The 57,671-nt window shown below is 54.3% G+C and carries 56 protein-coding genes, 1 other RNA gene, 1 pseudogene and 2 other annotated features (2 of these 60 running past the window's edge); of the genes and pseudogenes, 11 read left to right on the top strand and 47 right to left on the bottom strand.

Annotated elements, in window-relative coordinates; all coding sequences use genetic code 11:
• The 3 genes in view from mnmA to cymR are tightly spaced (at most 17 nt apart) and all read right to left on the bottom strand, a layout consistent with a single transcriptional unit that may run on beyond the window.
• Window positions 1-842 carry the 5' portion of a tRNA 2-thiouridine(34) synthase MnmA gene (gene mnmA, locus KNO58_RS07615; protein ID WP_214752758.1) on the bottom strand. It extends 280 nt beyond the left edge of the window, so the window shows 842 of its 1,122 coding nt (coding positions 1-842); its start codon is at window positions 840-842; its stop codon lies off the left edge, out of view.
• A gap of 3 nt (window positions 843-845) precedes the next feature.
• Window positions 846-1,982, bottom strand: coding sequence for a cysteine desulfurase family protein (locus KNO58_RS07610; RefSeq protein WP_214752756.1), 1,137 nt, complete (start codon window positions 1,980-1,982; stop codon window positions 846-848).
• Window positions 1,983-1,999: 17 nt separating this feature from the next.
• The gene (gene cymR, locus KNO58_RS07605; protein ID WP_058763254.1) at window positions 2,000-2,407 is read right to left on the bottom strand and encodes a cysteine metabolism transcriptional regulator CymR; all 408 of its coding nucleotides are present in this window, start codon (window positions 2,405-2,407) and stop codon (window positions 2,000-2,002) included.
• Between the two features lie 60 nt (window positions 2,408-2,467).
• Between cymR and KNO58_RS07600 the strand changes: the two genes are divergently transcribed.
• Window positions 2,468-3,775 (top strand): replication-associated recombination protein A, encoded by a 1,308-nt coding sequence (locus KNO58_RS07600; protein WP_214752754.1) that lies wholly within the window; start codon window positions 2,468-2,470, stop codon window positions 3,773-3,775.
• 24 nt (window positions 3,776-3,799) lie between these two features.
• On the opposite strand, the gene KNO58_RS07595 is transcribed toward KNO58_RS07600, so the two are convergent.
• The 3 genes from KNO58_RS07595 to KNO58_RS07585 form a co-directional block, all read right to left on the bottom strand.
• A complete protein-coding gene (locus KNO58_RS07595) occupies window positions 3,800-4,567 on the bottom strand; it encodes a tRNA threonylcarbamoyladenosine dehydratase (protein ID WP_021066918.1) in 768 nt (255 codons plus the stop codon).
• A gap of 95 nt (window positions 4,568-4,662) precedes the next feature.
• Window positions 4,663-4,849, bottom strand: a non-coding RNA gene (gene ssrS / locus KNO58_RS07590) — 6S RNA.
• A gap of 75 nt (window positions 4,850-4,924) precedes the next feature.
• Window positions 4,925-6,139: a DASH family cryptochrome gene (locus KNO58_RS07585; protein WP_214752751.1), complete on the bottom strand. Its 1,215-nt coding sequence runs from the start codon at window positions 6,137-6,139 to the stop codon at window positions 4,925-4,927.
• A gap of 344 nt (window positions 6,140-6,483) precedes the next feature.
• Between KNO58_RS07585 and KNO58_RS07580 the strand changes: the two genes are divergently transcribed.
• On the top strand, window positions 6,484-7,128 hold the full coding sequence (locus KNO58_RS07580) for a YczE/YyaS/YitT family protein (protein ID WP_214752749.1): 645 nt from the start codon (window positions 6,484-6,486) through the stop codon (window positions 7,126-7,128).
• A gap of 46 nt (window positions 7,129-7,174) precedes the next feature.
• Here the strand turns inward: KNO58_RS07580 and KNO58_RS07575 are convergent, their stop codons facing one another.
• Entirely contained in the window at window positions 7,175-8,209 is a 1,035-nt protein-coding gene (locus KNO58_RS07575) for a zinc-binding dehydrogenase (protein ID WP_214752747.1), read from the bottom strand.
• 88 nt (window positions 8,210-8,297) lie between these two features.
• Entirely contained in the window at window positions 8,298-10,010 is a 1,713-nt protein-coding gene (locus KNO58_RS07570; protein WP_214752745.1) for an ABC transporter ATP-binding protein, read from the bottom strand.
• Between the two features lie 118 nt (window positions 10,011-10,128).
• Here KNO58_RS07570 and KNO58_RS07565 point away from each other — a divergent pair, with 118 nt between their 5' ends.
• The 3 genes from KNO58_RS07565 to KNO58_RS07555 all read left to right on the top strand — a co-directional run bounded on the left by KNO58_RS07565 (window position 10,129) and on the right by KNO58_RS07555 (window position 11,033).
• Complete coding sequence (locus tag KNO58_RS07565) at window positions 10,129-10,479, top strand: iron-sulfur cluster biosynthesis family protein (RefSeq protein ID WP_214752743.1); 351 nt, start codon at window positions 10,129-10,131, stop codon at window positions 10,477-10,479.
• Window positions 10,452-10,670: a hypothetical protein gene (locus KNO58_RS07560; protein ID WP_214752741.1), complete on the top strand. Its 219-nt coding sequence runs from the start codon at window positions 10,452-10,454 to the stop codon at window positions 10,668-10,670. Before KNO58_RS07565 ends, KNO58_RS07560 begins: the two co-directional genes overlap by 28 nt.
• 75 nt (window positions 10,671-10,745) lie before the next feature.
• Window positions 10,746-11,033 (top strand): hypothetical protein, encoded by a 288-nt coding sequence (locus KNO58_RS07555; protein WP_214752739.1) that lies wholly within the window; start codon window positions 10,746-10,748, stop codon window positions 11,031-11,033.
• A 54-nt stretch (window positions 11,034-11,087) separates the two neighbouring features.
• Here the strand turns inward: KNO58_RS07555 and KNO58_RS07550 are convergent, their stop codons facing one another.
• The 8 genes and pseudogenes from KNO58_RS07550 to secD all read right to left on the bottom strand — a co-directional run bounded on the left by KNO58_RS07550 (window position 11,088) and on the right by secD (window position 23,679).
• The gene (locus KNO58_RS07550; RefSeq protein WP_214752737.1) at window positions 11,088-12,233 is read right to left on the bottom strand and encodes a DUF5050 domain-containing protein; all 1,146 of its coding nucleotides are present in this window, start codon (window positions 12,231-12,233) and stop codon (window positions 11,088-11,090) included.
• A 116-nt stretch (window positions 12,234-12,349) separates the two neighbouring features.
• Window positions 12,350-14,122: an aspartate--tRNA ligase gene (aspS, locus tag KNO58_RS07545; protein WP_214752735.1), complete on the bottom strand. Its 1,773-nt coding sequence runs from the start codon at window positions 14,120-14,122 to the stop codon at window positions 12,350-12,352.
• Window positions 14,119-15,399: a histidine--tRNA ligase gene (gene hisS, locus KNO58_RS07540; protein WP_214752733.1), complete on the bottom strand. Its 1,281-nt coding sequence runs from the start codon at window positions 15,397-15,399 to the stop codon at window positions 14,119-14,121. Before hisS ends, aspS begins: the two co-directional genes overlap by 4 nt.
• Window positions 15,400-15,438: 39 nt before the next feature.
• Window positions 15,439-15,673: a binding site (T-box leader), on the bottom strand.
• Between the two features lie 38 nt (window positions 15,674-15,711).
• A complete protein-coding gene (gene dtd, locus KNO58_RS07535) occupies window positions 15,712-16,155 on the bottom strand; it encodes a D-aminoacyl-tRNA deacylase (protein ID WP_021066906.1) in 444 nt (147 codons plus the stop codon).
• A 16-nt stretch (window positions 16,156-16,171) separates the two neighbouring features.
• Window positions 16,172-18,361 (bottom strand): RelA/SpoT family protein, encoded by a 2,190-nt coding sequence (locus tag KNO58_RS07530; RefSeq protein WP_021066905.1) that lies wholly within the window; start codon window positions 18,359-18,361, stop codon window positions 16,172-16,174.
• Window positions 18,362-18,551: 190 nt separating this feature from the next.
• Window positions 18,552-19,070, bottom strand: a complete 519-nt coding sequence (locus KNO58_RS07525; protein WP_021066904.1) for an adenine phosphoribosyltransferase — start codon at window positions 19,068-19,070, stop codon at window positions 18,552-18,554.
• A 1-nt stretch (window position 19,071) separates the two neighbouring features.
• Window positions 19,072-21,363, bottom strand: coding sequence for a single-stranded-DNA-specific exonuclease RecJ (recJ, locus tag KNO58_RS07520; protein WP_214752731.1), 2,292 nt, complete (start codon window positions 21,361-21,363; stop codon window positions 19,072-19,074).
• Window positions 21,364-21,464: 101 nt separating this feature from the next.
• Window positions 21,465-23,679: pseudogene (secD, locus tag KNO58_RS15490) on the bottom strand (protein translocase subunit SecD).
• A gap of 220 nt (window positions 23,680-23,899) precedes the next feature.
• Between secD and zupT the strand changes: the two are divergent.
• Complete coding sequence (zupT, locus tag KNO58_RS07505) at window positions 23,900-24,754, top strand: zinc transporter ZupT (RefSeq protein ID WP_021066900.1); 855 nt, start codon at window positions 23,900-23,902, stop codon at window positions 24,752-24,754.
• Between the two features lie 39 nt (window positions 24,755-24,793).
• Here zupT and KNO58_RS07500 read toward each other — a convergent pair whose 3' ends face one another.
• Window positions 24,794-26,554, bottom strand: coding sequence for a methyl-accepting chemotaxis protein (locus KNO58_RS07500; RefSeq protein ID WP_214752724.1), 1,761 nt, complete (start codon window positions 26,552-26,554; stop codon window positions 24,794-24,796).
• Window positions 26,555-26,731: 177 nt separating this feature from the next.
• Between KNO58_RS07500 and KNO58_RS07495 the strand changes: the two genes are divergently transcribed.
• On the top strand, window positions 26,732-27,886 hold the full coding sequence (locus tag KNO58_RS07495) for an NAD(P)-binding domain-containing protein (RefSeq protein WP_214752721.1): 1,155 nt from the start codon (window positions 26,732-26,734) through the stop codon (window positions 27,884-27,886).
• 25 nt (window positions 27,887-27,911) lie between these two features.
• Here the strand turns inward: KNO58_RS07495 and yajC are convergent, their stop codons facing one another.
• The 8 genes from yajC to KNO58_RS07455 form a co-directional block, all read right to left on the bottom strand.
• Window positions 27,912-28,190, bottom strand: a complete 279-nt coding sequence (gene yajC, locus KNO58_RS07490; protein WP_021066898.1) for a preprotein translocase subunit YajC — start codon at window positions 28,188-28,190, stop codon at window positions 27,912-27,914.
• A gap of 83 nt (window positions 28,191-28,273) precedes the next feature.
• Window positions 28,274-29,419: a tRNA guanosine(34) transglycosylase Tgt gene (gene tgt, locus KNO58_RS07485; protein WP_131433563.1), complete on the bottom strand. Its 1,146-nt coding sequence runs from the start codon at window positions 29,417-29,419 to the stop codon at window positions 28,274-28,276.
• Complete coding sequence (queA, locus tag KNO58_RS07480; RefSeq protein ID WP_214752889.1) at window positions 29,416-30,459, bottom strand: tRNA preQ1(34) S-adenosylmethionine ribosyltransferase-isomerase QueA; 1,044 nt, start codon at window positions 30,457-30,459, stop codon at window positions 29,416-29,418. Before queA ends, tgt begins: the two co-directional genes overlap by 4 nt.
• Before the next feature lie 20 nt (window positions 30,460-30,479).
• A complete protein-coding gene (gene ruvB, locus KNO58_RS07475) occupies window positions 30,480-31,475 on the bottom strand; it encodes a Holliday junction branch migration DNA helicase RuvB (protein WP_214719557.1) in 996 nt (331 codons plus the stop codon).
• Window positions 31,476-31,485: 10 nt separating this feature from the next.
• Window positions 31,486-32,073 (bottom strand): Holliday junction branch migration protein RuvA, encoded by a 588-nt coding sequence (gene ruvA / locus KNO58_RS07470; RefSeq protein WP_214752719.1) that lies wholly within the window; start codon window positions 32,071-32,073, stop codon window positions 31,486-31,488.
• A gap of 83 nt (window positions 32,074-32,156) precedes the next feature.
• On the bottom strand, window positions 32,157-33,236 hold the full coding sequence (nadA, locus tag KNO58_RS07465; protein ID WP_214752716.1) for a quinolinate synthase NadA: 1,080 nt from the start codon (window positions 33,234-33,236) through the stop codon (window positions 32,157-32,159).
• A complete protein-coding gene (nadC, locus tag KNO58_RS07460; protein ID WP_214752714.1) occupies window positions 33,199-34,068 on the bottom strand; it encodes a carboxylating nicotinate-nucleotide diphosphorylase in 870 nt (289 codons plus the stop codon). Before nadC ends, nadA begins: the two co-directional genes overlap by 38 nt.
• Window positions 34,022-35,455 carry an L-aspartate oxidase gene (locus KNO58_RS07455; RefSeq protein ID WP_214752712.1) on the bottom strand — a complete coding sequence of 478 codons (1,434 nt, stop codon included), beginning with the start codon at window positions 35,453-35,455 and terminating at the stop codon, window positions 34,022-34,024. Before KNO58_RS07455 ends, nadC begins: the two co-directional genes overlap by 47 nt.
• A gap of 96 nt (window positions 35,456-35,551) precedes the next feature.
• Between KNO58_RS07455 and KNO58_RS07450 the strand changes: the two genes are divergently transcribed.
• The 4 genes from KNO58_RS07450 (at window position 35,552) to KNO58_RS07435 (ending at window position 38,787) form a co-directional block, all read left to right on the top strand.
• Window positions 35,552-36,682 (top strand): cysteine desulfurase family protein, encoded by a 1,131-nt coding sequence (locus tag KNO58_RS07450; RefSeq protein WP_021066890.1) that lies wholly within the window; start codon window positions 35,552-35,554, stop codon window positions 36,680-36,682.
• Window positions 36,660-37,199: a transcription repressor NadR gene (locus KNO58_RS07445; protein ID WP_214752709.1), complete on the top strand. Its 540-nt coding sequence runs from the start codon at window positions 36,660-36,662 to the stop codon at window positions 37,197-37,199. The genes KNO58_RS07450 and KNO58_RS07445 overlap by 23 nt, the downstream gene beginning before the upstream one ends.
• 104 nt (window positions 37,200-37,303) lie before the next feature.
• Window positions 37,304-37,885, top strand: a complete 582-nt coding sequence (locus tag KNO58_RS07440) for a DedA family protein (RefSeq protein WP_214752707.1) — start codon at window positions 37,304-37,306, stop codon at window positions 37,883-37,885.
• Between the two features lie 125 nt (window positions 37,886-38,010).
• Window positions 38,011-38,787 carry an NUDIX domain-containing protein gene (locus KNO58_RS07435; protein WP_214752705.1) on the top strand — a complete coding sequence of 259 codons (777 nt, stop codon included), beginning with the start codon at window positions 38,011-38,013 and terminating at the stop codon, window positions 38,785-38,787.
• Between the two features lie 43 nt (window positions 38,788-38,830).
• Here the strand turns inward: KNO58_RS07435 and KNO58_RS07430 are convergent, their stop codons facing one another.
• The 22 genes from KNO58_RS07430 to KNO58_RS07325 all read right to left on the bottom strand — a co-directional run.
• Complete coding sequence (locus KNO58_RS07430; protein ID WP_285222556.1) at window positions 38,831-40,117, bottom strand: hemolysin family protein; 1,287 nt, start codon at window positions 40,115-40,117, stop codon at window positions 38,831-38,833.
• Between the two features lie 16 nt (window positions 40,118-40,133).
• A complete protein-coding gene (gene obgE / locus KNO58_RS07425; protein ID WP_214752700.1) occupies window positions 40,134-41,423 on the bottom strand; it encodes a GTPase ObgE in 1,290 nt (429 codons plus the stop codon).
• A complete protein-coding gene (locus KNO58_RS07420; protein WP_214752697.1) occupies window positions 41,424-41,864 on the bottom strand; it encodes a Spo0B domain-containing protein in 441 nt (146 codons plus the stop codon).
• A 75-nt stretch (window positions 41,865-41,939) separates the two neighbouring features.
• On the bottom strand, window positions 41,940-42,221 hold the full coding sequence (rpmA, locus tag KNO58_RS07415; protein ID WP_016508537.1) for a 50S ribosomal protein L27: 282 nt from the start codon (window positions 42,219-42,221) through the stop codon (window positions 41,940-41,942).
• 12 nt (window positions 42,222-42,233) lie between these two features.
• Window positions 42,234-42,569 carry a ribosomal-processing cysteine protease Prp gene (locus KNO58_RS07410; RefSeq protein ID WP_031200131.1) on the bottom strand — a complete coding sequence of 112 codons (336 nt, stop codon included), beginning with the start codon at window positions 42,567-42,569 and terminating at the stop codon, window positions 42,234-42,236.
• Window positions 42,570-42,572: 3 nt separating this feature from the next.
• On the bottom strand, window positions 42,573-42,881 hold the full coding sequence (gene rplU / locus KNO58_RS07405) for a 50S ribosomal protein L21 (RefSeq protein ID WP_016508528.1): 309 nt from the start codon (window positions 42,879-42,881) through the stop codon (window positions 42,573-42,575).
• 15 nt (window positions 42,882-42,896) lie between these two features.
• Window positions 42,897-42,968: a sequence feature (ribosomal protein L21 leader region), on the bottom strand.
• Window positions 42,969-43,023: 55 nt separating this feature from the next.
• Window positions 43,024-44,349, bottom strand: a complete 1,326-nt coding sequence (locus KNO58_RS07400; protein ID WP_214752695.1) for a ribonuclease E/G — start codon at window positions 44,347-44,349, stop codon at window positions 43,024-43,026.
• Between the two features lie 42 nt (window positions 44,350-44,391).
• Window positions 44,392-45,249: a septum site-determining protein MinD gene (minD, locus tag KNO58_RS07395; protein ID WP_051627738.1), complete on the bottom strand. Its 858-nt coding sequence runs from the start codon at window positions 45,247-45,249 to the stop codon at window positions 44,392-44,394.
• Between the two features lie 5 nt (window positions 45,250-45,254).
• Window positions 45,255-45,923: a septum site-determining protein MinC gene (locus tag KNO58_RS07390; protein WP_251026138.1), complete on the bottom strand. Its 669-nt coding sequence runs from the start codon at window positions 45,921-45,923 to the stop codon at window positions 45,255-45,257.
• Window positions 45,924-45,928: 5 nt separating this feature from the next.
• A complete protein-coding gene (gene mreD / locus KNO58_RS07385) occupies window positions 45,929-46,423 on the bottom strand; it encodes a rod shape-determining protein MreD (protein ID WP_214752887.1) in 495 nt (164 codons plus the stop codon).
• Window position 46,424: 1 nt separating this feature from the next.
• A complete protein-coding gene (gene mreC, locus KNO58_RS07380; protein WP_214752693.1) occupies window positions 46,425-47,315 on the bottom strand; it encodes a rod shape-determining protein MreC in 891 nt (296 codons plus the stop codon).
• A 13-nt stretch (window positions 47,316-47,328) separates the two neighbouring features.
• Entirely contained in the window at window positions 47,329-48,366 is a 1,038-nt protein-coding gene (locus KNO58_RS07375) for a rod shape-determining protein (protein ID WP_214752691.1), read from the bottom strand.
• Window positions 48,367-48,570: 204 nt separating this feature from the next.
• Window positions 48,571-49,407 carry a DUF2785 domain-containing protein gene (locus tag KNO58_RS07370; protein WP_214752689.1) on the bottom strand — a complete coding sequence of 279 codons (837 nt, stop codon included), beginning with the start codon at window positions 49,405-49,407 and terminating at the stop codon, window positions 48,571-48,573.
• Between the two features lie 326 nt (window positions 49,408-49,733).
• Complete coding sequence (locus KNO58_RS07365; protein ID WP_214752687.1) at window positions 49,734-50,186, bottom strand: hypothetical protein; 453 nt, start codon at window positions 50,184-50,186, stop codon at window positions 49,734-49,736.
• A 489-nt stretch (window positions 50,187-50,675) separates the two neighbouring features.
• Window positions 50,676-51,305 carry a RadC family protein gene (gene radC / locus KNO58_RS07360; RefSeq protein ID WP_029595830.1) on the bottom strand — a complete coding sequence of 210 codons (630 nt, stop codon included), beginning with the start codon at window positions 51,303-51,305 and terminating at the stop codon, window positions 50,676-50,678.
• A 23-nt stretch (window positions 51,306-51,328) separates the two neighbouring features.
• Entirely contained in the window at window positions 51,329-51,916 is a 588-nt protein-coding gene (locus KNO58_RS07355) for a Maf family protein (protein WP_251026137.1), read from the bottom strand.
• 139 nt (window positions 51,917-52,055) lie between these two features.
• Window positions 52,056-52,763: a hypothetical protein gene (locus KNO58_RS07350; protein ID WP_214752683.1), complete on the bottom strand. Its 708-nt coding sequence runs from the start codon at window positions 52,761-52,763 to the stop codon at window positions 52,056-52,058.
• Window positions 52,760-54,403, bottom strand: coding sequence for a pilus assembly protein PilM (gene pilM, locus KNO58_RS07345; protein WP_214752681.1), 1,644 nt, complete (start codon window positions 54,401-54,403; stop codon window positions 52,760-52,762). The genes KNO58_RS07350 and pilM overlap by 4 nt, the downstream gene beginning before the upstream one ends.
• 12 nt (window positions 54,404-54,415) lie before the next feature.
• Window positions 54,416-55,168, bottom strand: a complete 753-nt coding sequence (locus KNO58_RS07340; RefSeq protein ID WP_214752679.1) for a prepilin peptidase — start codon at window positions 55,166-55,168, stop codon at window positions 54,416-54,418.
• 89 nt (window positions 55,169-55,257) lie between these two features.
• Complete coding sequence (locus tag KNO58_RS07335) at window positions 55,258-55,716, bottom strand: prepilin-type N-terminal cleavage/methylation domain-containing protein (RefSeq protein ID WP_214752677.1); 459 nt, start codon at window positions 55,714-55,716, stop codon at window positions 55,258-55,260.
• A gap of 142 nt (window positions 55,717-55,858) precedes the next feature.
• Window positions 55,859-57,076, bottom strand: a complete 1,218-nt coding sequence (locus tag KNO58_RS07330) for a type II secretion system F family protein (protein ID WP_214752675.1) — start codon at window positions 57,074-57,076, stop codon at window positions 55,859-55,861.
• 4 nt (window positions 57,077-57,080) lie between these two features.
• Window positions 57,081-57,671 carry the 3' portion of a type IV pilus twitching motility protein PilT gene (locus tag KNO58_RS07325; RefSeq protein WP_021066866.1) on the bottom strand. Its footprint extends 444 nt past the window's final position, so only the last 591 of its 1,035 coding nucleotides appear in the window; its start codon lies off the right edge, out of view — the gene reads right to left on this strand; it ends in the stop codon at window positions 57,081-57,083.

Below are 57,671 nucleotides of genomic sequence, written 5' to 3'. Positions count from 1 at the left end.
GCGTCATGATGGAACCCTTGGCCGACGTAGAGGATGTTGTCTTCGACGTTCTTGCCGACGACGAACCATGGGTCCCCGTCGCCGCCGATGCCGAGGCCGTGGCGTTGACCGAGCGTGTAATACATGAGCCCGTCATGGTTTCCTTTTTGCTCCCCATCGAGCGTCTGCATGATGCCGGGTTGTGACGGCAAATACTCTGAGAGGAACTCTTTGAAGTTGCGCTCTCCGATGAAGCAGATGCCCGTCGAGTCTTTTTTCTTCGCTGTCGCGAGTCCCGCCTCTTCGGCGATGACACGGACGTCTTTCTTGTCCATATGACCGATCGGGAACATCGTCCGCGCGAGTTGGTCTTGTGACAACTGGTTCAAGAAGTACGTTTGGTCTTTGTTGTCATCTTTTCCTCGTAAGAGGCGATGCTCACCATCGACATACTCGACCCGTGCGTAGTGCCCGGTCGCGACGAAGTCGGCCCCGAGGCGAAGCGCATGATCGAGGAACGCCTTGAACTTGATTTCCTTGTTACACATGACGTCCGGGTTCGGCGTCCGTCCGAGACGGTACTCGGCCAAGAAGTATTCAAACACACGGTCCCAATATTCTTTCTCGAAGTTGACCGCGTAATAAGGGATCCCGATTTGGTTGGCGACCGCAATGACGTCTTCGTAGTCTTCCGTCGCCGTACAGACACCGTTTTCATCCGTATCATCCCAGTTTTTCATAAAGATTCCGATGACGTTATAGCCTTGCTCTTTGAGCAGATGGGCCGTCACCGATGAATCGACGCCGCCTGACATCCCGACGACGACCGTCGTCTCGGCAGGGGCTTTTGTGCGTAAGTTCATTTATTATCTCACTCCGTTCGTGAATGTCGAGACGACTTCCGATAGTCGTTCGGCGAGCCGTTCCACGTCTTCGACCGAGTTACCGTGTCCAAAGCTGATGCGGACGGATTGTTTCGTCCGTTCCGATGTCCCGAACATCGCCGTCAATACGTGTGACGGTTCAATCGACCCGGCCGTGCAGGCACTGCCGCTCGAGATGGCAAAGCCGCGCATGTCCATCATGATGAGGAACGGTTCGAGCTCGATGCCCGGGAGATACAAGTTGACGATGTGCGGCAGGCGGTTCGCCCCGTTCACGTCATACTCGACTCCGAGTTCATCGAGTCGCCCGAAGAGCGCCGTAGCCATTTGCTGGTACGTGTTCACCCGTTCGGCCTGTTCGATGTTAGCCAGTTCGACTGCTTGTTGGAACCCGACGGCACCCGGAACGTTTTCCGTGCCGGCTCGACGTTTCCGTTCTTGTTGTCCTCCAAAAGAACGCGTCGCTAATTTTACACCTGTTTTCATAAAAAGAAAACCGATACCTTTCGGGCCATTGATTTTATGGGCCGAGGCCGACAATAAATCGACACCGAGCGCCTTGACGTCAATCGTTTCCGTGCCGAGTGCTTGGACCGCGTCCGTATGGAAATAGGCCTGATGGTCGGCGAGGAGCGCCCCGATTTCCGCAATCGGTTGTAGTGTGCCGACCTCGTTGTTGCCGTACATGACCGAGACGAGAATCGTATCGTCCCGAAGCGCGGCACGAACGGATTCTAGCGTCACCGCGCCCGTCGCGTCGACATCGAGATACGTCACCTCGAAGCCTTCCCGTTCGAGTTGCTCCATCGCGTGCAGGACGGCGTGGTGCTCGATTTTCGTCGTAATCAAGTGTTTGCCTCTATGTTGATTCGCATAAGCCGTGCCGAACAACGCATAGTTATCCGACTCGGTCCCGCCCGACGTGAAGACGATCTCGTTCGGCGTCGCCCCAATCCACGTGGCGAGTGTCCGGCGCGAAGCGTCCAACGCGGCGCGGGCCGTTCGTCCGATGCCGTGGATGCTCGACGGGTTACCGTATTGCTCGAGCAAATACGGCGTCATCGCCTCGAGCACTTCCGGACGCATCGGTGTCGTTGCGGCATGATCAAAGTAGTTCATGTTCGTTCACCTCACCTTTAAATATAGAACATATAGCCGTCTGAATCTTCCTCAGCGAGATCGGCGAGTGTCGTCTCTTCGAGCACTTTCTCAATCGCTGCTTTGATTTTATCCCACAGCTTCCGTTTCACGGCATCGTCCGCTTCCGAGTCCTCGACAATCGTGAGCGGGCCTTCGAGCAAGCGGATGATTTCTCCCGCTGTGATGTCCGTCGCCGGTTTGACGAGCTGATAGCCGCCGTACGCCCCGCGGACGCTCTTGACGAGCCCGCCGTTGCGGAGCGGACCAATCAATTGCTCTAAGTAATGTTCCGGCAGTTCATGCCGGGCCGCAATCTTTTTCAAGCTGAGCGGTTTGTTGTCGGTTTCCCGGGCCAGTGCAATCATGATCGTCAATCCATAACGACCTTTTGTAGATATTTTCATCTTCATGTCTCCTTCTGCTATACTAATCGAACAAACGTTTGTCGAAAGGAATGTGTACGTATGAGTGATTTATTTCAGCAATCGAATAGCGGACCGCTCGCCAACCGAATGCGGCCGGAAACGTTAGACGAAGTCATCGGTCAACGCCACATCATCGGCGAAGGCAAGCTGTTGCGCCGGGCCATCGAGGCCGACCGCCTCGGCACAATTATCCTGTATGGACCGCCGGGAACGGGCAAGACGACGCTCGCCCGCGTCATTTCAAATTATACGAAAGCAACGTTCGTCCAATTGAACGCCGTCACGGCCAAACTTGATGAACTGCGAAGTGTCATCCGTGAGGCTGAGTCCCGATTCGACTTCGAACAAGAACGAACGATTTTATTTTTAGACGAGATTCATCGTTTCAATAAACTGCAGCAAGACGCCCTGCTCCCGGCACTCGAGGCCGGAAAGCTCATCTTGATCGGGGCGACGACCGAAAACCCGAGTTTCGAGGTCAACGCGGCGTTACTGTCGCGCGCGACCGTGTTTCGGCTCGAACCGCCTGGACCAGACGAACTTCGTGTCGTCTTGGAGCGGGCCTTGTCTGACAAGAAAGGACTCGGCAACTATCCGGTTCACATCGAGGAAGCCGCCGTGGACCATTATATCAAAATGGCAGACGGTGACTACCGTGTGCTGTTGAACGCCCTCGAATTGGCCGTGTTGACGACGCCCGAGATTGACGGCAACATCGACATCACGCTTGAAGTCGCCGAAGAATCGATTCAACAAAAAGCGATCAAATACGATAAGACGGGCGACCGACATTATGACGTCATCTCGGCGTTCATCAAGTCGATTCGTGGTTCCGACCCGGATGCGGCCCTCTATTGGCTCGCCGTCATGATTGAGGCCGGTGAATCACCGCGCTTCATCATGCGCCGTCTCTACGTCCATGCGGCCGAAGATATCGGCCTCAGTGACCCGAACGCGCTCGTCATCGTCGACGCGGCCGCTCGCGCGAGCGAACATGTCGGTTTCCCAGAAGCGCGCATACCGATGGCCCAGGCCGTCCTTTATCTTGCGACGGCACCAAAATCGAATGCGGTCATCACCGCCATCGACAAGGCAATCCATCATGTCCGCACAGTCGAAGGCGGTCCGGTCCCGGTCCACCTTCGTGACGCCCATAGCCCGGGTGCCCGTGAGCTCGGCAACGGTGCCGGCTACAAGTATCCACACGACGAGAAAGACGGATACGTCCCGCAAAACTATTGGCCGGAGAATCTGGCCCGGAAACGTCCTAAATATTATACGCCGACGAGCCGAGGCTTCGAGCAACAGCTGCAAAAACGGCTCGACTATTGGGAAAAACGACGCTGACTCTGATGAGCCGGCGTCGTTTTTTTATTTCTGGATGCGGTTAATCTCGACACCCGCTGTCTCGAGCATTTGATTGATGACGTAGCCCGCAGCGACGAGTCCTGCGACCGACGGGACGAACGCGTTCGAACTCGGTGGCATCTTCGCTTTACGGATCGGGGCATCTTTCTTCCCGACGACCTCGTTCACGTCTTCGCGTGTCACGATCGGTGACTCGTCCGAGAAGACGACCGGGACACCTTTATGGATACGCTCTTTACGGAGACGCGTCCGGACCATTTTGGCGATCGGGTCGTACGTCGTATCCTTGATGTCGACGACTTTAATGCGCGTCGGGTCCATCTTGTTGGCCATGCCCATACTCGAGATGACCGGGATGCCCCGGCGTTTGCACTCGACGATCAAATGAATCTTATAGATGATCGTGTCCGAGGCGTCGATGACGAAATCAAGGTCTTGGGCGAAGAACTCCTCGAACGTCTCTTCTGTATAAAACATCTTCAATTTGACGAGCTCAAGCTCCGGGTTGATGTCGAGGAGACGTGTTCCCATCGCTTCGACTTTCGGTTGCCCGACCGTCGACAAGAGCGCGTGGATTTGGCGGTTGACGTTCGTGATGTCGATGTCGTCCTTATCAACGAGGACGATGCGTCCGACACCGCTCCGGGCGAGTGCCTCGGCCGCGAAAGACCCGACACCGCCGACGCCAAGGATGGCGACCGTCTTACCTTTTAATGCTTCTAAACCTTCTTGACCGATGGCCAACTCATTACGTGAAAACTGGTGTAACATACTCTTCCTCCAAATTAATTCTATTTTCTCACACTATTTTACTCGGAATTATAATCAAAAAAAAGACGTCTAGCGACGTTTTTACAATAAAATCGATGGGACCCGGAGTGCCGTGACGATGCCCTGCTTTTGAACCTGCTTAAGCAGGTGGGTGACCTAGCGTCCCCTTCACAAGTCCTCCTGCACGTGATGAGGCAGTTGATCTGGATGGCAGTTCGGTCTCCCGTATTCAAAGTGTTGGCTCAAAATAACGAAGGCGGCTCTCGTACACCTCAGGTATCCCATCTGTTGTCCTTACTATAGCACTGTCTGTAAAAAGAAGTCAATCAGAAACGATGACTTCTCATGACAGTTTCGTCACAACCAACTGTTACGAAACGCACCGGTCGAGTCGTACGTATCTTGTTGCCGCGTGACGTTGAAACGGCGATCCCGCGAGTCGTTGCCGACCCCGGCCTGATACGCCCAATTGCCGGTATTGCTGGCGACATCATAGTCAATCAGCATTGATTCGAAATACGACGCGCCGATGCGCCAGTCCTGTCCGAGCTCTTTCGCAAAATAGCTCGCGACGATTTGACGACCCCGGTTCGACATCCATCCCGTCGTGTTCAATTCGCGCATGAACGCATCGACAAAGTCGACGCCCGTCTCGCCCGCTTGCCAACGTCCGATGACGTCATCGTCCACGCGCCATGTCTTCTGTTTTGAACGGATGCCTTGCGCGCGGAACAGTCGTTTTCCTTGCTCGAGGGCGACCCATTGGAAGAACTCGCGCCAGAGCAGTTCGAAATAGAGCCAATACGTCGACTCGTTCGCCCCGTATGACCGCTCATGTTGCTCGAGCTCGTGCAGCACCCGGCGTGGTGACAACGAGCCGTTGGCGAGATACGCCGACAACTTCGACGAATCGTCGACCCCGAAGCTGTTTCGTGTCTCTTTATACGTCCGGACCGGACCGGCCAGATAGGCGTCGAGCCGCTCTCGCCCCGCCCTTTCCCCGCCTCGAAACGGAAACGCAGTCCGTGCGTCATGCTCCGGCTGTTCATAAGCAATCGGAAAATCGACGGAGCGCAGTTCCTTCGCAGGTGAGCGCTCAATCAAACGGTCCGGTCTCGCATCAGCCTCCACTGCTTTCCGAAACTCGGTGAAGAGAAATGGCAGTTTCTCGAAAGGAATCTCGTCCCGTGGATAGAGGGTGAACCCGTCGAACGACTGACACTCGCCTTGCCACGCGGTCATGACCTCACGTTCGCGTCTCCGTTCGTTATAGCCAATCGCTCGTTGGAACAACAAGCGGTCGGTTGGGTCGAACATGTCGAGCGGATGACCGACATGGACGAAGAGCGGGATGCCGAGCGCTGCGAGCGAACCGGCCAAGTCGTCGAGTGCCTCGTTCAAAAACTGAAGTCGCCGTGGTCCGTGCGGAATGTGGCCGAACCGGTTTTCAATCAGCTCTTCTTGCGGAATGACGTAGTGGCCTTCAATCGGATCACCATGACGGAGCGCCTCCTCGAGCGGGCGATGGTCATCGACCCGCAAATCGTTTTGATACCAGATAATCGTCTTCATCTTTTTCGCCTCCTCCCCCCATTATGGGACATGGCTGCCGGTGTTCGCTTAGACGAAACTGTATGAAATATGTTTTCATTTCTGGAACAGGTGGAATATACATCATTAGAACAGAAAGGGGTGCAGCAACATGGCTAGAAAAGGTAAATTTGGTACACTCATTAAAGTCGCGACGGCGGTCGCACCGTTCGTCTACGATTACTATAAAAAGAACAAAGCAAAAAAAGCATCGACACCTAAAAAGTGAGCCAAGCGCTTCGGATTTCATCCGAGGCGTTTTTTTCTTGTGTTGAAACCAAATATGATATGATGATGGAACATTTTAGGGAATCGAGGCGACCATCATGCACGCGGTATGGGTACAATCTTTACGAATCAGTTTGAAGTGGGCGTTATTCATGGGTGGTCTGTTCTTGCTCGCCCTCGGGTCTTCGATGATGATTACGGCCGACCTCGGCGTATCGACATGGGACGTGCTCCATCTCGGGCTCGCCCGGCACACCCCGATTTCCGTCGGGACGATCATCTTGCTCGTCGGTCTCTTGCTCGTCCTCTGCAAGTACATACTGGACCGGATTCGGCCCCAGTTCGGGACGCTCGTCAACGCCGTCTTCGTCGGCGTATTCATGAACCTGATTCTCGACCATCATTGGTTGCCGCAACTTGACGGCATCGCACTCAACATCGCCTGGCTCATTCTCGGCATCTTCGTCATCGGGATGGGTGCCGGCTTGTACGTCGCCATCGGCTATGGGGCCGGCCCACGTGACGGGTTGACACTCGCCTTGGCCGACCGGTTCAACACGTCGGTCCGCATGATGCGGACGTGGATGGAACTGACGGCTTGCCTCATCGGCTGGGTGCTCGGCGGACCGGTCTTTTTCGGGACGGTGCTGTCGATTTTCCTGATCGGCCCGTTCTTCCAGTTTTGGCTTGAACAGTTCCGGCGCCTCGTCTCAGTCATCGACCGGGCGAAAGTGGCCGCATAAAAAAGAGAGGAAATCGGACATCGTCGTCCGGTCTCCTCTCTTTTCGTTATGGGACGAGAACGATTTTCCCGAACTTGCCCCGTTGCTTGAAATACGTTTGGGCGTCCCGCGCCTCAGCAAGCGGGAACGTCCGATCGACGAGTGGCCGAATCTTACCGGCCTCAATCGCCTCGAGCATCGCTTGGAACTCGGCCCGCGTGCCGAGTACGGAGCCGTACATGGTGATATGTTTCAAATACAGCTTCCGGAAATCGAGGTTCGTCTGTTGTCCCCCGGCCGAACCGGAAATACAGAACTTACCGCCGTTTTTCAACACCTCCAGCGACGTCGCGAACAAGGCGTCACCGACGACATCAAGGACGGCATCGACCGGCCCGCCGTTCGCCTCGAGAATCTCGTCGGCGAGCGTCTCGGAGCGGTATGAAAAAATACGGCTCGCGCCAAGTTCTATCAGCTTCGCCTCATCTTTCAAGTCGCCAACGATGGCGAAGACGTTCGCACCGTGCACGTTTGCCGCGATTTGGACGTTGAACGAACCGACCCCACCGCTCGCACCGGTGACGACAATCGTCTGCCCCGGCTGAATCTCAATCTGTTCATTCATATGCCACGCCGTCAATCCGCTCACCGTGAAGACGGCACTGTCGACGAAACTATCGAGCGGCATATCGTAACAGAGCGCGGCCGGCCAAGCGACATATTCGGCATACCCGCCATCGTACTCGGAACCGATGAACGACATATCGTCAGCGATATGTTCGGTATCGTCTGGACCACTCGACGTGAACGGGAACAGAATGACACGACGACCCATCATCGATTCCTCGACCCCACTGCCGACCTCCACGATCTCGCCCGTGATATCAGAACCTGGGATTCGGGGGAACTGGACCCCTTCGGGTCGCCAGCCAGACTCCTTGTCCGTCCCGTACGCCCCTTCTCGCATCCAAATCTCGGTATTGTTAATCCCGCACGCCTTCACGCGCACGAGCACTTCTCCTTGTTTTAGGCTTGGAACCGGGACATCGGTGACTTGCAATTGATCGACGTCACCGTACCCGATGACCTGTACAGCTTTCATCACTTGTCTTCCTCCTCATCACAACTATATTCCTTTCTATACCCTATCACGCACGACAGCCACCAAAAAATCTGGTGGCTGCTCATTTTTATAATTGTTGCCGTCTGAGTAATCCGGCGAAGACGCCGCCTTTCGCGCTCAGTTCATCGTGGGTCCCGTCCTCGACGATGCCGTCGGCGTTGACGACGAGGATGCGGTCGGCATTTTTCACCGTCGCCAAGCGGTGGGCGATGATGAGCGTCGTCCGATCGGCCGCGAGTTCATTGAGCGAATCTTGAATGATCGCTTCCGTCTCCGTATCGAGCGCGGACGTCGCCTCGTCCAAAATCAAGATCGGCGGATTTTTGAGGAACATCCGGGCGATGGCGATCCGTTGTTTCTGCCCACCCGACAGTTTCAAGCCCCGCTCCCCGATTTGTGTATCAAGTCCGTACTGTAACTCGTCGACGAGCGAGTTCAAATGCGCCTTCTCGACCGCATGCATGATTTCTTCATCGGTCGCGTCCAGTTTCCCGTAAGCGATATTCTCACGGAGCGTTCCCGCGAACAAGAACACATCTTGTTGCACGATCCCGATTTGGCGACGCAGGCTCTCTTTCGTCATATCGCAGATGTCCATGCCATCGATGGTGATGGCACCGCTCGTCACGTCATAGAAACGCGGGATGAGCGAACAAATCGTCGTCTTCCCGGCACCGCTCGTCCCGACGAGGGCGACCGTCGTACCCGACTTGATATCGAGGTCGATGTCGGTCAATACTTGGCGATAGTCCGAATAGCCGAACGAGACGTTGTGGAAGGCGATATCACCTTTCAGTGCCGTGACGTCGACGGCGTCCGGACGGTTCTCGATGTCCGGGGCCTCGTCCAATAATTGCGTGAATCGTTTGAAGCCGGCCATCCCTTTCGGATACATTTCAAGGAGGGCCGTGATTTTCTCGATCGGCTTGATAAGCAAGTTCATATAGAGGATGAACCCGACGAGCTGCCCGTAAGACAGTTGCCCTTGATACGTCAAATAGGCGCCGTAGACGAGGACGAGCAACGTCATGAGCCGCGTCGTGATATAAATGCCGGCGAGCGATTTACTCATGACCCGGTACGCCTCGATTTTCGAGCCACGGTAGAAGTTGTTGTCTTTCTGGAACCGCTTGATTTCGAACGTCTCGTTCGTGAACGATTGGACTACACGTGCGCCCGAGACACTGTCCTCGACGCGGGCGTTCACTTCGCCGATGTTCGTATACATCTTTTGCCACGCCTTGTTCATGTTTTTGTTGGCGTACGTGATCATGATGACGAGGAACGGCACGGCGACGACCGTGACAAGTGCGAGTTGCGGGTCGATCGAGAACATAATTCCGAACGCACCAAGCAGCGTCATGATGGCGATGAAGAAATCTTCAGGTCCGTGGTGCGCCACTTCGCCGATATCGAACAAGTCGTTCGTCACCCGGCTCATCAGATGGCCGGTCTTATGGTTATCGAAGAACCGGAACGATTGTTTATGGATATGGGTGAACAGCTCTTCTCGCATATCGGTCTCAATATTGATGCCGAGCTTGTGCCCCCAATAATTGACGACGTACTGCATCATCATGGCGAGTATGTAAAGGATGAGCAAACCGATGCTGATGATGATAATCCAGTTCCATTCCCCACCCGGCAACAGGTCGTCGATGAACCATTGCACGGCGAGCGGAAAGCCGAGCTCGAGCAGGCCGACGAGGATGGCGAACGAGAAATCGAGGATAAATAACTTCTTATGTGGACGGTAATAACTAAAAAAACGTGAGATCATGTCGTTTCCCCCTTCTAAACAAATAGTTTACGCCTTTTTGCAGGAAGTGGAAAACGGGAAGCACGTCTTTTTCAATCTTTTTTCCAGCGAGGTATAATAGAGGTAAGGAGTGATAGATATGAACGTACACATTACAGAACCCGCTCAGGAGCGGATTGATGCCTTGAAAGGTGACCGTGACGGACAGATGCACTTGTTTTATGAGACGGAAGGTTGCGGCTGTGGTAACAGCGGTATCTTCGAGATTCGCTACGTGACCGAGACAACATCGGAAGACGTCGAGATTGACTCGAACGTCGGTCCCATCCTCATCAAGAACTGGACGAAAATCTTTTTAGACGAGGACATGATCATCGACTATCGTGACGATAAACGGACGCTCGTCTTGAAGAGCAACGGCCAAGTGTTCAACTCGAACTTGCTCGTGACCGATGGGACCGGTTGCCAGTTGAACGTCCCGAGCCGATGAAGCAGGCGTTACAAAACCATCCTAGCCTCTGGCTATGGTTCATCCTCAGCTTCGGGCTCGGCCTGTTCGGCATTTACCTCGCGTTCGCGGACTCGGTCTACACGATGACGGCTGTGATCGCCTCGCTGTTCGCCTTCGGTTTCGCGTTGCAGCGGACGGCGAAGAAGATGAATGAGCAAGAGGAAAAATAACCACGAATACAGAATGAAGAGAAGGTGTCGGACAATTCGGTCGGCCCTTCTTTTTTATACATACAGTTTGGAGGAATGTTGAAATTGAAGTTCATCTTCATGTTAAGCCTATGTCTTTTGTTACCCGGCTGTGCGCAACCGTATGAAATCGAATCGGAGTTCACTGGCGTCGTCAAACAAATCAACGAGGCACATCAACTGCTCATCGTGGCTGATTCGTCAGAGACCACATATGACATCCCGGTCTCAGACATTCGTCCATATCAAGTCGGACAAAAATTGAACATCACCGTCTTTTCGAATACGGACGAGGATGTATGGGACTTGAATCATTTGAAGTTTGAGATTGAGACACTTGAATAACTACAAAAACATCGTCACCTCCATAACTGGAAGTGACGATTTGTTGGTTCGCTGTCAGTTCACATCGATGGTATAGAATGTAATCAACCCGTCATCCCCGAGTTCGGCGTAGGCGATTTGGCCATCCCGATAAATCGGCTTGGACGTCGTGCCGCCTCGACTCGGCAAATACGAGACCGTCGCTTCGTTCAAATCTGCAACTAATAAGCGATTCATGCCTTCGCGGAACAGGATGCGCTCATTCGGCAAGAAACGAAACGAGTCAAATGAAATCTTCGATTGCAAGCCCTTGTGCTGGAACTGTTTCCCTTTCGGTGCCGACGTGATGAATTCAGCCCGTCCTTCTTTTCCGATGGCGACGTAGTCTTCTCCCGCCTCAAAGTCGATTAACGCATCCATCTCTTCATCGAACGTCCCTTCGAGCGTGGTCAGTTTTGTCGTCTTTTCCCCATCCTCGAATTCGCTTCGATGGACGATGACCCCACCTTCGCTGTCGCGATAGTCGAAGACGTACTCTCCGTCTCGACGCTCTCCTTCTTGAAGGGTATACGTTTGTACCGTTTCGACCGCATCCGTCGCCGGAGAAAACTGCATAATCGCCGATGTCGTCACCGTTTCCGATGCCTCATAATCGACCCATGTGACATGTTCGTCCGTCGCGCTCAAATGTGGAACCGGCGTCTCGAACGCACTGACCCCTTCCGCGAGTTCGGTCGGTTTTGTTTCATTCAGCTTCATTCGATAAATCGTCCATGCGTAGGCATTGTCCTTCGTCATCTCATATTCAATCCAAATCAGTACGTCTTTGATGCCGACGAGATTACCGATCGTCTTAGATGTTTGATATATGCGGTTGTTGGACTTGTCGGTCGCATCATACACGTATACGTCATTTCCAATTTCCCCGACCGAATCCGTGTAGATGATGCGGTCATCGACCACGTGTTCCGGCCCAACCATCGCCGCCTTGTGCGCGAAGAACAACGTCAGATCATGCGTCGTCACATCCCCTAACGACTCGAGCTCTCCATTGCTTCGTAACACGATTGGATTTGCCCCATCACTTTCGGTAGGAGCCTTCGCCTCCTCGGTTGTCTCCTTCACTTGCGGCGTCGCTTCTGTCTCTTTGAAACAACCTGCTAACATGACACTCAGTCCGACCGTGATTCCCATCACTTTCATCGTTCTTGTTAATTTCATCCTTATCCGGGTCCCCCATTTTCAACATACAATTTATTCCATAATCATATCATCTTCTTCCTTATTCATATATACGCAAAAAGACCCGCCAATTGACGGGTCCTTTTGACTAGACGTTATTTCTTCTCTTTCACGGCTGTACGAATCGACAACTCTTGGAGTTGTGCGTCCGCTACCGGGCTTGGTGCTTGTGTGAGCAAGTCGCTCGCCGACGCCGTTTTCGGGAAGGCGATCGTGTCACGAAGGTTCGAACGGCCCGCAAGGATCATGACGAGACGGTCGAGACCGAGCGCGATACCCGCGTGTGGCGGTGTGCCGTATTCAAACGCTTCGAGCAAGAAGCCGAACTGGTCGACTGCTTCTTGCTCTGTGAAGCCGAGCAATTTAAACATGCGCTCTTGGATGTCACGCTCATAAATCCGCTGCGATCCGCCACCGAGCTCATAACCGTTCAAGACGAGGTCATAGGCGAGGGCGCGTACGCTCGCTGGATCTGTCTCGAGAAGATGCAGGTCTTCACGGTTTGGCATCGTGAACGGGTGGTGGTTGGCGTAGAAACGGCCGTCTTCTTCTTCGAACGTGACGAGCGGGAAGTCCGTCACCCAGAGGAAGTTGAACTTCGTTTCGTCGATGAGTCCGAGCTCATGACCGAGTTTGACGCGAAGCGCGCCGAGGCTGTCGGCGACGACAGTCGGTTTTGACGCCACGAAGAGGAGCAAGTCGCCCGCTTCTGCGTTCGTCGCTTCCATCAACTTCTGGGCGTACGTCTCGTCGAAGAACTTGGCGATCGGTCCGTTCAAGCCTTCTGGCGTCACTTTGAGCCAAGCGAGGCCTTTCGCTCCGTAGACGGCTGTGAACTCTTGAAGCTTGTCGATGTCTTTACGTGAGAACTTGTCCGCCTCGCCTTTGACGTTGATCGCTTTCACTTGTCCGTTTGACTCGAGCGCCATGTCGAACACTTTGAAGCCGGCACCTGTTACCGCATCCGCGACGTCGATGAGTTCGAGACCGAAACGTGTGTCAGGTTTGTCTGAACCGAAACGGCGCATCGCCTCTTCATGCGTCATGCGCTCGAACTTGGCCGGAGTGTCGGTACGACCGAGCGTCGCTTCCATGACTTGCGCCATCATCGATTCCATCATCGCCATCAAGTCTTCGACGTCCATGAAGCTCGTCTCGATATCGACTTGCGTGAATTCCGGTTGACGGTCGGCCCGAAGGTCTTCGTCACGGAAGCAGCGTGCGATTTGGAAATAACGGTCGAATCCAGCTACCATGAGGAGCTGTTTGAACAACTGTGGGGACTGTGGAAGTGCGTAGAATTCGCCGCCGTGAACACGGCTCGGGACGAGGTAGTCACGCGCGCCTTCCGGTGTCGACTTCGTCAAAATCGGCGTCTCGACTTCGAGGAACTCCTCTTCTGTCAAGAAGTTACGAATCGTGTTCGACGCCTTCGAGCGGAGACGGAACGTCTCTTGGAGTGCCGGACGACGGAGGTCGAGATAACGGTATTTGAGACGGAGGTCTTCCGATACGTTCTCGGCCTCGTCCCCGATTGGGATTGGTGTCATCTTCGCTGCGTTCAAGATGTTGATTTCAGAGGCGATGACTTCGATGTTCCCAGTCGGCATGTTCGGGTTCTTATTCTCACGCTCGAGGACGGTACCTTTAATGTCGAGTACGTATTCGCTGCGGATTGACTCGGCGAGCTTGTGCACCGCTTCGTTTTCCGGGCGAACGACGACTTGGACGATTCCCGTGCGGTCACGAAGGTCGATGAAGATGAGGCCTCCGAGGTCGCGACGTTTCTGGACCCATCCTTTCAATTGTACATCTTGGCCGATGAGTGACTCTGTCACGCGGCCGTTCATATGTGTGCGTCCGATCATTGTCCTGCTCCTTCCGATAGTTCACGAATTTTGTCTGCGACGGCCGAGAGTGGCACGTCGACTTGTTCCCCGGTCGCCATGACCTTGAGGGAGGCCGAGCCGCGTTCGACTTCATCGTCTCCGAGGATGACGGTGAATTTCGCGTTCAAGCGGTCGGCTTGTTTGAATTGTCCTTTGAATTTGCGGCCGAGATAGTCGCGGTCCGCCTTGAAGCCTTCGATGCGAAGCAATTGCAAAAGGCGTGTCGCCGTCACTTCAACTTCTGATCCGCCTTGGGCGACGACGAAGACGTCAAGTCCCGTCTCGAGCGCCGGGAGCACCCCTTCGTTCTCGAGAGCGAGGATGAGACGCTCGAGTCCGATCCCGAAACCGATGCCCGGCATGTCCGGTCCACCGATGTCTTGGACGAGACCGTTATAGCGTCCACCGCCGCAAAGCGTCGTGATCGCGCCGAAGCCTTTTGCCTCGGACATAATTTCGAACGCCGTGTGCGTGTAGTAATCGAGCCCGCGGACGAGCGTCGGGTCGACGACGTAGGCGACGCCGAGCGCATCCAAGTGCGCAAGCACTTTCTCGAAATATGTCTTCGACTCTTCGTTCAAGAAATCGAGAATCGACGGCGCCGACTTCATCGACGGGTGGTCGCGGTCGACTTTGCAGTCGAGGACGCGAAGCGGGTTCTGGTGCAAGCGCGTCTGGCAATCTTGGCACAGCTCATGCTGGACCGGTTCGAAGTGACGGATGAGCGCTTCGCGGTGAGCGTTGCGGCTCTCGGCGTCACCGAGCGAGTTGACGACGACCTTGATTTGCTTCAGGCCGAACGATTTGTAAATCGTGTAGGCGAGGCTAATCACTTCTGCGTCGACGGCCGGGTCGCTGCTACCGATTGCCTCGACACCGTATTGGTGCAGTTGGCGGAAGCGTCCTTTTTGTGGACGCTCGTAGCGGAACATCGGTCCCATGTAGTACAGTTTCGTCGGCTGGTCGGGGCTACCGAACAGCTTGTTCGTGACGAAAGCGCGGACGACCGAGGCCGTCCCTTCCGGACGGAGCGTATACTCGTCCTTGCCTTTCTTGACGAGCGTGAACATCTCTTTTTGGACGATGTCTGTCGTCTCGCCGACGCTGCGTGTGAACAGGTCGGTCGTTTCAAAAATCGGGGTACGAATCTCTTTATAGTTGTAACGGGCGCTGATGTCGCGTAACTTCTCTTCGACATACTGCCACGTCTCGACCGTGCCCGGAAGCAGGTCTTGTGTGCCGCGTGGTGCTTTCATCTAAATTCCCTCCTTAGAATACAAAAAGGCCCTCGTCCGCAAAGGGACGAGAGCCTGTGTAAGTTTCCCGTGGTACCACCCTCGTTGCAGAGCCATAATCGATACTCTGCCACTCGAAATCGGTTAACGCCCGATGAAACGGCTCCCCCTACTCTAAGTTCAAGGAAGCACCTCCAAAGTGTCGTTCGGGTCATCATCCAGTCGATGCTTTCAGCCTTGACATCGCTCTCTTTGCTGGTGGGGTGACCGTACTTTTCTTTATCGTAGGTGTTAGGTTATATGGTTCATGATGCCGAATCACGCCTGCTTCTGTCAAGCGTTTTTTTCGAGCATAAGCGTGACCGGACCGTCATTGACGAGCGCGACGTCCATCATCGCCCCGAACTTCCCTGTCTCGACGACGAGCCCGTGCGTCCGCAAACGCTCGTTGAACTTCTCGTAAAGGCGTTCGGCGATATCCGGCTTCGCTGCTTGCGTGAACGCGGGACGACGGCCTTTGAGCGTGTCCCCGTAAAGCGTGAACTGCGACACGGACAACACCTTGCCGGCGACGTCTTGAATCGATAAGTTCATCTTTTCGTCCGCGTCCTCAAAGACACGGAGCCCGGCCACCTTGTCGGCGAGCCAGTTCACTTCCGTCTCGGTGTCCTCGTGGGTCACCCCGACGAGGAGCAGATAACCGGCCTCGATTTGACCAATCGTCTCCTCATCGACGGTGACGGATGCTTCTTTTACTCGTTGCAACAATACACGCACAGAAATCTTCCTTTCGTCACGTCATCATGACTCGGCTGACCGAGTACACGTCCGAGATTTGCTTAATCCGGTCGACGACTTTTTGCAGATGATTCACGTTCGGAATCGAGATCGTCATCGAGATGCGGGCCTGTTTGTTCTGGTCCCCGCGTCCGCTCACGGCCACGATATTCGTGTTCGTCGCCGAGACGGCTTGGAGCACGTCGTTCAACAAGCCTGAACGGTCATAGCCGGTAATCTCGATATCGACGTTATAGTTCTTCTCTTTCGCCTGACCGACTTCCCACTCGACCGTGAGCAGCCGCTCCGGGTGCTGTTCATTGATGATGTTCAAGCAGTCCTTCCGGTGAATCGACACACCGCGTCCGCGTGTGATATAGCCAACGATTTCATCGCCCGGCACGGGGTTACAACAGCGGCTCATGCGGATGAGCATGTTGTCGATCCCTTTGACCGAGACGCCGGCCTCGGCCGTCTTCTTCTTCGGCGACTGACTGACTTTCAGTTCGTTAATCGCGTCCGATAGCTCGAGTTTCGGCTCTTTGCGTTGCTTCTCCGTCAACTTATGGGCGACTTGTGCGGCTGTGATGCCATGATAGCCGACCGCGGCGTACATCTCTTCCTCGTTCCCGAAGTTGAACTTCTCGACGACGACGGCGAGCGATTGGTCGTCAATCACTTCTTTCGGCTCGAAACCGAGCTTCTTAATCTCGACATCGACGAGCTCTTTGCCTTTCTCGACGTTCTCTTCACGCTGTTGGCGCTTGAACCATTGGCGAATCTTATTCTTCGCCTGGCTCGAGACGGCGAGTTTGAGCCAGTCCTTGCTCGGCCCATAACTATGTTTCGACGTGATGATCTCGATGATGTCACCTGTCTCGAGTTTATGGTCGAGCGGCACCATTCGTCCGTTCACTTTCGCCCCCGTCATCCGGTGACCGATCTCGGTATGGATGCGGTAGGCATAATCGATCGGGACCGAGCCCTTCGGTAACTCGAAGACGTCCCCTTTCGGTGTGAAGACGTAGAGCATATCGCTGAAGAAATCGACTTTGAGCGACTCCATGAATTCCTCGGCGTCGGTCGTATCTTTTTGTAGCTCTAAAATCTCGCGCAAATGGGCAATCTTTTCATCGAACCCGTTCGTCGCGACACTCTTTCCTTCTTTATAGGCCCAGTGCGCGGCAATCCCGAACTCGGCGATGAAGTGCATGTCCTTTGTACGGATTTGCACTTCGAGCGGCTCACCCTTCGGTCCGATTACCGTCGTGTGGAGCGACTGATACATGTTCGGTTTCGGCATGGCGATATAATCCTTGAACCGGCCTGGCATCGGCTTGTATTGCGTGTGGATGATGCCGAGGACGGCGTAGCAGTCACGAATCGAATCGACGATAATGCGGACGGCCATCAAGTCATAAATCTCATTGAACTCTTTTTTATGCTTCACCATCTTGTTGTAAATCGAGTAGATGTGCTTCGGACGGCCGTTGACGTCTGCCTCGATGCTCACGTCCTCGAGGACGGTATTTACTTCTGTGATGACGGAAGTGACGAGCGCTTCCCGCTCGGTCCGCTTCTGTTTCATCATCGAGACGATTTTATAGTATTGCTGCGGGTTGATATAACGTAACGAAATATCCTCGAGCTCCCATTTGATCGTCGAAATCCCCATCCGATGGGCGAGCGGTGCGAAGATTTCGAGCGTCTCTTCCGCTTTTTGAACTTGTTTCTCTTTCGGCATATGTTGAAGCGTCCGCATGTTATGCAGACGGTCAGCGAGCTTAATCAAGATGACACGGACATCTTCCGCCATCGCGATAATCATCTTGCGGTGATTCTCAGCGAGCTCTTCTTTTTTCGATTTATATTTGATTTTACCGAGCTTCGTCACACCGTCGACGAGCATAGCCACCTCGACCCCAAACTCGTCAGCGAGTTGTTTGAGCGTGATGTCCGTGTCTTCGACGACGTCGTGAAGAAGCGCGCCGATAATCGTCGTCGCGTCTAACCCGATATCAACGAGAATACCGGCCACTTGGACCGGATGCAGAATGTAGGGTTCGCCTGAACGTCGGAACTGACCGGTATGATGCAGTTTTGCGTATTCGTAAGCGCGTCTCACTTCGGCAATCTCGTCTTCACCCATATACTCCCCGAGCGCGTCGAGAAGGTCCTCAATACTTACGATTTGTTTTTTGGTCATAACATTCGACACCCTTTTTCTTACCGCTCCAATCGACTTGGACTCGTCGCAGCATGGTAGTAGTTAACGTACAGAATATGTTCTAATTTTATTTACTATTATCGAAAAAATCTGACGACCTGTCAAAGGTTGTGGGTTATTTTCCTCAAAAACTATTCAAAAACGGGAAGCTAATCGCTTCCCGTCTAGGTCAATCTTCGTAACGGATGAGTGAGAACACGTCGTACCCTTCGAGACGCTCACGTCCACCAAGTCCATCAAGTTCGATTAAGAATCCGATCCCCGCGACAACGCCGCCGAGTTGTTCAATCATTTTGATTGTCGCTTCAATCGTGCCACCTGTTGCGAGCAAGTCATCCAAGATGACGACTTGTTGGCCCGGTTTGATTGAATCTTTGTGCATCGTCAAAATGTCTGTACCGTATTCAAGGCCGTATGCGACGCGAACCGTCTCACGTGGCAACTTGCCTTCTTTACGGACCGGGACGAACCCGAGTTCAAGTGCGTACGCTGCCGGGCAACCGACGACGAATCCACGTGCTTCCGGACCGGCGATGAGTTCAGCACCGCGCTCCTGTGCGTAAGCGATGAGTTCGTCTACCGCTTTTTTGTAAGCTGGGCCGTCTTGCATGAGTGACGTGATGTCTTTGAAGCTGATTCCTTCTTTCGGGTAATCCGCTACTTCTTTAATATGCTGTTTGAAATCCATTTTATGTGTAAGCCTCCTGCATCTTGTTCGATCGCAATGATTGTAACCGCTCTTTCAGTTCTGCCAACGACGCATAAATGAAACGCTCCTCGAGTTGGACTCGTCCGACCCGGCGCTTGTAACACGGCGCTTCGGTCAAATCGCGTTTCGGCGCTTCTGGATTCACTCCAGGCAGTCCGTCTTCCATTGTAACAAGAAATTCGAGTTCAGAGAATACTTGATGCATAAATTGAATCGTATTTTTTGACCATTTTCGCTCGATTGACAATCGAATCAAGTTTTCGCGCAGGTTTTTCCGTTCGCACGTCGCCATATGGACGTAGTATGTTCGGAAATCTTCCCGTGTCGGCAACTTCTCGAAGAACGAGCCGCCTTGTCCGAACGCACAGTAGACGCGCTCAACGTCCTCGGTCAACAAGTCTGCCAATACGTCTTCCTCGTCCGGCAAATCGAGCAAGACGACGAACGGCTTGAGCGGCGTATCGAGGTCGTGGAGCGGGAAGTCGTCTCGCCCTTGGAACGAGATGAACGACGTCGTGTCGCCCGGCAGCTGTTTCAATTCGTCGAGCGAGTTTTTCTTGCCCCGATAATCGAACACTTGGAACCCGTCGACACGGATGTCTTGAATCATGAGCTGTGGCTTGCGCATCCCGTTCCATTCGTTCACTTGCAAACTGCCCATGACCGAGACGTGGGCCATCTTCGAAATCTCGGAGACGACATGACCGAAACCGAAGCCGATGCCATCGAGTTCCCGTTTGTCCCCGGCGAGCTGGACTTTCAAATGGGTGTTGTCGCGTCCGATTTGACGGATGTCGCGCAGTCTCGCATCTGCCACGACGACACGCGGTGATGGATTGCCCATCCCGAACGGGGCGAGCTTGCCGATTTCTGAGATCAAATCGAGCGACACATCGTTCACGTTGAGCTTCAAGTCGACGTTGACGCGGGCGACGAACGTCTCATCCGGAATCGACTCGGCTTGTTCGTTCAGACGGCGGCGCAGTTCGGCCACGTTCTCCGATTGAAGCGTCATCCCGGCTGCGGCCGGATGGCCACCGAAATGCGGCAAGATGTCTTCATTCTTCGATAGTTCTTTGAACAAGTCGAAACCGTCAATCGAGCGGCCCGACCCTTTCGCCTTCCCTGTCTTCGGATCATGGCATAACAGGATGACCGGACGATAATACGCCTCGACGAGCCGTGAGGCGACAATTCCGACGACGCCTGGATTCCAGCGTTCACTGGCGACGACGAGGACGCGGTCGTCCGTCATCGAGGCTTCGACGAGTTCCGTCGCTTCTTTGGCAATCGTCTTGACGATGTCTTGACGCTCTTTGTTCTGTTTATCGAGCTTCTGGGCCAGTTCGAGTGCTTCCTCAACGCTTTCGGCGAGCAGCATCTGGAGCGCCGGCATCGCCGAATCGAGACGACCGGCGGCATTGATACGCGGTCCGAAGGCAAACCCGACCGACTCCTCGTTCAGTGTCCCGTCCGTGAGCGCGCACACTTCACGGAGCGCCAAAATCCCTGGACGCTTCGAATCGTCGAGCGCCTTGAGTCCGAGTTTGGCGAGCAGACGGTTCTCCCCGTCGAGCGGGACGAGGTCGGCGATCGTGCCGAGGACGGCCAAGTCGAGCAGCTCATCCGGCATCCGGTCCAGCACGGCGTGGGCCACTTTGAGGGCGACGCCTGCCCCGGCGAGTTTATCGTACGGATACGACGGGTCGATATGGGGATGGATGATGGCGAACGCGTCCGGTAACGTCTCTTTCGGTTCATGGTGGTCGGTGATAATCAAGTCGACACCGAGCTCTTTCAAGAGCGCCGCCTCTTCAATCCCTGAGATGCCGCAGTCGACCGTGATGATTAGGGTGAACCCTTCACCAGCGGCCCAGCTGAACGCCTCTTTGTTCGGTCCATACCCTTCGGTGAACCGGTTCGGGATATAACATTCCGCCATGACGCCAATCTCGGTCAAGGCGTGCCACATGACGGCCGAGGCACTGACACCGTCGACGTCATAGTCACCATAAATCAATACCATCTCACCTTCGTCGGCCGCCTGTTTCAAACGTTCGACGACTTTTGGCATCTGTTCAAATAAAAACGGGTCATGGAACGTCAATTCATCCTCGACGTATAAAAACGCCTTGGCCGCCTCGACGTCGCGGTGCCCCCGTTGCGTGAGGAGCGTCGCGAGTTGCTCCGATATATTTAGTTCTGTCTGTAACTGTTCAACCGCCGCTGTATCCGTCTCTGGATACACCCAACGTTTCTTCGCATGATACATAATGCCTCACTCCAATCAATTGTAGATTATATCAGAACGAGCGAGTGAAGTGCCGTCTTGACATTCAAAAAGGTCCCCCGATTGATTCGGGAGACCAGTGATTACGCCTCTGGGGCAGCTGATTTCTTTTTGTTGAGCGACATGCCTTTGATAAGCAACCAAAGGTATGAGGCGATGAAGATCGACGAGTACATTCCCATGATGAGGCCGACGAGAAGCGCGAGCGAGAAGCCGCGAATCGATTCGGCGCCGAAGATGTACAAAGCGATGACGGTGAACAATACAGTGACGACCGTGTTGATCGACCGGACGATCGTCTCTTGAATCGCTTTGTTCACAAGCATACGATACTCGTCCATCGTCTTGATTTTCCGTTCTTTCTCATACGCTTGAATGTTCTCGCGTACCCGGTCGAACGTCACGATTGTATCGTTGACCGAATACCCGATAATCGTCAAGATGGCGGCGACGAAGTACAAGTTGACCTCGATGCCAAAAATCGAGAACGCCACGAGCATGAAGAACGCATCGTGGAGCATGGCGACCACGGTGGCGACACCGTAAGAAAATTGGAAGCGGAACGTGATATACAAGATAATCCCGAGCGATGCGAGCGCGACGGCGTAAATCGCGTTACGGGCGATGTCTCGCCCAACCTCGGCTGAGACGGTGCTGATGTTCGGGTCGTTCCCGAACGTCTCCGTGAACACGGTCTTCACCGATGCGACTTCTTCTTGGGTAAGCTGCCCGACGAAGGTCACGTTCGCGAGCGTCCCGCCTTCTGCGTATTGGACAGAAGAGATGTCTTCATCCACGCCCGCCTCGGTGAAGGCAGCCGCTAACTCGTCTTGTGACACTTGCGACTCGGTCTGGACTTCGACCCGCGTTCCAGACGCAAAGTCGATGCCGAGGTTCAACCCGCGGAAGAACAAGATACCGAGACCGATGATGACGACGGCACACGAGATGAGGAACATCGTGCGCATCGGTTTAATATAGTTTAATTCAGTGAGCTTAAAGTTCACGGATTTCACTCTCCTTCACACCAAACCAGCCTTTACGCTTGTCGAACAGACGACTTGCGACGAGGAGGTGCATCAAATAACGCGAGATGAAGACGTTCGAGATGAATGTCATCGCGATCGAAATCATGAGCATGAGCGCGAACCCTTTGACGGAACTCGTTCCGAAATAGAACAAGACCGCTGCCGAGATGAGCGTCGTCAAGTTGGCATCGATAATCGTACTGAGCGAGCGACGGTTACCGGCACGGAACGCCGATAGGACCGACTTCCCTGAGCGAAGCTCGTCTTTAATCCGCTCGGCCGTGATGATGTTCGCATCGACCGCCATACCGATTCCGAGGACGAGACCGGCAATCCCTGGCAACGTCAAGACGGCGTTAATGCCGTTAAAGAACAACATAATCAAGTTGATATACAAAATGAGTGTGATGATTGAGACGAGACCGGGTAAACGATAGAAGAACAACATGAACAAGAAGATGGCGATGACACCGATGACCGACGCGAATACGGTCTTCTCAAGCGCGTCTTGACCGAACTGGGCCGAGACCGACGTCGAGTAAATCTCTTCAAGTTTGACCGGGAGTGCCCCGGCGTTCAAGATATCGGCTAAACGTTGACCGCTCTCGGCATCGATATCTCCACCTGAGATGATGGCTTTATCTGAAAGAATCGGTCCGTTGACCGAAGCGTCCGAGACGATTTTCGAGTTCTCTTTTTGAATCTCTTCTTCGTACGTGTCACCTTCCTCATAATCGAGCCAGATGACGAGACGGTTTTCCGGTGCCGGACGCTGTGCGATCTCAGACGTCACTTCACCGAACTGTTCTGCCGACTGAAGCGTCAATTCGACGACCGGGTTCCCTTGCTGATCGTAGCTGATCGAGGCACCACGCGGCGCCAAGTCCTTCCCGTCGAGGAGGACGTTGTCGTCGATGTCACGGAACGTGAGTTGTGCCGTCGACGAGAGCACTTCGCGGGCATCGTTTTGGTTCGAAACACCCGCGAGTTGAACGCGGATTCGGTTGCTGTCCTCAATCCGGATGTCCGGTTCAGACACACCGAGCACGTTGACCCGGTTGTTGATGGCGCGAACGGTTGCATTCATCGCAGATTGATCGATGACATCGCCGTCTTCAAGCGGCTGGACTTCGTAAAGTACTTCAAACCCGCCTTTGAGGTCAAGGCCGAGGTTCGTGTTCTTCACGACCCAAGGTGTCGTCAAGACGGCGAGTAGGATCGTTGCAATCATGATGACCGCAAAGATCGCGATATTCCCTTTTTTGTACATACGACAAATTCCTTTCTAAACACATGTTCTCGTAAAAAAACTTCTCTCGTTAACATTACAAATATTCTAAACATTTATCAATCGTTTTCCTAAAATTGTAACACGGGAGCGTTGATTTCCCACGTTTTTTTGCGTATACGACTAAATGTTGCGTTAGGGCAAAACTTGAGCTATGATGTGATTATCAACTTACACACTACACGTAAAGGAGTCCTTTCCAATGGATAGCACGATTATCTATGCCTTTTTACTGACGTTGTTCGCTGGACTCGCGACGGGGATCGGAAGTATGATCGCCTTCTTCGCCAAACGGACTAACACAGCCTTCTTGTCGGTGTCCCTTGGCTTCTCAGGCGGGGTCATGATTTACGTATCCTTTATCGAGATTTTCCCAAAAGCGCTCGATGAACTCGTCGGCGCCCATGGCGAGCAGACCGGGACACTCTATACAGTCCTCGCGTTCTTTGGCGGTATGTTGTTAATCGCCTTGATTGACAAGTTCATCCCGTCTCCTGAGAACCCGCATGAAGTCAAATTCGTCGAGACGATGCAAAACGACCCGTCGTCCCAAGAACTCGCGACGACGGCGACCGAACGCGTCCCGTTGAATCATGAGACGAAACAGCGGCTTCATAAAATGGGAATCTTCATGGCACTCGCCATCACGATTCACAACTTCCCGGAAGGTTTGGCTACGTTCATCTCGGCCCTCGATGACCCGGCCGTCGGTTTAGCGATCGCCATCGCCATCGCACTGCACAACATTCCAGAAGGGATTGCCGTCTCGGTCCCGATTTACTACGCGACCGGCTCTCGGAAGAAGGCGCTGAAACTGTCCTTCTTATCCGGACTCGCCGAACCGCTTGGCGCGGCCGTTGGTTTCCTGTTGTTGATGCCGTTCTTAAGCGACACGGTGTTCGGAATCATCTTCGCGGCCGTCGGTGGCATCATGGTGTTCATCTCGCTCGATGAATTGCTCCCAGCCGCCCGCGAATACGGACGGGCCCACCATGCAGTGTACGGCATGGTCGCCGGTATGATGGTCATGGCAGCCAGCCTGATTTTGTTAATGTAATGAAATAGCGTCTCCTCGACAATCGAGGGGACGCTATTTTTATGCTTTGAAGAGATGTACGAGATCTTTCAACTCGACCGACATATGGCTCATCGTCTCGGCGATGCCGTTGATTTCTTGAATCGCGGCGAGTTGCTCTTCGACGTTCGCGCCCGCCTCTTCGACACTTCGTTGCGTCGAGACAGCATTCGTCGACATATCTTCGACCGAGACCGCGACTTCGGTCGTATTCGCACTTACTTCTTCCGTCGCTGCCGCAATCTCACTCATTTGACGAGACGTCTCTTGGATGACGGTGACGATTTCACGGAACGCACCGGCGACTTCGCCCATTTGGGTCACGCCGCTCGTCACATGCTGACTCGTGACATCGAACGCCGCCTCGACTTCCGACGTGTCGCGCTGAATATCGACGACGACCGCTTGAATTTGTTTCGCTGACTGTTTCGACTCTTCGGCGAGTTTTCTGACCTCGGCTGCAACGACGGCAAATCCTTTGCCGTGTTCTCCGGCTCGGGCCGCTTCAATCGCCGCGTTCAAGGCGAGCAAGTTCGTCTGTTCCGTGATGGCCGTGATGGAACGCGTGATTTTCTCAATCTCGAGCGATTGATTCGATAAGCGCTCGACCATCTGTTGCGTCAAGTCGTTCGCTTGTTGAATTTCCCGCATCTGCTGTTCGGCCAACTGAATCGTTTCGAGTCCCCCACTCGCCGCTTCGAGTGTATGAATCGTCTGCTCGTTCACACCTTGCGAGGCAGAGGCGATTTGGTTCAAGCCGACGACGGCTTGATTGACGCCGGACGTCCCTTCCTCGGCCCGTTTCGCCGACACTTGGGCGGCAAGGTTCATCTGTTCGAACAAGCCGGCCACACCTTGCGTCGTCGTGGCGACGTGGTCCGTGCTCGCATACAGTTCTTCCGAGTAGGCCGTCACTTTGTCCGAGGCCGCCCCGACTTGACGAATCAGGCCGACGAGATTGCGTTTCATATCGTTGAACGCCGTGACGAGGTCACCGAGCTCATCGTTCGAGCCGACCTCGATATCGCTCCCAGTCAAATCGCCTTCAGCGACGACGCGCGCTTCGCTCACGAGTCGATTGATCGGCTTCAAGAACAGCTTTTGGAGCGCGAGAAGCGAGAATAGACCGATGGCGACACCGATGATACTAATGACGATCATCCAAATGATTGACTGCCCGGCACTCGCTTGGACCGCTTCCGACTCAGCAGCGAGCGCCTCGCCTTGATACGTGACGAGATCGGTCACCGTCATCCGGACGCGGTCCGTCGTCGGCGTCACGCTCGTATTGAGTACCGTTTTATAGCCGATTTCATCTTGTTGTTGACGAAGATCGATGACGCGTGCCATTTCTGTGTCGAGATGTTGATTGAACTTCTCGAGGTCGCCAATCCAGGCGAGGACTTTCGAATCGGACGACGACTGTTCGAGCTTGTTCATCAACTCGTCGCGTTTCGTCTGCGCCGCTTCGAGGCTGATGAGCGTCTTCGGGTTCGAGACGAGCAGATAGTAGTTCAAATAGCGTTCGGCATCCGTCACGGTCAACGCCAAATCCTCGGCGACGAGCATGTCCTGCACACGTTCGTTCAATACCCGGTCGTACTCGGACGTCGCATTCTGTAATTGATACGAGCCGAGCGCACCGACCATCAATAAGGCAATCAACGTCGGTACGAGCGCGGTCGCCATTTTACGCCGCATCGACGACCGGCCTTTCACTCTCACAGGACGACGTCGAACCTTCAATTTTTTAAGCGGGCGTAGCAATCGTTTCACATCCATGTCTTCTTCTCCTTCTTTCCGATTCTTCTCAACTTGACGATAATGCAAACGTTTTCACGATTCAATTTGATTTTTAGAAATAAGGTGGATGATTCGTCGTATTGACACAGTTTGACAAAAAGCTGTCATTTCCGCTATGATACAAATCGTAACGATTACTATTTATGAGGTGACCCAATGATTTCTTCACATACACGGATTTTGATTATCGGTGGCGGCATTCATGGCATGACGCTCGCCGTATCCTACTTAGAACAAGGTGGGGCACTCGACGATTTGATGATCATCGACGCGAACGACTCGCCGCTCCGCAATTGGAAGACACAAACCGGCCGTATCTCGATGTCGCATTTACGTTCGACGCGAGTCCATCATCTTTCGTCCAACCCGCACGCGCTGAAACAGTTTGCCGCCAATTACGATTACGGCTCCCATCACTTTAAAGACACGTTCGGACGCCCGTCGCTCGCCCTGTTTAACGACCACTGCGACCAGACGATCGATGACTGGCAGCTACCGTCCCGTTTCGTCGGGAACGAACCCGTCGAACGAGTGTCTCGATTCGATGACGTCTACGTAATCGAGACGACAAATCGGCGGATCACGGCCGACGTGGTGATCGTCGCGACGGGACAATCGAACACCGTCCATCTTCCGGACTGGGCCGGACTTCCGGGATGCCGACATGTCTTCTCGCCTGATCAACCTCATGAACAACATGAAGTGACGATCGTCGGTGGCGGCATTACGGCGCTCCATTACGTCTTGTCTCGGCACCAACAAGGACATCACGTCACGCTCGTCACGAAACGACCGCTCGAGGTGAGCCAGTTCGACGCCGACCGTAGCTTCATGGGACCGAAAGGCTTACGGGCCTTCCATCAACTCGAAGACGATTGGGTCGAGAAACGCTCCTTCGTCAAAGCTGAGCGTCGACCTGGGACGTCCCCGAACGATCTCGTCCTCAAAGTGAAACGACTCATCCGTCAAGGCGTGATTGATCACGTCATTGGCGATGCGGTCCGTCGTGACGACCAGCTATATGTCGATGGACGCGCTCTACCGTCGTCGGAGATTGTCTGCTGTACGGGCATTCGACCGCTCGACACGAGACAGTCGTTTTTGCGACCGCTCCTCGAGCAGCTCGACTTGCCTCTCACCCCATGCGGTACGCCCGTCCTCGACGAGACCCTTGCTTGGACCGACAACTTTTACATGACCGGAGCCTATGCCGATTTAGTCGTCGGACCGTTCGCCCGCGCCATCTATGGCGGACAAGAAGCGGCACGGCGGATTATCCCCCAACTATTTGCTGCACAAAAATACGCCTGACCAGTGATGGTCAGGCGTTGTTTGGTTACTCGGCGAATGACGAGTTGCCTTTTTTCGTCACTTCAGCAATCGCACTGCGATTGAATTTGAGGAGTGACTGGTCACATTTCAATGTGACTTGTGTGTCTTCGATTTGGTGGACGACGCCGTGAAGGCCGCCGATTGTTACGACGTGATCCCCACGCTCAAGCGCGTTTTGCATCGATTGTACTTCCTTCTGACGTTTCGTCTGCGGACGGATCAACAAGAAGTAGAACACGACGAAAATAAGGATCATCGGTAATAGTGCTACGAGAGTTTCCATGCGTAAAATTCACCCTTTCCTTCAATATCAGGTTCATTATACCGTGAAACTGAAACGTTGTCACATAATCGCTGTCAGAACAATTAGAAATTCTTGGCGTTTGGTTTGTTATACCCATATTCTTCGAAAAACTCTTCCTTGAAGTCCAAGAGACGGTCTTCGCGGATGGCTTGACGTACTTGACTCATCAAGTTCACGAGGAAGTGCAGGTTGTGTGTCGAGCAGAGGTGAAGCCCGAACATCTCGTCGGCACGAATCAAGTGATGGACGTACGCGCGTGAATAGTTCTTACACGTGTAGCAGTCGCACTTCTCGTCGATTGGGCCGAAATCCGTCTTATGTTTCGCATGTTTGATCGTGACGCGGCCTTTCGATGTCATGAGCGTCCCGTTGCGGGCGATTCGGGTCGGCAAGACGCAGTCGAACATGTCGATGCCGCGAATCGAGCCTTCAATCAACGCATCCGGTGAACCGACGCCCATCAAGTAGCGCGGCTTGTTCTCCGGCATGAACGGCGTCGTGAACTCGAGCGCGCGGTACATGACGTCTTTCGGTTCGCCGACCGATAATCCACCGACGGCGTAACCTGGGAAATCAAGCGAGACGAGGTCGGCCGCACTTTGACGACGGAGATCTTCGTACTCGCCGCCTTGGATGATGCCGAACAACGCCTGATCCTGTGGACGCTCGTGTGCCGCGAGGCAACGCTCTGCCCAACGGCTCGTCCGCTCGACCGATTTCTTCATGTATTCATGTGTCGCCGGGAACGGCGGGCACTCGTCGAACGCCATCATAATATCCGAACCGAGCGCGTTTTGAATCTCCATCGCTTTCTCCGGTGACAAGAACAATTTGTCGCCGTTCAAGTGGTTGCGGAAATGGACGCCTTCTTCTTGGATGTTGCGCAGGTCGGCGAGCGAGAAGACTTGGAAGCCGCCCGAGTCCGTCAAAATCGCGCCGTCCCAGTTCATGAACTTATGAAGGCCGCCGGCTTGTTTGACGACTTCGTGTCCTGGACGAATCCAAAGGTGGTACGTGTTCGACAGGATGATGTTCGCCCCCATCGCCTTGACTTGTTCCGGGCCCATCGTCTTGACGGTCGCCTGCGTGCCGACCGGCATGAAGACTGGCGTCTCGAAAGAGCCGTGCGGCGTGTGGACGATTCCATGCCGCGCTCCCGTCTGTTTACATGTGTGGATGTGTTCGTATGTGACTGCGTGTTTGGTCATTTGTTCTCTTCCTTCCTCGTGATGAGCATCGCGTCTCCAAAGCTGAAGAAGCGGTAACGTTCTTGTACCGCCGTGCGGTACGCGTTCAAGATGATGTCGCGCGACGCGAACGCCGAGACGAGCATGACGAGTGTCGACTTCGGCAGATGGAAGTTCGTGATCAGTCCATCAATCGCCTTCAACGCGACGCCTGGGTAAATAAAGATGTCCGTCCAGCCCGATGACTCGACGAAATCCCCATGGTCACGCACAATCGTCTCGAGCGTCCGGGTCGATGTCGTCCCGACCGCGAAGACGCGGCCGCCGTTTGCACGGACGTCGCGGAGTGCCTCGGCCGAAGCGGCCGACAACTCGAAATACTCACTGTGCATCGTGTGTTCTTCAATCGTATCCGCCGTGACGGGACGGAACGTACCGAGCCCGACATGAAGCGTGAGCGGAATCAACTTGACGCCTTTCGCCTCTGCCGCTGCGAGCAGTTCTTCCGTGAAGTGAAGACCTGCCGTCGGTGCGGCCGCACTCCCGCGTTCACGGGCGTACACCGTCTGATAACGGTCTTGGTCGTCTAGCTGTTCACGGATGTATGGCGGGAGCGGCATCGTGCCGAGCTCATCTAAAATCTCATAGAAAATCCCGTCGTAATCGAACTTGAAGCGGCGTCCCCCTTCCGGCAGCTCTTCGACGCATTCGGCCCGGAGCAATCCGTTGCCGAACTCGACGATGGCGCCGACGCGGACTTTCTTCGCCGGTTTGACGAGTGCTTCCCAAACATCATCTTCCGTCTGTTTGAGTAAGAGCAGTTCGACTTTCCCGCCCGTCTCTCGCTTCGCCCCGAACAGGCGGGCCGGGAGCACGCGCGAGTCGTTGACGACGAGGGCGTCTCCTGCCTGCAAATAGTCGAGCACGTCGCGGAAGTGACGATGCTCGATATCGCCCGTGTCGCGGTCGAGGACGAGCAGTCGTGAGCTCGTCCGATCGAGGAGCGGTACTTGGGCAATCAGTTCTTCCGGTAAGTCAAAATCATAATCGTTTACGTTCAATTGAATGTCTTGCATATCGTTTACTCCTCTTCATAGCCAAAATGCGTCTTTGCGTACTGGGTGATCATGCGGCCGCGCGGCGTCCGTTGAAGGAACCCTTGCTGTAACAAGTACGGCTCATACACGTCCTCGATTGTCTGGGCGTCCTCCCCGATCGTCGCAGCAAGCGTCTCGAGTCCGACCGGTCCGCCTCCGAACCGTTCGACCATCGCCCGTAACAGCCGGTGGTCGACTTCATCGAGCCCGAGGGCATCGACGTGCAATCGGTCGAGCGCGCTCGAAGCCATGGCCGGGTCGATTTCTTTCGTCCCTGCCACTTGAGCGAAGTCACGGACACGGCGCAATAGCCGGTTGGCGATTCGCGGCGTGCCACGGGAACGTTTGGCGATGGCGCCACTCGCCTCTGGTGAGATGGACAGGCGGAACAGTTGGGCCGTCCGGCTGACGATGGCGGCGAGCTCATGCGTCTCGTAATATTCGAGCTTTAACGTCACACCAAAGCGGTCACGGAGCGGGGCCGACAACATCCCGGCCCGTGTCGTCGCGCCGACGAGCGTGAACGGCGGCAAATCGATGCGGACGCTTCGTGCCATCTCGCCTTGTCCGTAGACGATGTCGAGACAGTAGTCCTCCATCGCTGGATAGAGAATCTCTTCAATCGTGCGGCTCAAGCGATGAATCTCATCGATGAACAGGACGTCGCCCGGTTCGAGCGTCGACAGAATCGCGGCAAGGTCACCCGGACGTTCAATGGCCGGGCCGGCCGTCGTCTTGATGCCGACACCCATCTCGTTGGCGATGATTTGGGCGAGCGTCGTCTTTCCGAGTCCCGGGGGACCGTAGAGGAGGACGTGGTCGAGCGTCTCGCTTCGTAGCTTCGCGGCTTGGATGAAGATCGACAAGTTGCCTTTCGCCTTCTCCTGTCCGATATACTGCTCGAACTTTTGCGGACGCAAGCTCCACTCTTCTGAGTCTTCATATTGTTGATGGGATTGTGACAACAATCGTTCGTCCATGGTCTCCTCCTTATTTCAATAGCAATTGCAGGGCGCGCTTTATGTAAGCGTCTGTCGTCAATATTTCTGAGTTCAATTCCTTGCGGACACGTGTGATCTCACGTTCCGAATAGCCGAGGGCGACGAGCGCCTCGCACGCCTCGTCGAGTTCGGACGCGCCTTGGGCAAATAAGCCCGTGTTCGGCACATAGTCCGGGGCGAGCTCGGACAGCTTGCCTTTCAAGTCGAGCGCCATCTGTTTGGCCGTCTTCTTGCCGACTCCTGGGAACTTCATCAAATACTTTTCGTTCTCGGTCTCGATTGCGTCGATGAGGGCATCCATATCGCCCGAGGCGACGATGGCGAGTGCGCCTTTCGGTCCGATGCCGTTGACACCGAGCAGTTTGTTGAACAGTTCGCGTTCCCGGCGTGAGCGGAAACCGTACAGCGTCTGCTGGTCTTCACGCACGTAATGGTGCGTAAATACGATTACATGTTCGTCTTGTTCACGATAAAAAAACGGGTTAGGCACACTTACTTTGTAGCCGACGCCCGAAACATCCAACGTTATATATTCCGCGCACACATAGGCGACGGAGCCTTTTACGAATTCAATCACGGTCATATCTCCTCTTCATAGGAAAACTGCATTCATTGTACCATAACCATCGCCACGAAAAAAGGACAGGCGATTGCCTGTCCTTAGCGTGCGAGCATCCGTTCTAGGGCGAGTGTCGCCCACTTTGTCGTCTCTTGATCGACGCGGATGATATTGACCGGATCCGTCTCGAGCGACTCGAGTGCCCAGAGCAGATGCGGCAAATCGATGCGGTTCATCGTCAAGCACGGACACATGTACGGGTTGAGCGAATTGATGTCGAGCTCGGGGTGCGTTGCCGCAAGACGGTTGACCAAGTTCATCTCGGTGCCGACGGCCCACTTCGTCCCCGGCGCGCTCGCCTCGATTTGATCGATGATATATGATGTCGACCCAGCCTCATCCGCCGCCTGCACGACATCGAACGTACACTCAGGATGGACGATGATGCGTCGCTCCGGGTCGTTCTTCCGTAACGCCTCGATTTGGGCGACGTTGAACTTCTCATGGACCGAGCAGTGCCCTTTCCAAAGAATGACGCGGATGTCCTCGATGTCGCCTTCATAGACGAGGCGTTCCCGGAGCGGGTCCCAGACGGCCATCGCCTCGAGCGGCACGCCCAAATCATACGCCGTGTTGCGTCCGAGATGTTGGTCCGGCAAGAACAGAATCCGTTCGCCGGCCTCGAGCGCCCAGCGCACGATGTCATGGGCGTTCGACGACGTGACCGTCGCCCCGCCATTTCTCCCGACGAACGCCTTGATGGCTGCCGTCGAGTTGACGTACGTGATTGGGACGATACTGTCACCGAACGTGTCCGTCAGTTCTTCCCATGCGATCTCCGTCTGATCGATATCAGCCATATCGGCCATCGAACACCCGGCCCGCATGTCCGGCAAGATGACAATCTGGTCGTCGCGCGTCAGCATGTCCGCCGTCTCGGCCATGAAGTGGACGCCACAAAAGACGATGAATTCGGCCTCGTTCATCTGTTCGGCGAGCCGTGCGAGCTGGAGCGAATCGCCGGTCGCGTCCGCGAACTGGACGACCTCGTCCTTTTGATAATGGTGGGCCGGTAAAAACAGGCGGCTGCCTAGCCGTGCCTTGATGGCTTCTATTCGTTGTTCCATCTGTTCAACCGTCAAATCAGCGTATAGCGCTGGCATCGTTCCGAGTAACTGCATGTTTGATTCCTCCTACGAGATTTAAACTACAATCGAGCGCCGTCACCGAATGGGTCAACTGCCCGATTGAGATGACGTCGACGCCCGTACCGCGATACGAGGCGATCGTCTCGACGGTGATGCCGCCTGACGCCTCCGTCTTGATATGACTTGGGACGAGCGCGCGCCACGCCTTCAGTTCTTCTGGCGTCCGGTTATCGAACATGATGATGTCGGCGTTCGCCTTGATTGCCTCATGCAACTGTTCGAGCGTCTCGACCTCGACTTCAATCGGCGTCGTATGACCGGCCAGCGTCCGGGCCCGGGCGACCGCGTTCGTGATCCCACCGAGTGCCGTGATGTGGTTGTCTTTAATCATGACGGCATCGTCGAGCCGGAGCCGGTGGTTCTTCCCACCACCCGAACGGACGGCATGCTTCTCGAGCATGCGAAGTCCTGGTGTCGTCTTACGCGTATCGGTGACGGCGATCGTCGGGTCGGCGAGTCGTTCGACGCAGCGCCGCGTCATCGTGGCAATCCCGCTCAAATGTTGGACGAGGTTCAACAGCACTCGTTCCGTCTCGAGGAGCGTCCGTGTCTTGCCCCGCAACGTGAACAGTTCATCCCCGGTTGAGACAACCGTGCCGTCGGGCAGGCATGACTCGACGACGAGACGTTGCATCTGGGCCAGCTCCAGGACGACGTCCATGCCACAGAACACCCCATCCATTTTGGCGGTGACCGTGGCGAATGACATCTCGCGCTGATCGATTAGTCCGCTCGAAATATCGCCGAAGCCGATGTCCTCATGTAGAAATGCCGTCAGCTGTTCGCGCAAAGCGATCTTGTTCATAACCATCCTCCGTCCTCATCATGGCGCGGGCCAAAAGCCGTGCCGCTTCTAAACTCAATGTCTGTTCACTTAATTGTCTTGTCACGTGTTTCGTCCGTGGCAGTTGTTGGGTATTTTCTAAGAAACTTACGATTTTGCCGAGTTGCGGCGAGATTGTCAGCCATTCCCCAATCTGTTGCCGATAGCGGCCGAACAGATCCACCGACACTTCAAACGCGGTCGTCTCGTTCACCGTGAACGGCTTCTCCTCCACCGTCATCGCCGCCGCCACCCGCTTCCCGAACACCCAGCATTCGAGTAACGAGTTTGACGCGAGTCGATTCTTCCCATGGATGCCCGTATCGGCGACCTCACCGACCGCGTACAGTCCTTCGACCGTCGTTCGGCCAAAGGCATCGACGTCGACACCGCCCATATGGAAATGTAGTCCCGGCCGGACCGGGATGCGTCGGACATCGATGCCGTGCGTGGCACATGTCGCCACCAGCTTCGGGAACCGCTCATCGAGCCGTTCGACACGGCTCGTATCCAAATACACCGGTCCCGTATGGTTCGTGAGCGTTCGTGCGACCTCATCCCTCGGGGCGAGACTGCCGAGCGGATGTTGTCCCATCACATGCTTCCCAGACGTATCGACGAGCGTGGCTCCAGCCCCGCGCAACGCTTCCGTCACGAGATGGGGTGAATCGATTGCGAGCAGCGTCGGATGAAACTGAATCCGGGACAAGTTCGTCAGCCGTGCCCCGACCGCTTCCGCCAAGACGAGCCCGTCTCCTGTGACCGAGCGACAATTCGACGTCCAATCGATCAAACCGCCGATGCCACCGGTCGCCAAGACGACGGCCCCGGCCTGAACGTGGAGGCGCGTCTCCCCGTTGAAACCGGTCGCCCCGCTCACACGGCCATCGCTTTTCGTCAACGCATCGATCAAGACGTGCTCCATGACGGTCACATTGTCCGGCAGTTGACGCCGCAGCGTCGCCATCACGTGCCGTCCCGTCTCATCGCCCCCGACGTGAAAGATTCGATTCAAACCGTGGGCGCCTTCCCGACCGACCGCATAACCTGTCGCGTCGCGGTCGAAGACGACGCCGAACCGCTCCAGCTCTTGAATCGCCGTCCGCCCTTCCTCGACGAGTGTATAAACACGCTCGGGCACGGCCGCGAGTTTCGAGGCGACGAGCGTATCCCGCTCATGGTCGACGCTCGACGGTTCCAAGTACGAACTCGCGATGCCACCCTGAGCCAAGTCCGAGTTCGCACTCGTCACTTCATGTTTGGCGACGAGCAGGACGTTCAACGTCCGGGGCAGATGGAGGGCGACCGTCACGGCGGCCAGGCCGGCCCCGATAATCAAAACATCGACCTGTTCAAACTGTAAAGACATCTGTATATCACCTGTTTTTCATATGTAATGTTGACTTGTAAACTAGTTTCGCATAATTTTGTGAAGAAGACAACATGAGAAAAGGGGAACTTTACGATGAACCGTTACTTTGATTATGCGGCGACGCACCCGATGACAAAATCCGCCCTTGACCATTACGTCGCCATGGCGCGGAGCGTATACGGTAACCCGTCTTCCCTCCACACGCACGGATATATGGCCGAAGATTACTTGACCGAGGCCAGGCGTCTGGTGAAACAGGCCCTCGGGCTCGACATGCTCCGTGGGAAACTGCTCTTCACCGGCAGCGGCTCGGAGAGCAACTATATCGCGCTGACGAGTCTCCGCAAGCGCATGAAAGGCAGTGAAGTGATCACGTCGTGGCAAGAGCACGACTCTGTCGCCCTCCTCCTCGACGAATGGGAGGCGGAAGGCGTGACCGTCCATCGCCTGAAACTAAAGGACGGTCGCTTCGACCAGGAGACGTTCACGCGACTGCTCGACCGGGATATCGGGCTCGTGACGTTCCAGCACGTCAACTCTGACACCGGCTGGACGCTGCCGCTCCACAATATCCTCTGCCAATTGAAATATAAGAAAGTGTTGCTCCATATCGACGGCGTCCAGGCGCTCGGCAAGATTCCCGTCTCGGTCGACGGGATTGACGCCTACTCGTTCAGCGCCCATAAGGTCGGCGGTCCAAAAGGCGTAGGCGGCCTCTATATGGAACGACTGTTGCCGCCGCCCTACTATCCGGGACACCATCAGTATGGCATCCGTCCCGGCACGATTGACGTCCCCGGCATCTGCGCGTTCGTCAAAGCGTTCACCGATCGGCACGAGGCGCGGACACGTCATGAAAGAAATTTCTTGGCGTTTCGTGCTATCTTGAAAGAGAAGACATCGTCTTACGTGGACTGGCTCGAGTTCGATCAGCAGAGCCCCGCCATCTTCTCGTTCGTCTCGAATCAGCGGGATGGCCAATGGTGGATGACCGAACTCGACGGGCTCGGCTTCCAAGTCTCGGCAGGCTCGGCCTGCCGGGCCGGCCAGAACGGACCGAACCGGATGCTCGAGTCACTCGGCTATGAGACGAGCGCCTGCCACGGCCTCGTCCGCATTTCCTTCGGCGAAGACACGACCGTCGAAGCCACGACGGCACTCGCCGAAGCCATCGTCACTTTAGCAAGGAGAGTTGGATCTTATGAACAAACGCTTAGCCGGTGAAGAACGCCGGCGCACGTTACTTGAAATGATTGAACAGAGTTCCGAGCCGATCACCGGCTCTGAGCTCGCCCGCCGCGTCGCCGTCAGCCGACAAGTCGTCGTCCAAGACTTGTCGCTCTTGAAGGCGAAAGGCCATCAGATCGTCGCGACCGCCCGCGGATACGTCTATCTACCAGGCGAGTCGTCGCCGTCCGCCTACAGCCGTAAAATCGTCTGTCGTCACGAGGCCGAGGCCATGGAAGCGGAGATGAACGCCATCGTCGACGAAGGCGTCACGATTCGGGACGTCATCATCGATCACCCGGTTTACGGTTCGTTGACGGGTCAGATGATGGTGAAGAGTCGTCGCGACGTCCGTGCCTTCCTCGAACGAATCGAGGCGAATCAGGCCGCCCCGCTGTCGCATTTGACGGGTGGCTTGCATATCCACACGCTCGAGGCCGATAGCGAGGACGCCATCGATGCCGCCGTCTCGGAACTCGAGCGACTCGGCGTTCTCGTCTCCGAGCTCGACTAAGATGTCACAAATACGTGACATCTTTTCTTTTGCTTTCGGCTCATGTCCGTTATACTGATGGATGGAACAAAGACCGTACAAAATTTGGAAAGGAGGGGACGGTCATGTGGCATTTCTTTGAACAACTGTTGCTCGGTTGCGGCGTCTTCAGCGTCCCGCTCGGCATCTTCATTCAATTCATCCCGAACGAGCTCGTGCTCGCCTACGGCGGCCATTTGATTGGTTCTCTCGACGTCTCGTTCCTGCTCGTCTTCCTCCTCGCGTGGTCGGCGTTCGTCCTCAGTCAAGTCATTCTCTATTGGATTGGCCGCTATGGCGGTCGTCCTGTCGCCCTTCGGCTCTATAAGTCATTTCGGATCAGTGAAGCGAAGCAACAACGCGCCGAGACGTGGTTCGAGACATATGGCGCCTGGATCGTCTGTCTGAGCGTCATTTGGCGCCAGCTGTTCGCCGTCAGCGCCGGCGTCATGCGCTTGTCATTCCGGAAGTTTTTGACGGTGACCGTTATCGTCTTCGGCGTCTGGTCGTTTGTGTTCGTCAAACTCGGGATGATGCTCGGCAGCAATTGGCGTCACATCGGCGAAGTCACCCACGGGTTCTTGCCGTATGTCGCCATCGGCGTCGGACTGTATGCCTTCATCCGCTATATCCGCGCAAATCCGCGTCTATTTAAAAAGTCAGCCTGAGCAGATTCGCTCGAGCTGACTTTTTTGAATAGAGGGAAAAACAGATTCGGTACCGAATTAAGAACAGTGAGGAAAGCGTTTTTTTTCTCGGAATAGAGATTACCACCTTCAAAGGAGGAATTACCATGTTCCATCGTCGAAAAACGTATACCATCCGTCCTGAACGCTTAGAAGAATTCACCGAGTTTTTTCATACATACCTGTATCCGATTCAGGTATCGCACGGCGCCCGTCTCGTCGGTCGTTGGGTGACCGAAGACAAAGACGAGGTCATGGCCCTCTGGGAATATCGTGACCGCCAGCATTACGAACAAGTCGAACGTGATTACCGCTCGAGCAGTCTCCGCCGCGAGGCGATGAAGAAGCGGGCCCGTCTCGGTAAAGATTTATATATTAAGTCGAGCGAGGAGTTCATGATGCCGACCGGTCACTACACACCGCCGCGCACGATCGTCTCCGTGACGGCTTACGTCACGAACGCCGACGGCGAGGTACTCCTCGTCCAGAACACACACCGGAACGATACGTATGAGATGCCGGGCGGACAAGTCGAGGAACATGAATCGATCGTCGACGCCGTGCATCGCGAAGTGAGAGAAGAGACCGGGATTGAGATTGAGGTCGACGGGATCACCGGCATCTATCAAAACGTGTCCTCCCGCGTGCTCTGTGTCACGTTCCGTGCCCGCTACGTCTCGGGTGACCTGCAACCGCAAGAAGGCGAGACGCAAGAAGTCGGCTTCTTCAAAGTCGACGCCTCGAACGTCGGCGACTATATCAAGCGCGAACATTTCCAGATGCGCCTGCTTGACGCGATCGACCCGACGTATATGCCGCACGCCATCTATAAAGTTCGCCCATATGAGCTGCTCGAACGCGTCGAGCGCCATCATACCGTATAAACAAAAGGAGGGACCGCCGGTTGGCGGTCCCTCCTTTGTTCGTTTACGCTTGTTCCGCCGATTCGGATTGACCCGTCTCGACGAGCAACTTGCGAATCCGACGCTTTTCGACGTGGAGAACGGTGAACGTCATGTCCTCATACGTGACACGCGCACCTTTCTCTGGAATGTCTCCTAACAGTTCGACGATCCAACCACCCATCGTGTTGGCATCTACTTCAGGTTCTTTAATTCCCATCTCATCCGCAAACTCATCGACATCCATGTCGGCCATACACTCGTAGACGCCATCACGGAGTCGTTTGAGATAGACGATGGACTCATCGTGCTCATCCCAAATGTCTCCGACGAGCTCCTCGAGCATGTCTTCGAGTGTGATCAGGCCGGCCGTCCCACCGAACTCGTCGAGGACGATCGCCATGTGCGATTGTTTTTGCTGGAGTACAGGAAGCAGTTCAATCAACTTTGTCTGCGGTGATACGTATGTGAGCGGACGAATGAGCGAACGGACGTCCGTCACTTCATCCCGCATCATCGAACGAAGGAAATCACGTTCTGACAACACCCCGATGACGTTGTCAATCGAGTCTTTATATACCGGTAGACGAGAATGTCCACCGCTAAAGATTGTGTCTTTGATTTCTTCGAGCGTATCGTCGATGTCGACGGCGAGGATATCAATCCGCGGCGTCAACACATCGTCGACCGTGATGTCATTAAAGGCGAAGGCGCTATGCACGAGTTCCGCTTCGGTCTCGCCGAGCACCCCTTCTTCTTCTCCCATATCAACGAGCACTTTCAACTCTTCTTCCGTCACCGACGGTTCTTTGTCGTTCATCCCGATCATACGGAGTACGAGCTTCTTCAAGCCAGTGAAAATCATCGTCACCGGTTTCAAGACTTTGACGAGGAACAACAAGATGCCGCTGATGAGAAGCGAATACTTCTCGGCGAACTCTTTCGCGAGCGATTTCGGTAAAATCTCACCGAAAATCAAGATGATGACGGTCGTCGCGAACGTCGAGATGACGAGGCCGGTCCCGCCCGAGTAAATACTCGTGGCGATGGCCGTCGAGACGGTCGCCGCCCCGATGTTGACGATGTTGTTCCCGACGAGAATCGTCGAGAGCGTATCGTCGAAGCGGTCGACGAGATGAAGGACACGCTTGGCGCCCTTGTCCCCGTCTTCCGACATGCGAATCATCCGGACGCGGTTCACGCTCGAGAGCGCGGTCTCGGCAGAAGAGAAAAAGGCTGACAACATAACTAAAACTACGTAAAGAATCAAACTAGACGAGGGCACAGGGTCCACGTTTACTTCACACTCCATTTCCTAATTAAAAAGATTATTCGACGAATTCGAATTCAAAGTCCAAGATGGCGACGACGCTGCCGTCTTCGGCACCTAACTTGCGAAGGTCGTCATCGACGCCCATTTGACGCATTTGACGCGCGAAGCGTTTGATCGACTCATCATGGTCGAAGTTCGTCATCTTGAAGAGCTTCTCGATACGAGGCCCCGTGATCACGAAGCGATCGTAGTCATCAATATGAATCTGATACCCCTTCTCTTCCTTCTCGTAACGATAAACGACACGTGGTGTGGCCGTCTTCTCTTCGAGCTCTTCGAGTGGGAACTCAGGTGTCGAGTCGACAAGATTAGCTACTTCGATGAGCAGGTTGCGAAGTCCTTCTTTGGCGAGTGCCGAGATCGGGAAGACTTTGACGTCATCTCCGATTTTCTTCTGGAACTCCTCAAGTAATTCCTGCGCATCCGGCATGTCCATCTTGTTGGCGACGACGATTTGCGGACGCTCGAGGAGACGTAAGTTGTACGACTCGAGCTCGCGGTTGATCGTCGTGTAGTCTTCGAACGGGTCGCGCCCTTCCATGCCGCTCATATCGATCATGTGGACGATGACTTTTGTCCGCTCGATGTGACGCAAGAATTGGTGACCGAGGCCGACGCCTTGGCTCGCCCCTTCGATGAGTCCCGGAAGATCGGCCATGACGAAGTCACGGTCGTCCGCCGTCTTGACAACACCGAGGTTCGGTGTGATCGTCGTGAAGTGGTACGCGCCGATTTTCGGGCGTGCCGACGAGACGACTGACAAGAGCGTCGATTTCCCGACTGACGGGAATCCGACAAGACCGACGTCAGCGAGCAATTTCAACTCAAGACGCAATTCGCGCTCTTGACCTGGCTCCCCGTTCTCGGCGATCTCTGGTGCCGGGTTAGATGGCGTCGCAAAACGACAGTTCCCGCGGCCCCCACGTCCACCTTTGGCGATCGTGGCCCGTTGGCCGTGCTCGGTAAGGTCGGCGATGACCGTATCTGTTTGTGCATCGAACACGATCGTACCTGGTGGGACTTTGACGACGAGCGGCTTCGCTTTTCGTCCGTGCATGCCTTTCGACATCCCTTTTTCACCATCATGGGCGATGAACTTTTTCGAGAATCGGAAATCAACGAGTGTACGCAATCCCTCTTCTACTTCGAAGACGACGTCACCACCGTGACCTCCGTCTCCTCCTGCTGGTCCACCGTCTGGAACATACTTCTCGCGGCGGAACGCAACCATCCCTTTACCGCCGTCTCCAGCTTTTACAAAAATATTAACCTGATCGACAAACATTTAATTCCCCTCCTTTATAACGAACGTAGAACATTCTACTGTTTGCTCGTACACTTCATCTGACGTGAACACGTCGTCCGGTACGTGACCGAAGACGCGGACCATCAGTCCATCCGTGAACGTCACATGAATCGGTCCATCCGTTCCTGACAGAAGACGGACAAGCTTGTCCGCCACGCGCGTGTCGTCTAGCGACACGCGGTCGGCCGATACCTTATAGGTCAACCGCCCTTCCCAGTTCGCTTGCATGAGGACGAGACTCGTCGTCGGCATGTCCAAGCGAATGAGCGCACTCTCCTCGTCGGCGTGCTGACGATATCGCTCGTACAGCTCCTCAAGTTTTTCAGGCTCGAGCGCCGCGTACAAGGAGATCATCTGAAGCCGATTCATCCATTCGTGACGGACGGTCGATAATAGTTTCAGTGCTGCTTGTGGGTTCATGCAATCCTCTCCTAGTAAAACTAGTAAAAAAGACTCTAACCAAATAAGTGGCTAGAGTCTTCTGCGTGGTTCTACTTACGCAACTGGGTAAACGCTCACTTGTTTCTTGTCGCGACCAAGACGCTCGAAGCGTACTACGCCGTCAACTTTTGCAAACAATGTGTCGTCGCCACCACGGCCGACGTTTTCACCTGGGTGAATCTTCGTACCGCGTTGACGGTAGAGGATTGATCCAGCTGAAACAGTCTGTCCGTCAGCGCGTTTAGCGCCGAGGCGTTTCGAAATCGAGTCACGACCGTTTTTAGTCGATCCTACTCCCTTTTTCGATGCGAAGAACTGAAGGTTCAATTGTAACATGAGGTCCACCTCCTATTGTTCAATTTGGATATAATCACCGTAACTATGGGCGATCGTGTCTAGTTGCACGAGCATCCCTTCTAATAACAGTTGGGTGCGAGTCATGTCCTCCGGTGATACGTCAGGATATGTCTCGACATAAAAGTAGCCACCCTCTGTTTTGTCTGCCATTTCTACAAGAAGCGATTGACCGGCAAGTACCTCGACAGCGTTATATGCCCCAAAGATGATGGCAGAAACGCCGGCACAGACCAAATCAGAACCGGGTTCAGCAAAGTTGGCGTGACCTGTCACTTCAACGGAACGAATCGACTTCGTTTCGTCTCGTCTGACCATTACTCGAATCATAGCTTACGCTTCGATTTTCTCGATGCGAACTTTCGTGTAAGGCTGACGGTGACCTTGCTTACGACGGTAGTTTTTCTTAGCTTTCATTTTGAAGACAGTGATCTTCTTCGCGCGACCGTGTTTAACGACAGTTGCTACGACTTTAGCGCCCTCTACGAGTGGAGCTCCGACTTTAACATCGTCACCACCAACGAAAAGAACTTCACCGAATTCTACAGTACCCTCGACATCAGCATCGAGTTTTTCGATGTAGATCTCTTGACCTGCTTCAACTTTGATTTGCTTACCACCAGTTTTGATGATTGCGTACATATACGTGCACCTCCTTATTAAACTCAGACTCGCCATCCAGGGCAGGGCGGAACCATTTAAACCCGTTCTGTGCGGTTGTAGCCATTTGGGTGCTTCCAAACGAACTAACGTTATAGATAATACCACTCTCGCTCAAACATTGTCAATGACGAGATACGAAATTCTGACATTCCTCGAGCGTCCCGTAGAACGCCACATCTGGCTCCCCATCGACGAGGAGGACCGTACAGTCAAAACCGTCCGAGAACGCGTCATGCCACTTGCTCGGGAGCGTCACGACGACGCTCTCGACTTGAGGCGCGAGCTCCATCAGCGTCCGCTCCAGCTGCGAGAAGACGGCAAGCTTCGACGGGCTACCGTTATACGTCATCCGATCTTGTATCGATCGTCCGGTCCGTTCCCGCGACAGCTCGAACAAGCCCATCCGCGTAAAACCGTACACTTCGACACGGCGCGGATCGCGAGCTCCGAGCTCTTTCATCTTCTTCAAGAGCCGTGCCTGGCCGTCCTTTGAACCTCTCAGGAAGTCGATGACGACCATGCCGCCGATATTGCGCAAGCGGAGCTGTTCCATCGTCGTATAGAGCGCGGCCTCATTGATCGTGTCGGCGGCGCGCCCCTTGTCTTTGACGGCGACGTTCTTGCCGCTGTTGACGTCGATGACGGTCATCGTCTCGACCTGCTCGATCAACACGTACGAACCGCCATCGAGCCAGACGACCCGTTGGCCGAGCTTTTCGATGGCCCCGTCGAGCCGAGCCGCTTCTTTAATCCGGCCTTTGCCGACGTAGCGTTCGACGTTGACCTCGAGCCGTGTCAACCGGTCCTGTGCTTCCTTGTCATTCAACATGACCGATTCGACCGCATGGCGTCGCACGAACTGTTCGCACAACAACTCATCTTGTCCCCGGCGTGCCGTGATGACTTCCGCAGCACGCGCCCGGAGCAAATCGAGTTCTTCTTGAAGGTCGGCCGGACTCGCTTGCCCCGACTCGGTCCGGAACAGCACCCCTTCCGCCTCCTCGAGCTCGAACACTTTTGATAACCGGTCCTGGGTGACGAGGTCGAGCTTACGGCTATACAGCTGGCGCCGTCCATATGGGAAGTAGACGATATAGCGTCCGCCGAAGCGGATGTTCTCCGTCACTTTATGATGTTTGCCGTTGATGCCTTCTTTCGTCACTTGGACGAGTCGCTTCTGGCCGACGACGGCCGCCTGACCGATCGCCGGCACGTTCGGATACGCCTCGAGCGCTTTCAACGTCTCGGCAATCGGCAAGAAGAACGTCGTTTCGCCGGTCGTCAAAAAAGCGGCGCCAAGCGACGGGTGAATCCGTTCGATCGCGGCCTCGAGAATTGTTCCGATCGATAATTGGTCGATGAAACGTTCCTCGACTTCGAGCAGACGCTCCCCGTCGACGAGCATGGCCCGTTCGATGGATGGCGTCCGTTCATAGATCAATCGCATATGCGTCTCTCCTTTCGACACAAAAAGGCAACTTTCGTTGCCTTAGGCTTTTTTCATTCCAAATTTCATCATGAGCCGCGTCCAGAAGCCGACCGGTTTTTGTTCGGTCTGAATCGACATGAGCGGCACCGACTCGCCGAGAATGCGGCGCGTGATGTTGCGGTACGCTTGTCCGGCGTTGTTGTCCGGGTTCATCGTGACCGGTACCCCACGGTTGGCGGCGGCGATGACTTCTTCATCGTCGACGACGACGCCGAGCAGGTCGATCGACAAGATACGCATGATGTCATCGATGTCGAGCATGTCGCCTGATTCGACGAGGTGGTTCTTGACGCGGTTGACGATCAGTTTCGGCGCAGCGACATGTTCCGCTTGCTCGAGCATGCCGATGATGCGGTCCGCGTCCTGAACGGCCGCCTTCTCAGGCGTCGTCACGACGACGGCCTCATCGGCGCCGGCGATGGCGTTCATGAAGCCTTGCTCGATACCGGCCGGGCAATCGATTAACACGAAATCATATTCCGTCTTCAACTGGTCGATAATTTCTTTCACTTGCTCCGGTTGGACCGATGTCTTGTCTTTCGACTGGGCCGCAGGCAAGAGATACATCTCTTCGAACCGCTTGTCACGGACGAGCGCCTGATGCAGTTTGCATTGGCCGTTGATGACGTCGACGAGGTTATAGATACTGCGGTTATCGAGTCCCAAGATGATGTCGAGGTTACGAAGACCGATATCCGTATCGACGAGACAGACCGAGTGACCAGACAATGCGAGGCCGGTCCCGAGGTTCGCGGTCGTGGTCGTCTTCCCGACGCCACCTTTCCCCGACGTCACGACGATGGCCCGACCTTTCTTCACTTCTTTCGCTGTATGTACAGGCTCTACTACTTGCTCCATCTAACTCACCCTCTCTGTAATTCCATTGCATATGCGTCTTTCAGCCCAGTCATGACTTGACGGAGACGCGTCATTTCAATACCTTGATTCGTCTGATATGCGCATCCCATCTCGATCTCCGGAAGCTCTTCGCCGTCGTCCGACGCGAGCACGTGTTCACCGATCGCTAAAAACTTCGGATGGAGCAGACTGGCGGTGATGACCGCTTCCTCCCATCCTTCGACACCGGCACGCACATTTCCTCGTATCGTCCCTAAACAATAGATACTTCCCGTCGCCCGAACCTCGGACCCCGGGTTGATGTCCCCGATAATGAGCACCGAGCCATCAAAGTCGAGCACTTGCCCGCTTCGAATCGTCCCGCTATGGTAGTGGAACGTCTTTTTGCCGTAGGTCGCTTTCGCTTCTTCGGTCAACATGACCTCGCTCGATAGCTCCTCGATATAAAAAACGCCATGACGAGCGACGACTTCACGAATTTGACGTGACAGCTCCTCGTCTACATAACGAGTACCCGCGTGCAACTTGAGTGCAATCTTCCCAGAGGGCGGCTCCATTTCTTGTAACGTGGCCTCAAGCTCTCCGAGCACCTCATCGATGCCACTCCGTGGATTGAAGTGGATTGCAATACCGTTGCGATGTCCTTTAATCGTAATATGTCGTTTACGCTCCATCATGGCTACCCTCTTTTCGCTACAGGTCGCGGCGCCACGTATCGTGTCATCGGCACGTATAACAGTGCGATGGCGACGGCGTTGGCGACGAGCGTCCCTGGAATCTGTTCAACTAATAGTGTTTGAATGGTCATGGTCGTCCCACCGACCGCCGTCATGACGCTAAAGATCCCGAAAGAAAATACGAGAATCATGAACGTGAACGTGATGACGACCGAGAAGAAGTTCTCACCTATATATTTTAACACGAAGCTGACTAAGAGAGGAATGAGTGAAAAAGTAAATAAGTAAATTCCGAGCAAGTCGGTGTAGACGATGTCATACAACAGTCCAAAGACGAGTCCGAATCCGAACGCCGCCTCGAAGCGACCATACAAACTGACGTACATCAAGCCGATCAATGTCAAATACAAGAACGGCGTCACATAGTGCCACGAGAAGATGGCGGCCCATGTCCCTTCAATAAGAAAGAGGAGGAACAGGGCGATGAACACTTTCATGTTACTCACCCGCTGCTCCTCCTTCCTCGGGACCCGTCAAGAACGGTTCGTCGAGCGTTCGATTGATGACGAACATTTGCGAGAACTCATTGAAGTCCGCTTCTGGTTTGATGCGGGCGACTTGAGACACGCCATATTCATCCGTTTCGATCGACTCGACCGTTCCGACGACAAGACCGGCCGGATAACGGCCACCGAGACCTGACGTCGACACGATCTCGCCTTCTTTCAACTTGACGCTGTTTGAGACCTTCGTGAAAAAGAGCTCGTTCGTCTCGCTGTCGAAGCCGTCAATCGTCCCGTACGTCGCTTTGCCGTCCTCGTCCTTGACGACGGCCGAGACGTTGTTGGTCCGGTTGTTGTCCGAGAGGAGTTGCACTTGCGACGTGTAGGCGCTCGTTTGAATGACGCGACCGACCATACCGCCGGCGGCCGTGACGGCCATGCCTTTCTCGACACCGCGCTCTTCCCCGACGTTAATCGTCACATAGCGTTGCCAGTCGTTCGGCGTGCGCCCGATTACTTCGGCGGGAATCAAATCGAAGTCACGGAGCGACGTATCGGCCGCCTCGACCATTTGCCGCAATTCTTCGTTCTCACGGCGCAGGTCATCGGCTTCGACCGACACTTCCGCGTATTTCGTCAAATGTTGTTTCAATTGACGGTTCTCTTCATAAATATCGCGTACGTTCGAAATCGAGGACACGGTACTGTCCATCCAGCCGATCGGCACCGTGAACACCCGTTGGAACGTTCCGACCACATCACGCGTGACGTCCTGGTACCAGGCGGATTCCGACCGTCCTCGAATCGAAACCCCCAAGATGACTACGAACAAGATGATACCAATCAGCGTGATGATGAGCTTTTTATTGCGTACGAACCGGCTCATCGTGTGTCACCACTCATCGACGCGACGAGATGCCTGATTTTGAACGGAGGACGTCCATCATTTCAAGAGATTTTCCTGTCCCGATGGCGACGCAATCGAGCGGCTCATCCGCGACGAGCGTCGGGATATGTGTCTCGTCCGAGATGACGTCATCCAAGTTTTTGAGGAGTGCGCCACCGCCTGTGAGGACGATGCCGCGATCCATGACGTCAGCCGCAAGTTCCGGTGGCGTCTGCTCAAGCGTTTGTTTCACGCCAGCGAGAATCGCTTCGACCGTATCCGAAAGTGCTTCGCACACTTCAGAAGCCGAGACTTCGATTTGTTTCGGAAGGCCTGTCACGAGATCGCGACCACGGATTTCCATCTTCTCATCTTCGTTCGAAGCATCGATGCGAGCCGAACCGACTTCCATCTTGAGCGTCTCTGACGTCCGCTCCCCGATCATGAGGTTGTATTTGTTTTTGATGTAACGAATAATGGCGTCATCCATTTCGTCACCGCCGACACGAATCGATTGGCTCGTCACGATGCCGCCGAGTGAAATCACTGCGACTTCGGTCGTACCGCCACCGATATCCACGACCATCGAGCCTGTCGGTTCCCAAACCGGGAGACCGGCACCGATTGCTGCCGCGAACGGCTCTTCAATCGTATACGCTTCACGCGCGCCAGCTTGCTTGGCTGCGTCTTCCACGGCACGTTTTTCAACTGACGTGATGCCGCTTGGCACACAAATCATGACGTTCGTCTTCGATGAGAACAAACCGCTCTTCGACTTCTGCGCTTGCTCCATGAAGTATTTGATCATCGTCGCTGTCGTTTCGAAATCGGCGATAACCCCATCTTTCATCGGACGGCGTGCCGTGACGTTACCCGGCGTACGTCCAATCATATCCTTGGCCTGGTTACCCACGGCCTCAATTCTACCTGTATCTGTACGGAACGCCACTACCGACGGTTCACGAACAACGATGCCTTGACCTTTTACATAAACGAGCGTATTTGCCGTTCCAAGGTCGATTCCGATTTCTCGGTTAAAACTACGAAACATACGTGCTGCTCCTCTCTTGGTTACACTATTTTTTATTATAACGGAAAAATCATGTTTGAAAACGTTCATTCGATTACAGGTTATTTACAATAACGTTCATCTCAGTCCTGTCTCACCGTATATTAGTGTGCCTTCTTTTCGACAAAAACGCAAATCAAAAAGCAAGCGCGTGAAAGCGCCTGCCTAGATTGTTACGGGTTCTCGTCAAATCTGCTTCAACGCCTCGAACACAGCGGTTCGAAGCATCGGTCGGTTTGTGTCATCCAATTTCACGAAAAAGCTCTTCAAAAACGTTTTCACGTTATGGACGACGTGCCAATAAAGTTCGGGCTCGAGTTGCTGCTTTTGTACGCTCAATTGAGCCGGCAAGCCGTCTAATAGAACAATGATTTCGTGCTCATCCATCCCGCGCCCGAGCAAGGCGAAGATGGGATTCAGCAACCGCTCATCCTCATCATGCACATATATGCTTGGAATCAACACTTTGTCCCATAGCGCCTCAAGCATCTCGCTGAACTCCGTCTCGTCAAGGTGCGGATGCAGGACGAGCTCGTCGAAGGCATCGGCCACATGGGCGATTGAATGGGCCCAGCCTTTCCCAGGCACATAACCTCTCGTATCGATTTCACAATCGAGATAGGCAAGGAGCTTCGCCTTCAACATGTCGAGATCCGCTTCCGATAAAAAGCCTCGTTGCCGGTCCTGATACACAATCAAGGCGATCAACAGCGTCGAGAACGCCCGCGTGAAGACGGTATCCGATGCCGTCTCCCCGATGCCGTGGAACAAGTGGTATTTGAGCGTCGTCTGAAACATGTCCGTCAATTGCTCGTCCGTCAGTTGCTCGTCTTCGATGATGAATCGATAAAACAGCGTATAAATCAACTGGTCCCGAAGCTCCGCATCCGTCGAGCCGATGTGATGGAGCATCGACTGGAGGACCCGTTCCTCGTCCAAATCGTGCAATCGAACCGTCCCGTCCTTTATGTCTATCAATATCCGCTTTAAATCAAGTTCCTGATAGATGGTTTCCTCACTCATGTCTAATCACATTCCCTCTCAGTCAGTCGTATGTAAACGTATACTCTCGGGGTTCGACACCATATCAGATGACTCCTTCCAACGCAAAAAAAGCAGGCGACGTTTTGCCTGCTTCACATTCAATTCAATGCAAGTTCAAATCGAAAATCATATAGTATCTCACTTTAGCTAATAATAGAGAGGAGGAACACTTGCCAAAAAGGATATTTGTTTAATTATTTTATATCTAGCAAAGCGCTACAGTTTCTTTGAACATAAAAAAATGAACTGAATTGGAGATGCAATTTGGTTCGTCCGCAGCCTAAAGTAATACGAGTCATATTACCTCATTTTGTTCTTGCTCTTTTTCTTTTATATTTAGGATACTTCCTAGCGATTGTTTCCTCTGGTTTCACCTTAAATAATTCACTTAGTCTACCCACCGATATAAATAGGGTAGAAAGTGAAAATAACCCATAATTGATATATTTCACATATTCATCCTGCGTTTTTAATAGGGTATCATCAAAAGCTAAACCGTGCCATTGTTCATGAAGTCTTTTATAATCTTGTGATAAATCATTCATGTCATTATTATTTACATAATCGTTTTTGTCGCCTTCATATGACCATATAATATGTAATTTTTCATTTAAGCTTAATAAATCACTGTCAGCCTTCATTTCAGCAGTTAGATTTAAGATAATTGTCCATGTACTTAAGGTGATTAAAAATCCGTACCCAATTATTTCAAGCTTTCTCGCATTTCTCGGACTTAATTTTATCGTTAAAATTAACATAAAAAAAACTGCTATAGAGAATGACACGACTAAAAAAAACATAACGTTTATTGCTACCAATCTTATTCCCCCCCAAGTAATATTCATTTCCTAACAATCGGACACGAAAAGTAATTTAACTTTGATTGATCGATGGCGCAACAGTTTTTTAGAAGTTAAATAACCAACAAGGGCCCCATATATATTTTTTTGCATTGCTTGCACACGTATGTATAAGGGTCAACCTCTTCAATCGCATGCTTTTTAGATTCACAATAATATTAATCCATAAAGAGTCAACATATGGTATATGACGCCTTGCTAAGCCATTTTTCTTTTTAGAACAATGGAATGACAAGATTTATAAAGACAACTATAAAAGAATTATGAATAAATAAGATTTTATATAGGCCTAGGGCATCACTAAATCACCTCATTTTAGAAGAAACAAAAAATATAATTACATCAATCTACAAATAAAAAGCAGACGCATATGCGCCTGCCCACCGTTCACCCGTTCATATACCCTCTTTGCTTCATACTGACGTAATGGTCCTCCCCGATGATGACGTGATCGAGGCAAGCGATGCCGACGATATGACCTGCCTCGACGAGACGCTCCGACACCTCGATGTCTTCCCGGCTCGGGGTCGCGTCCCCGCTCGGATGGTTATGGACGGCGATGAAACACGCCGCCGACAGTTTAAGCGCCTCGCGAAACACGTCGCGCGGATGGACGATCGACGAATTGAGACCACCGACGAACAACGTCTTGCGGGCGATGAGCTGATTCTTCGTGTTCAAATACAGGCAGATGAAATGTTCCTGATTCAACAGCCGGAGCTCATCACGGAGCAGTTCATAGGCGTCCTGCGGCGAACGAATCGTCGGCGTCTCCACTTTCGGTTCCTCGACATAACGGAGACCAATCGCGAACGCCGCGAGCAACTGCTCGGCTTTCTTCTTCGTCATGCCTTCGATTTGACAGAGGTCGCTCACGGACGCCTGCGACAGCGCCCGGAGCGTCGGATATACGTCGGACAGCCGTCGGGCCGTCTCGTGCGGGTCGCCACCTCTGCCCCCGATTTGGAGCAGCCGGGCGATTGCGGATTCAACACTTCGGTCGAGCACCATGGTCATTCCTTCACCAACTTTCGCTTCATTCACAGAAAGCGCGGCGATACCCCGTGTCGTCCGAGCGTCTCGACGAGCGGACGAATCGGCAGACCGACGACGTTATAAAAGTCGCCTTCGAGCCGTTCGACGAACAGACCGCCCGATCCTTGAATCCCGTAGGCCCCGGCCTTGTCATACGGCTCCGTCGAATCGAGATAGCCGTCTAGCCATGCGTCCGGGATATCGATGAACGTGACGTGCGTCGTCGTGACGAACAAGTCTTGCCGCTCGGGCCCGATGATGCTGACGCCGGTGAGCACTTCATGTGTCGCGCCCGATAAGCGTTGCAGCATGTCCCGCGCGTCGTCCCGGTCTTTCGGCTTCTCTAAAATCGTCCCGTCTAAGACGACGACCGTATCCGAGCCGATGACGACGGCGTCACGGTTGTCACGGGCGACGTCCATCGCTTTCTCGCGGGCGAGGCGTCCGACGTACTCGTCCGGGTGCTCCCGACCGTTCGTCCCTTCGATGACGTTCGAGGGGATGACCTCATGGGTGATCCCGGCCTGGGTCAACAGCTCGGTCCGCCGCGGCGACATCGAGGCGAGGATGACACGTTTCTGTGTTGGTTTCATTGTAACGACTCCTTCCATATGTGCGTAACGGGCTTCTTTCCCGTATCACACTTCACTGTTGATTGTAGGCAAACGGGCAGGCGTTTACAATCCGCGACGCCTCAAAAAAACGTCCCTCCTTTTCGAAGGGACGCTCGAATCATGGTGTCGTATAGTCGTACACCGGGATGTCTTTCGGTGTGAACGTCTGGGCCGGTACGTACCGGTCCTCGACGAGTTGATCAAGGTCCGGGCGATAGAACGCGTCGAGTTCGACCGTGAAGTCGAGCGGCTCGGCCGTCTCGGTCGTGTTCGGTCCCGTCTCCGTCGGTCCGGTGAACTGGACCGTGCGCAAGATGTGAATCCGGTTCATCGACTCGACCGACTCGAGGAACAAGACGAGCGACTCGTACGTGTCCGCCTGGAGCGACACCGTCGAGCGGACCGATGAGGCGTTGACCGGCGTGATTTCGACCGGTTCGGCCGGTTCAGCCGTCGCGCTCACATCGTTCGGTTCCGGCTCGTCGATGTCTTCCGGCACTTCCGATTCGGCGATGATGCCGTCAGCGAAGGCGATGCTCGTCACGCGGACGTCCGACAGTTGACTCGCCTGCGACAACGTCTCGACGACCGTGTCGAGCGCCGCCTCGGTCGGGACACGCGTCTGCAGGCGCTGGGAGTCGGCGACGTCGACGACGTCGCCTTCTTGGCGCAACAGTTCGAGCTTCGTCTGTTCGAGCGAAAGTTCCCGTTCGAGCGACTTGACGTTGCCTTGGTGGATGAAATACTGGTAACCGAAATAAGAAGGTACGGCGATGGCCGCAAACAAACAGATTGTGAAAATCAAATAAATCGTCGAGCGTTTCATTCGCTCACCACCTCCTCATCGGTCGTCTCTTCCGTCTCGCCGTCCGGGATCTCACCATCTGGGGTCTCCCCTTCCGGCGTCTCCGGTTCGGCATCGAGGAACGTGAAGGTGAATTCGCCGATATAGCGCGGGAGCGGTTCGTCTGTCGAGTCGAGCACGCTCGGCGACAGCGTCGAATCCGTGTCAGTGTCCGTCTCTTCTTGTTCCGTCTCCGCTTTCGTCTCGGTCGTCACACCGAGCAGTTTGACGTTCTCAAACCGCACGTCGTTCAACAGCGAGCGTTGGAACACGTTCAAATCGGCGAGCGTCTCAAACTGCGTGCGCACGCTCATGAGCGAACCGTCGGCGTAGTTATACGTCAACACGTAGCCCGTCGGCGGCAATTGTTCCGTCAAGGCCCGCAGTGCTGGCACGGCCAATTTCTCTTCGGCCGAGAGCGCCGTCACCGTCTGGTCGAGCGACAGGACTTGCTGCCCCTTCGAGTTCACTTGCTCGGTCTGATAGATGCGGACGAGCTGCAACTGTTCCTCAACCTGCGCCTCGTTCTGTTTCATCTCGTTCACTTCATAGAACAAGTACCCGGTCGCCCCGCCGCCAATCAAGAGCGCGAGCAAGCTCGCGATAATCGGCCACCGGAGTGTCACATCGGTCGAGTTGATGAAGTTGGCATCGTGTTCCTTGTCGAGCGTCGCCATGCCGAGGAGCGGCAACATCTGGTGCGACAACGGCGTCGCGTGCGAGAGCGGGAGCGGGTCGTCGATGCGTTTGACCGGCACCATCGCCTCGCTTTCAATCGTCCGGACGAGGTCATCGAGGTTCGGGACCGTCCCCGAGACGAGCAACTCGTCAATCGGACGTCCGTCCGTCCGGAGCGAGTAGCGATAGAAGTCGAGGAAGCGAGCGAGTTCGTTCAACCACTCATCCGTCTGCGTCGCGAGCGTCTCCTTCGAGCCGCTATATGTATACGTAATGATTCCGTCCGTCGTCTCGGCGCGATACGGGAGGTCGGTCTCGATGGCCCGGATGAACCGGACTTGCCCTTCCTCAAGGACGAGCAACTGGTGCGCGAACGGTGTCACGTGCCAGAGGAGCGTCGATTTGAGCGGGTCGAGCGTCTCGAGTCGGCTCACGCCGTTCGCGATCGCGACCGGGCGTGGAACGATTTTCTTCAATTGGAACCCGCGTTTCTTCATGTAAGCGCGGATGGCTTTCGTCAAATCGACCGAGACGGCGTGGAGCATGACCTCGGTCTTCGTGTCCGTCTCGCCGAGCACCTCATAGTCGAAGGCGACGTCGTCGAACGGTAAGATGATCGAGCTGCCGATTTCCATGAACAGATAGCCGCGGATCTCATCTTTCGGGATCGTCGATGGAATCTCGACTTTGCGGGACAACACTTCGGTCTCGGCCATGTCGACGGCACAGACCATCCCTTTTCGTACTTTCAGTTTACGGCACAGTTCATCAAAGGCGAGACCGAATGCGTTCTCGTCTTCGATGCGTCCTCCCGTATAGGCACCTTTCGCCAATTGGACGGAGGCGCTGCGTTTGAACACGCCCTGTTTAATCACGGCCCCGTGGATGCTGAGCGCATCGAACGAGAAATACGCGACCGTTCCTTTCTCTATAGACCGGCTCATGCTGGTTTCCCCCTACATCAAATCAAAATACCAATCAAAGAAGCGTTCGCTGAACCAAAACGTCAGCATCGTGCCGAGTGCGATCGACGGCACGAATGGAATCGGTTGTTTGCGATCCATCCGTTTCAAGCCGATGAGCGTCAATCCGACGACCGCTCCAATCAGGCTCGATAAAAAGAGTGCGACGAGAACGTCGCGCGGCCCGAGGACGAGCCCGATTACTGTAAATAGTTTGACATCGCCGGCCCCAAGTCCCCCCTTGGAGACGAAAAAAACGGTGGCGAGGACGGAAAAGCCGAGCGCCGCTCCAGCAATCGGGCTCCACCAGACGACGCCTGCACTATAGGCGAGCAAGAGGAGGACCGGTGCCGTGAACATGAGAATCACGTTCGGCACGAGCATCGTCGACAAGTCCGACATCGCCAAAGCGAGGAGCGTCGATAAGAAGACGAAGGCGAGAAGCGTCGTGAGGCTAAAGCCATACAGCCAGAAACTGTAGGCGTAACCGACCGCTCCGAGCAGTTCGAAGAGCGGGTACGTCGGCGCGATCCGCCCGCCACAACCGCGGCATTTCCCGCGCAGGAACACGTAACCGAAGACCGGAATCAGTTCCCAAGCCGATAGGACGTGTCCACATGACGGACAATGCGAGCGCGGCGTGACGATGGACTGTTTGCGTGGCACGCGGAGCCCGACGACGTTCGTGAATGACGTGATGACGGCCCCGAGGACGAGGCTATAAATGAGTCCGATGAGTTCAACCAATCGAGGTCACTTCCTTACTTGTAAGTATATGCCAAAAACAGAAAACCGGCTAGGCTGAGCGAGTGCCCAGCGCCAGCCGGAAAAATTCATTAATCTGCTAAATCACTAACTGCATCACGATTGACGGAAGCTTCTGCCAAGGGCTCTTCTTCACCAATCGCTTTTGAAGCGCCAATTAATTGAACAGTATAAGTATATTTACCACTCGTTTCATCAATAACAACTTGTGCAGTTCCATATCCACCATCACCAAATGGATCTTTCAATCCTTCAACATATTCAAGTCCATTTCCACCAGTTGTAAATACTAAAGTGTCATCGCCTGGGTTTGATGTAGTGTGAATTTTAGCCGCGCTCACCATCTGCTTCGCATCGGCAACCATCGCATCTTTACGTGAGTTCTCGATAATTCCACCAATCGCGACAACGGCGATGGCTGCGATAATCCCCAAGATAACGACGACGACGAGCAACTCGACGAGCGTGAGTCCGCGCTCATCTTTCAATTGTTTGGCATCTTGCCAAATCATTTTCATTTTCTCTAACATGATTCATTCTCCCCTTTTGTGTGTTGTGCTGTGTTGTGTGCTGCATGCATTACCTTAGACCTAATAAAAAGTAGAACAATTTTACTATACATTCAAAAAATAGGATTGAAAAGATACAAATCTGCAAATAAATAAAAAGTTTCTACTGATTTTGGATATCGCCATAAATTTGGAACATCGGGACGACAATCGCGATGACGATGACGCCGACGATGCTCGCCAAGACGACAATCAACAGTGGCTCGATAATCGATTTTAGGCGGTCTGTCGTCGTCTCGACCTCGGTCTCATAAAACTCCGCGACCTCGTTCAACATCGAGTCTAAATCCCCGCTCTCCTCGCCAACCGCAATCATTTGCGTCATGAGCGGCGGAAAGCTATCGTTCCGTTCGAGCGGTTCATGGAGTGGAATCCCTTGCGCCATCATCTTCCGTGCTTGGCCGAGTCCTTTACGGATGACCCGGTTTGAAACGATTTTCTCAGTAATTTCAATCGCCGACAAAATCGGGACAGCCGCTTGAAGCAAGACGGCCAAACTTCGCGTCAATAACGCGATTTGCGACTTTAGGACGATTGGCCCAAAAATCGGCATCTTCAACAGCAATCCATCAATCACGTAGCGCTCCTTATCGCGTTTCAACATCCAGGTGAAGACGAGCAAGGCGAGGAGCGCCCCACCGAAGATGAGCCACCAATAGGCGGCGACGAAATCGGAGACGGCGACGACGATACGCGTGATGAGCGGGAGTTCCCCGCCGAGCTGTCCGAAGATGCTCGCGAATGTCGGGACGACGTTGACCATGAGGAACGCGACGACACCGATGGCGACAATCGAGACGACGAGCGGATACGTCAACGCCGAGATGACTTTCCGTTTGACGTCATATTGTTTTTGGAGCTGGAGCCCGATTTGGTCGAGCGCCTCCTCCAAGTTCCCGCTCGCCTCACCTGCGAGTGCCATCGAGCTAAAAAAGTTCGAGAACACGCGCGGATGTTTCTTGATCGCCTCCGAGAAGGCGATTCCTTCGCGTAAATCGTCCTCGACTTGGCTGAGCGTCTTCTTCAACACTTTCGATTCGGTCTGGACGCGCAAGATGGATGTGGCCCGAACGATTGGCACGCCGGCCCGGATGAGCGTCGCGAACTGACGCACATACATAATCAAATGTTCAATCTTGACCCGCTCCGGGAGCAGGTTCACTTCTTTATTCAATCCGGTCGACTCGAGTTCAGCGAGCTCGGTGACGAGAATCGATTCTTGGCGAAGTTTTTCTTTCGCCTCCCGGAGCGAGACGGCGGTGACTCGCCCTTTCTTACGCTTTCCGTTCAGCAGTTTGCCTTCATATTGGAAGATGGCCATTCAGTCACCTCTCTTCATTTGGTACGGCGTTCGGGTTGATGACTCCTTGACGGACGAGCTGTTCGATCGCCATGTCCATCGTCTGCATCCCGTTCTGCCGGTTCGTCTGGATGACGGTCGGGAGTTGGAACTCCTTCTCGTTCCGAATCAAGTTGGCGACGGCCGGATTGCCAATCATAATCTCCATCGCGGCGACACGACCTTTCGGGACGTCGACGCGCGGGAAAAGACGCTGACTGACGACACCGAGCAGGACGTTGGCGAGCTGGGTCCGAATCTGGTCCTGTTGCTCGGCCGGGAACGCGTCGATAACACGGCTGACGGTCGACATCGCGCTCGACGTATGGAGCGTAGCCATGACGAGGTGCCCCGTCTCAGCGGCCGTCATCGCCGTCGAAATTGTCTCGAGGTCACGCATCTCGCCGAGCAAGATGACGTCCGGGTCTTGCCGGAGCGCGGCCCGAAGACCGTCGACGAACTTCATGACGTCCGAGCCAATCTCGCGCTGGTCGACGATGCTCTGATCGTGCGAATGCAAATACTCAATCGGATCTTCGAGCGTGATAATGCGCTTGCGCTGCGTCCGGTTAATCTC

The organism is Exiguobacterium sp. J17977 (assembly GCF_018616375.1).
Taxonomy (GTDB): domain Bacteria; phylum Bacillota; class Bacilli; order Exiguobacteriales; family Exiguobacteriaceae; genus Exiguobacterium; species Exiguobacterium mexicanum.
Note: the sequence above shows the minus strand (reverse complement) of the source record. Positions and strands in the feature narration are given on the sequence as shown.

Coding starts and splice junctions, on each gene's coding strand:
- aspS (WP_214752735.1), bottom strand. CDS start 14,122: ATGATCGGACGCACACATATGAACGGCCGCGTGACAGAGTCACTCATC.
- KNO58_RS07555 (WP_214752739.1), top strand. CDS start 10,746: ATGTTGAAATTGAAGTTCATCTTCATGTTAAGCCTATGTCTTTTGTTA.
- radC (WP_029595830.1), bottom strand. CDS start 51,305: ATGACCATGGTGCTCGACCGAAGTGTTGAATCCGCAATCGCCCGGCTG.
- obgE (WP_214752700.1), bottom strand. CDS start 41,423: ATGTTTGTCGATCAGGTTAATATTTTTGTAAAAGCTGGAGACGGCGGT.
- KNO58_RS07335 (WP_214752677.1), bottom strand. CDS start 55,716: ATGTTAGAGAAAATGAAAATGATTTGGCAAGATGCCAAACAATTGAAA.
- KNO58_RS07410 (WP_031200131.1), bottom strand. CDS start 42,569: ATGATTCGAGTAATGGTCAGACGAGACGAAACGAAGTCGATTCGTTCC.
- KNO58_RS07580 (WP_214752749.1), top strand. CDS start 6,484: ATGCACGCGGTATGGGTACAATCTTTACGAATCAGTTTGAAGTGGGCG.
- KNO58_RS07370 (WP_214752689.1), bottom strand. CDS start 49,407: ATGAGTGAGGAAACCATCTATCAGGAACTTGATTTAAAGCGGATATTG.
- KNO58_RS07530 (WP_021066905.1), bottom strand. CDS start 18,361: ATGACCAAAAAACAAATCGTAAGTATTGAGGACCTTCTCGACGCGCTC.
- rplU (WP_016508528.1), bottom strand. CDS start 42,881: ATGTACGCAATCATCAAAACTGGTGGTAAGCAAATCAAAGTTGAAGCA.
- hisS (WP_214752733.1), bottom strand. CDS start 15,399: ATGAAAGCACCACGCGGCACACAAGACCTGCTTCCGGGCACGGTCGAG.
- recJ (WP_214752731.1), bottom strand. CDS start 21,363: ATGTATCATGCGAAGAAACGTTGGGTGTATCCAGAGACGGATACAGCG.
- KNO58_RS07495 (WP_214752721.1), top strand. CDS start 26,732: ATGATTTCTTCACATACACGGATTTTGATTATCGGTGGCGGCATTCAT.
- KNO58_RS07430 (WP_285222556.1), bottom strand. CDS start 40,117: ATGGAGTGTGAAGTAAACGTGGACCCTGTGCCCTCGTCTAGTTTGATT.
- KNO58_RS07390 (WP_251026138.1), bottom strand. CDS start 45,923: ATGGAGCGTAAACGACATATTACGATTAAAGGACATCGCAACGGTATT.
- ruvB (WP_214719557.1), bottom strand. CDS start 31,475: ATGGACGAACGATTGTTGTCACAATCCCATCAACAATATGAAGACTCA.
- rpmA (WP_016508537.1), bottom strand. CDS start 42,221: ATGTTACAATTGAACCTTCAGTTCTTCGCATCGAAAAAGGGAGTAGGA.
- KNO58_RS07445 (WP_214752709.1), top strand. CDS start 36,660: ATGAACAAACGCTTAGCCGGTGAAGAACGCCGGCGCACGTTACTTGAA.
- KNO58_RS07570 (WP_214752745.1), bottom strand. CDS start 10,010: ATGATCTCACGTTTTTTTAGTTATTACCGTCCACATAAGAAGTTATTT.
- mreD (WP_214752887.1), bottom strand. CDS start 46,423: ATGAAAGTGTTCATCGCCCTGTTCCTCCTCTTTCTTATTGAAGGGACA.
- KNO58_RS07450 (WP_021066890.1), top strand. CDS start 35,552: ATGAACCGTTACTTTGATTATGCGGCGACGCACCCGATGACAAAATCC.
- KNO58_RS07330 (WP_214752675.1), bottom strand. CDS start 57,076: ATGGCCATCTTCCAATATGAAGGCAAACTGCTGAACGGAAAGCGTAAG.
- KNO58_RS07355 (WP_251026137.1), bottom strand. CDS start 51,916: ATGAAACCAACACAGAAACGTGTCATCCTCGCCTCGATGTCGCCGCGG.
- yajC (WP_021066898.1), bottom strand. CDS start 28,190: ATGGAAACTCTCGTAGCACTATTACCGATGATCCTTATTTTCGTCGTG.
- mreC (WP_214752693.1), bottom strand. CDS start 47,315: ATGAGCCGGTTCGTACGCAATAAAAAGCTCATCATCACGCTGATTGGT.
- KNO58_RS07595 (WP_021066918.1), bottom strand. CDS start 4,567: ATGTTACACCAGTTTTCACGTAATGAGTTGGCCATCGGTCAAGAAGGT.
- KNO58_RS07585 (WP_214752751.1), bottom strand. CDS start 6,139: ATGAAGACGATTATCTGGTATCAAAACGATTTGCGGGTCGATGACCAT.
- pilM (WP_214752681.1), bottom strand. CDS start 54,403: ATGAGCCGGTCTATAGAGAAAGGAACGGTCGCGTATTTCTCGTTCGAT.
- KNO58_RS07565 (WP_214752743.1), top strand. CDS start 10,129: ATGAACGTACACATTACAGAACCCGCTCAGGAGCGGATTGATGCCTTG.
- KNO58_RS07420 (WP_214752697.1), bottom strand. CDS start 41,864: ATGAACCCACAAGCAGCACTGAAACTATTATCGACCGTCCGTCACGAA.
- KNO58_RS07525 (WP_021066904.1), bottom strand. CDS start 19,070: ATGGATTTCAAACAGCATATTAAAGAAGTAGCGGATTACCCGAAAGAA.
- nadC (WP_214752714.1), bottom strand. CDS start 34,068: ATGAACAAGATCGCTTTGCGCGAACAGCTGACGGCATTTCTACATGAG.
- KNO58_RS07600 (WP_214752754.1), top strand. CDS start 2,468: ATGAGTGATTTATTTCAGCAATCGAATAGCGGACCGCTCGCCAACCGA.
- nadA (WP_214752716.1), bottom strand. CDS start 33,236: ATGCAGTTACTCGGAACGATGCCAGCGCTATACGCTGATTTGACGGTT.
- KNO58_RS07375 (WP_214752691.1), bottom strand. CDS start 48,366: ATGTTTCGTAGTTTTAACCGAGAAATCGGAATCGACCTTGGAACGGCA.
- KNO58_RS07500 (WP_214752724.1), bottom strand. CDS start 26,554: ATGGATGTGAAACGATTGCTACGCCCGCTTAAAAAATTGAAGGTTCGA.
- KNO58_RS07435 (WP_214752705.1), top strand. CDS start 38,011: ATGTTCCATCGTCGAAAAACGTATACCATCCGTCCTGAACGCTTAGAA.
- cymR (WP_058763254.1), bottom strand. CDS start 2,407: ATGAAAATATCTACAAAAGGTCGTTATGGATTGACGATCATGATTGCA.
- KNO58_RS07575 (WP_214752747.1), bottom strand. CDS start 8,209: ATGAAAGCTGTACAGGTCATCGGGTACGGTGACGTCGATCAATTGCAA.
- tgt (WP_131433563.1), bottom strand. CDS start 29,419: ATGACCAAACACGCAGTCACATACGAACACATCCACACATGTAAACAG.
- zupT (WP_021066900.1), top strand. CDS start 23,900: ATGGATAGCACGATTATCTATGCCTTTTTACTGACGTTGTTCGCTGGA.
- KNO58_RS07350 (WP_214752683.1), bottom strand. CDS start 52,763: ATGAAACGCTCGACGATTTATTTGATTTTCACAATCTGTTTGTTTGCG.
- KNO58_RS07365 (WP_214752687.1), bottom strand. CDS start 50,186: ATGTTAATTTTAACGATAAAATTAAGTCCGAGAAATGCGAGAAAGCTT.
- KNO58_RS07610 (WP_214752756.1), bottom strand. CDS start 1,982: ATGAACTACTTTGATCATGCCGCAACGACACCGATGCGTCCGGAAGTG.
- KNO58_RS07455 (WP_214752712.1), bottom strand. CDS start 35,455: ATGTCTTTACAGTTTGAACAGGTCGATGTTTTGATTATCGGGGCCGGC.
- KNO58_RS07440 (WP_214752707.1), top strand. CDS start 37,304: ATGTGGCATTTCTTTGAACAACTGTTGCTCGGTTGCGGCGTCTTCAGC.
- minD (WP_051627738.1), bottom strand. CDS start 45,249: ATGGAGCAAGTAGTAGAGCCTGTACATACAGCGAAAGAAGTGAAGAAA.
- KNO58_RS07550 (WP_214752737.1), bottom strand. CDS start 12,233: ATGAAATTAACAAGAACGATGAAAGTGATGGGAATCACGGTCGGACTG.
- KNO58_RS07400 (WP_214752695.1), bottom strand. CDS start 44,349: ATGCGATTGATCTATGAACGGACGCCATCCATCGAACGGGCCATGCTC.